General features: G+C 68.4%; 61 protein-coding genes (2 of these 61 running past the window's edge). 35 read left to right on the forward strand and 26 right to left on the reverse strand.

Going from position 1 to position 54,798, the window contains the following annotated elements; genetic code table 11:
* The 4 genes from AB0J95_RS16180 to AB0J95_RS16195 form a co-directional block, all read right to left on the reverse strand.
* On the reverse strand, positions 1-1,629 hold the 5' portion of the coding sequence (locus tag AB0J95_RS16180; RefSeq protein WP_364757728.1) for a hypothetical protein. 1,047 nt of this gene lie to the left of the window's left edge; only the first 1,629 of its 2,676 coding nucleotides appear in the window; it begins with the start codon at positions 1,627-1,629; the stop codon falls past the left edge of the window.
* Between the two features lie 228 nt (positions 1,630-1,857).
* On the reverse strand, positions 1,858-2,829 hold the full coding sequence (locus AB0J95_RS16185; protein WP_364757730.1) for a magnesium transporter CorA family protein: 972 nt from the start codon (positions 2,827-2,829) through the stop codon (positions 1,858-1,860).
* A 53-nt stretch (positions 2,830-2,882) separates the two neighbouring features.
* On the reverse strand, positions 2,883-3,968 hold the full coding sequence (locus tag AB0J95_RS16190) for a glutamate--cysteine ligase (RefSeq protein ID WP_364757732.1): 1,086 nt from the start codon (positions 3,966-3,968) through the stop codon (positions 2,883-2,885).
* 38 nt (positions 3,969-4,006) lie between these two features.
* The gene (locus tag AB0J95_RS16195) at positions 4,007-5,143 is read right to left on the reverse strand and encodes an amidohydrolase (protein WP_364757734.1); all 1,137 of its coding nucleotides are present in this window, start codon (positions 5,141-5,143) and stop codon (positions 4,007-4,009) included.
* A gap of 140 nt (positions 5,144-5,283) precedes the next feature.
* Between AB0J95_RS16195 and AB0J95_RS16200 the strand changes: the two genes are divergently transcribed.
* From AB0J95_RS16200 to AB0J95_RS16225, 6 genes are all read left to right on the forward strand, one after another.
* The gene (locus AB0J95_RS16200) at positions 5,284-5,655 is read left to right on the forward strand and encodes a hypothetical protein (RefSeq protein WP_364757736.1); all 372 of its coding nucleotides are present in this window, start codon (positions 5,284-5,286) and stop codon (positions 5,653-5,655) included.
* Positions 5,655-5,939, forward strand: a complete 285-nt coding sequence (locus tag AB0J95_RS16205) for a DUF4235 domain-containing protein (RefSeq protein ID WP_364757737.1) — start codon at positions 5,655-5,657, stop codon at positions 5,937-5,939. Before AB0J95_RS16200 ends, AB0J95_RS16205 begins: the two co-directional genes overlap by 1 nt.
* A 99-nt stretch (positions 5,940-6,038) precedes the next feature.
* Positions 6,039-7,364, forward strand: a complete 1,326-nt coding sequence (locus AB0J95_RS16210) for an extracellular solute-binding protein (RefSeq protein WP_364757739.1) — start codon at positions 6,039-6,041, stop codon at positions 7,362-7,364.
* A 4-nt stretch (positions 7,365-7,368) separates the two neighbouring features.
* Complete coding sequence (locus tag AB0J95_RS16215; protein WP_364757741.1) at positions 7,369-8,271, forward strand: sugar ABC transporter permease; 903 nt, start codon at positions 7,369-7,371, stop codon at positions 8,269-8,271.
* The gene (locus AB0J95_RS16220) at positions 8,268-9,155 is read left to right on the forward strand and encodes a carbohydrate ABC transporter permease (RefSeq protein ID WP_364757743.1); all 888 of its coding nucleotides are present in this window, start codon (positions 8,268-8,270) and stop codon (positions 9,153-9,155) included. The genes AB0J95_RS16215 and AB0J95_RS16220 overlap by 4 nt, the downstream gene beginning before the upstream one ends.
* Positions 9,156-9,205: 50 nt before the next feature.
* Entirely contained in the window at positions 9,206-10,138 is a 933-nt protein-coding gene (locus tag AB0J95_RS16225; RefSeq protein ID WP_364757745.1) for a YihY/virulence factor BrkB family protein, read from the forward strand.
* Here the strand turns inward: AB0J95_RS16225 and AB0J95_RS16230 are convergent.
* On the reverse strand, positions 10,132-10,764 hold the full coding sequence (locus AB0J95_RS16230; RefSeq protein ID WP_364757746.1) for a helix-turn-helix domain-containing protein: 633 nt from the start codon (positions 10,762-10,764) through the stop codon (positions 10,132-10,134). The two genes, AB0J95_RS16225 and AB0J95_RS16230, sit on opposite strands and share 7 nt — an antisense overlap.
* 107 nt (positions 10,765-10,871) lie before the next feature.
* Here AB0J95_RS16230 and AB0J95_RS16235 point away from each other — a divergent pair, with 107 nt between their 5' ends.
* Positions 10,872-12,305, forward strand: a complete 1,434-nt coding sequence (locus tag AB0J95_RS16235; protein ID WP_364757748.1) for an MFS transporter — start codon at positions 10,872-10,874, stop codon at positions 12,303-12,305.
* 209 nt (positions 12,306-12,514) lie between these two features.
* Here AB0J95_RS16235 and AB0J95_RS16240 read toward each other — a convergent pair whose 3' ends face one another.
* Positions 12,515-13,327: a DUF4142 domain-containing protein gene (locus tag AB0J95_RS16240; RefSeq protein WP_364757750.1), complete on the reverse strand. Its 813-nt coding sequence runs from the start codon at positions 13,325-13,327 to the stop codon at positions 12,515-12,517.
* 378 nt (positions 13,328-13,705) lie between these two features.
* Between AB0J95_RS16240 and AB0J95_RS16245 the strand changes: the two genes are divergently transcribed.
* Entirely contained in the window at positions 13,706-14,131 is a 426-nt protein-coding gene (locus AB0J95_RS16245; protein ID WP_364757751.1) for a pyridoxamine 5'-phosphate oxidase family protein, read from the forward strand.
* Positions 14,132-14,230: 99 nt separating this feature from the next.
* The gene (locus AB0J95_RS16250; protein WP_364757753.1) at positions 14,231-14,584 is read left to right on the forward strand and encodes a VOC family protein; all 354 of its coding nucleotides are present in this window, start codon (positions 14,231-14,233) and stop codon (positions 14,582-14,584) included.
* 34 nt (positions 14,585-14,618) lie between these two features.
* Here AB0J95_RS16250 and AB0J95_RS16255 read toward each other — a convergent pair whose 3' ends face one another.
* On the reverse strand, positions 14,619-14,771 hold the full coding sequence (locus tag AB0J95_RS16255) for a hypothetical protein (protein ID WP_364757755.1): 153 nt from the start codon (positions 14,769-14,771) through the stop codon (positions 14,619-14,621).
* 130 nt (positions 14,772-14,901) lie between these two features.
* Between AB0J95_RS16255 and AB0J95_RS16260 the strand changes: the two genes are divergently transcribed.
* Entirely contained in the window at positions 14,902-15,024 is a 123-nt protein-coding gene (locus AB0J95_RS16260) for a hypothetical protein (RefSeq protein ID WP_364757756.1), read from the forward strand.
* Between the two features lie 119 nt (positions 15,025-15,143).
* Here AB0J95_RS16260 and AB0J95_RS16265 read toward each other — a convergent pair whose 3' ends face one another.
* The 3 genes from AB0J95_RS16265 to AB0J95_RS16275 all read right to left on the reverse strand — a co-directional run bounded on the left by AB0J95_RS16265 (position 15,144) and on the right by AB0J95_RS16275 (position 17,628).
* Positions 15,144-15,515 carry a hypothetical protein gene (locus AB0J95_RS16265; protein WP_364757987.1) on the reverse strand — a complete coding sequence of 124 codons (372 nt, stop codon included), beginning with the start codon at positions 15,513-15,515 and terminating at the stop codon, positions 15,144-15,146.
* Positions 15,516-15,684: 169 nt separating this feature from the next.
* Complete coding sequence (locus AB0J95_RS16270) at positions 15,685-16,092, reverse strand: cupin domain-containing protein (RefSeq protein WP_364757758.1); 408 nt, start codon at positions 16,090-16,092, stop codon at positions 15,685-15,687.
* 321 nt (positions 16,093-16,413) lie between these two features.
* On the reverse strand, positions 16,414-17,628 hold the full coding sequence (locus AB0J95_RS16275; RefSeq protein WP_364757759.1) for a glycosyltransferase: 1,215 nt from the start codon (positions 17,626-17,628) through the stop codon (positions 16,414-16,416).
* A 178-nt stretch (positions 17,629-17,806) separates the two neighbouring features.
* On the opposite strand from AB0J95_RS16275, the gene AB0J95_RS16280 reads away from it, so the two are divergent.
* Both AB0J95_RS16280 and AB0J95_RS16285 read left to right on the forward strand, forming a co-directional pair.
* Complete coding sequence (locus AB0J95_RS16280; RefSeq protein ID WP_364757760.1) at positions 17,807-18,514, forward strand: methyltransferase domain-containing protein; 708 nt, start codon at positions 17,807-17,809, stop codon at positions 18,512-18,514.
* 191 nt (positions 18,515-18,705) lie between these two features.
* Complete coding sequence (locus AB0J95_RS16285; protein ID WP_364757761.1) at positions 18,706-18,933, forward strand: hypothetical protein; 228 nt, start codon at positions 18,706-18,708, stop codon at positions 18,931-18,933.
* Positions 18,934-19,146: 213 nt separating this feature from the next.
* Here the strand turns inward: AB0J95_RS16285 and AB0J95_RS16290 are convergent, their stop codons facing one another.
* On the reverse strand, positions 19,147-19,665 hold the full coding sequence (locus AB0J95_RS16290) for a VOC family protein (protein WP_364757762.1): 519 nt from the start codon (positions 19,663-19,665) through the stop codon (positions 19,147-19,149).
* 85 nt (positions 19,666-19,750) lie between these two features.
* Between AB0J95_RS16290 and AB0J95_RS16295 the strand changes: the two genes are divergently transcribed.
* Both AB0J95_RS16295 and AB0J95_RS16300 read left to right on the forward strand, forming a co-directional pair.
* Positions 19,751-20,218 carry a MarR family transcriptional regulator gene (locus AB0J95_RS16295; RefSeq protein WP_364757764.1) on the forward strand — a complete coding sequence of 156 codons (468 nt, stop codon included), beginning with the start codon at positions 19,751-19,753 and terminating at the stop codon, positions 20,216-20,218.
* Between the two features lie 14 nt (positions 20,219-20,232).
* Entirely contained in the window at positions 20,233-20,982 is a 750-nt protein-coding gene (locus AB0J95_RS16300; protein WP_364757766.1) for an alpha/beta hydrolase family protein, read from the forward strand.
* Here the strand turns inward: AB0J95_RS16300 and AB0J95_RS16305 are convergent.
* The gene (locus AB0J95_RS16305; RefSeq protein WP_364757768.1) at positions 20,979-21,845 is read right to left on the reverse strand and encodes a LysR family transcriptional regulator; all 867 of its coding nucleotides are present in this window, start codon (positions 21,843-21,845) and stop codon (positions 20,979-20,981) included. The two genes, AB0J95_RS16300 and AB0J95_RS16305, sit on opposite strands and share 4 nt — an antisense overlap.
* 70 nt (positions 21,846-21,915) lie before the next feature.
* Here AB0J95_RS16305 and AB0J95_RS16310 point away from each other — a divergent pair, with 70 nt between their 5' ends.
* Complete coding sequence (locus AB0J95_RS16310; RefSeq protein WP_364757769.1) at positions 21,916-22,635, forward strand: SDR family oxidoreductase; 720 nt, start codon at positions 21,916-21,918, stop codon at positions 22,633-22,635.
* Between the two features lie 4 nt (positions 22,636-22,639).
* Here AB0J95_RS16310 and AB0J95_RS16315 read toward each other — a convergent pair whose 3' ends face one another.
* Both AB0J95_RS16315 and AB0J95_RS16320 read right to left on the reverse strand, forming a co-directional pair.
* Positions 22,640-23,299, reverse strand: coding sequence for a response regulator transcription factor (locus AB0J95_RS16315; RefSeq protein WP_364757771.1), 660 nt, complete (start codon positions 23,297-23,299; stop codon positions 22,640-22,642).
* On the reverse strand, positions 23,296-24,399 hold the full coding sequence (locus tag AB0J95_RS16320; RefSeq protein WP_364757773.1) for a histidine kinase: 1,104 nt from the start codon (positions 24,397-24,399) through the stop codon (positions 23,296-23,298). The genes AB0J95_RS16315 and AB0J95_RS16320 overlap by 4 nt, the downstream gene beginning before the upstream one ends.
* A gap of 182 nt (positions 24,400-24,581) precedes the next feature.
* On the opposite strand from AB0J95_RS16320, the gene AB0J95_RS16325 reads away from it, so the two are divergent.
* The gene (locus AB0J95_RS16325) at positions 24,582-24,917 is read left to right on the forward strand and encodes a DUF6223 family protein (protein WP_364757775.1); all 336 of its coding nucleotides are present in this window, start codon (positions 24,582-24,584) and stop codon (positions 24,915-24,917) included.
* Here AB0J95_RS16325 and AB0J95_RS16330 read toward each other — a convergent pair.
* Positions 24,803-25,675 carry a hypothetical protein gene (locus AB0J95_RS16330; protein WP_364757989.1) on the reverse strand — a complete coding sequence of 291 codons (873 nt, stop codon included), beginning with the start codon at positions 25,673-25,675 and terminating at the stop codon, positions 24,803-24,805. The two genes, AB0J95_RS16325 and AB0J95_RS16330, sit on opposite strands and share 115 nt — an antisense overlap.
* 363 nt (positions 25,676-26,038) lie before the next feature.
* Here AB0J95_RS16330 and AB0J95_RS16335 point away from each other — a divergent pair, with 363 nt between their 5' ends.
* The 11 genes from AB0J95_RS16335 (at position 26,039) to AB0J95_RS16385 (ending at position 35,511) form a co-directional block, all read left to right on the forward strand.
* A complete protein-coding gene (locus AB0J95_RS16335) occupies positions 26,039-26,170 on the forward strand; it encodes a hypothetical protein (protein ID WP_364757777.1) in 132 nt (43 codons plus the stop codon).
* Between the two features lie 71 nt (positions 26,171-26,241).
* Entirely contained in the window at positions 26,242-26,709 is a 468-nt protein-coding gene (locus AB0J95_RS16340) for a hypothetical protein (protein WP_364757779.1), read from the forward strand.
* On the forward strand, positions 26,703-27,650 hold the full coding sequence (locus AB0J95_RS16345) for a pyridoxal phosphate-dependent aminotransferase (RefSeq protein ID WP_364757780.1): 948 nt from the start codon (positions 26,703-26,705) through the stop codon (positions 27,648-27,650). Before AB0J95_RS16340 ends, AB0J95_RS16345 begins: the two co-directional genes overlap by 7 nt.
* A complete protein-coding gene (locus tag AB0J95_RS16350; protein ID WP_364757782.1) occupies positions 27,650-28,006 on the forward strand; it encodes a globin in 357 nt (118 codons plus the stop codon). The genes AB0J95_RS16345 and AB0J95_RS16350 overlap by 1 nt, the downstream gene beginning before the upstream one ends.
* The gene (locus tag AB0J95_RS16355) at positions 28,003-28,656 is read left to right on the forward strand and encodes a hypothetical protein (protein ID WP_364757783.1); all 654 of its coding nucleotides are present in this window, start codon (positions 28,003-28,005) and stop codon (positions 28,654-28,656) included. Before AB0J95_RS16350 ends, AB0J95_RS16355 begins: the two co-directional genes overlap by 4 nt.
* On the forward strand, positions 28,638-29,549 hold the full coding sequence (locus AB0J95_RS16360) for a phytanoyl-CoA dioxygenase family protein (protein WP_364757785.1): 912 nt from the start codon (positions 28,638-28,640) through the stop codon (positions 29,547-29,549). The genes AB0J95_RS16355 and AB0J95_RS16360 overlap by 19 nt, the downstream gene beginning before the upstream one ends.
* Positions 29,546-29,944 carry a hypothetical protein gene (locus AB0J95_RS16365; protein ID WP_364757787.1) on the forward strand — a complete coding sequence of 133 codons (399 nt, stop codon included), beginning with the start codon at positions 29,546-29,548 and terminating at the stop codon, positions 29,942-29,944. Before AB0J95_RS16360 ends, AB0J95_RS16365 begins: the two co-directional genes overlap by 4 nt.
* On the forward strand, positions 29,941-30,957 hold the full coding sequence (locus AB0J95_RS16370) for a hypothetical protein (RefSeq protein ID WP_364757789.1): 1,017 nt from the start codon (positions 29,941-29,943) through the stop codon (positions 30,955-30,957). The genes AB0J95_RS16365 and AB0J95_RS16370 overlap by 4 nt, the downstream gene beginning before the upstream one ends.
* Positions 30,958-30,997: 40 nt before the next feature.
* Positions 30,998-32,563: a long-chain-fatty-acid--CoA ligase gene (locus AB0J95_RS16375; protein WP_364757791.1), complete on the forward strand. Its 1,566-nt coding sequence runs from the start codon at positions 30,998-31,000 to the stop codon at positions 32,561-32,563.
* A gap of 39 nt (positions 32,564-32,602) precedes the next feature.
* Positions 32,603-33,334 (forward strand): dienelactone hydrolase family protein, encoded by a 732-nt coding sequence (locus AB0J95_RS16380; RefSeq protein WP_364757793.1) that lies wholly within the window; start codon positions 32,603-32,605, stop codon positions 33,332-33,334.
* Positions 33,335-33,531: 197 nt separating this feature from the next.
* Positions 33,532-35,511 (forward strand): S53 family peptidase, encoded by a 1,980-nt coding sequence (locus tag AB0J95_RS16385; protein ID WP_364757794.1) that lies wholly within the window; start codon positions 33,532-33,534, stop codon positions 35,509-35,511.
* 135 nt (positions 35,512-35,646) lie between these two features.
* On the opposite strand, the gene AB0J95_RS16390 is transcribed toward AB0J95_RS16385, so the two are convergent.
* The 4 genes from AB0J95_RS16390 to AB0J95_RS16405 all read right to left on the reverse strand — a co-directional run bounded on the left by AB0J95_RS16390 (position 35,647) and on the right by AB0J95_RS16405 (position 39,248).
* Positions 35,647-35,820, reverse strand: coding sequence for a hypothetical protein (locus AB0J95_RS16390; protein ID WP_364757796.1), 174 nt, complete (start codon positions 35,818-35,820; stop codon positions 35,647-35,649).
* A 64-nt stretch (positions 35,821-35,884) separates the two neighbouring features.
* A complete protein-coding gene (locus AB0J95_RS16395) occupies positions 35,885-37,495 on the reverse strand; it encodes an ABC-F family ATP-binding cassette domain-containing protein (protein ID WP_364757798.1) in 1,611 nt (536 codons plus the stop codon).
* Between the two features lie 178 nt (positions 37,496-37,673).
* Positions 37,674-38,390 carry a hypothetical protein gene (locus AB0J95_RS16400; protein ID WP_364757800.1) on the reverse strand — a complete coding sequence of 239 codons (717 nt, stop codon included), beginning with the start codon at positions 38,388-38,390 and terminating at the stop codon, positions 37,674-37,676.
* A gap of 228 nt (positions 38,391-38,618) precedes the next feature.
* Positions 38,619-39,248, reverse strand: coding sequence for a DJ-1/PfpI family protein (locus AB0J95_RS16405; RefSeq protein ID WP_364757802.1), 630 nt, complete (start codon positions 39,246-39,248; stop codon positions 38,619-38,621).
* A gap of 62 nt (positions 39,249-39,310) precedes the next feature.
* On the opposite strand from AB0J95_RS16405, the gene AB0J95_RS16410 reads away from it, so the two are divergent.
* Complete coding sequence (locus tag AB0J95_RS16410) at positions 39,311-40,648, forward strand: PLP-dependent aminotransferase family protein (RefSeq protein WP_364757803.1); 1,338 nt, start codon at positions 39,311-39,313, stop codon at positions 40,646-40,648.
* A 31-nt stretch (positions 40,649-40,679) separates the two neighbouring features.
* Positions 40,680-41,177: a GNAT family N-acetyltransferase gene (locus AB0J95_RS16415; protein ID WP_364757805.1), complete on the forward strand. Its 498-nt coding sequence runs from the start codon at positions 40,680-40,682 to the stop codon at positions 41,175-41,177.
* A gap of 9 nt (positions 41,178-41,186) precedes the next feature.
* Here AB0J95_RS16415 and AB0J95_RS16420 read toward each other — a convergent pair whose 3' ends face one another.
* Positions 41,187-42,389: a cytochrome P450 gene (locus AB0J95_RS16420; RefSeq protein ID WP_364757807.1), complete on the reverse strand. Its 1,203-nt coding sequence runs from the start codon at positions 42,387-42,389 to the stop codon at positions 41,187-41,189.
* Between the two features lie 168 nt (positions 42,390-42,557).
* On the opposite strand from AB0J95_RS16420, the gene AB0J95_RS16425 reads away from it, so the two are divergent.
* A complete protein-coding gene (locus AB0J95_RS16425; protein ID WP_364757809.1) occupies positions 42,558-43,529 on the forward strand; it encodes a glutamate ABC transporter substrate-binding protein in 972 nt (323 codons plus the stop codon).
* 168 nt (positions 43,530-43,697) lie between these two features.
* Here AB0J95_RS16425 and AB0J95_RS16430 read toward each other — a convergent pair whose 3' ends face one another.
* From AB0J95_RS16430 to AB0J95_RS16450, 5 genes are all read right to left on the reverse strand, one after another.
* Positions 43,698-44,600 (reverse strand): phenylacetaldoxime dehydratase family protein, encoded by a 903-nt coding sequence (locus tag AB0J95_RS16430; RefSeq protein ID WP_364757811.1) that lies wholly within the window; start codon positions 44,598-44,600, stop codon positions 43,698-43,700.
* 115 nt (positions 44,601-44,715) lie between these two features.
* Positions 44,716-45,714 carry a carbon-nitrogen hydrolase family protein gene (locus AB0J95_RS16435; RefSeq protein ID WP_364757812.1) on the reverse strand — a complete coding sequence of 333 codons (999 nt, stop codon included), beginning with the start codon at positions 45,712-45,714 and terminating at the stop codon, positions 44,716-44,718.
* An 85-nt stretch (positions 45,715-45,799) separates the two neighbouring features.
* On the reverse strand, positions 45,800-46,759 hold the full coding sequence (locus AB0J95_RS16440) for a helix-turn-helix domain-containing protein (RefSeq protein ID WP_364757814.1): 960 nt from the start codon (positions 46,757-46,759) through the stop codon (positions 45,800-45,802).
* Positions 46,760-46,852: 93 nt separating this feature from the next.
* Positions 46,853-47,623: a hypothetical protein gene (locus tag AB0J95_RS16445; RefSeq protein ID WP_364757816.1), complete on the reverse strand. Its 771-nt coding sequence runs from the start codon at positions 47,621-47,623 to the stop codon at positions 46,853-46,855.
* Between the two features lie 45 nt (positions 47,624-47,668).
* Positions 47,669-48,193: a helix-turn-helix domain-containing protein gene (locus tag AB0J95_RS16450; protein WP_364757818.1), complete on the reverse strand. Its 525-nt coding sequence runs from the start codon at positions 48,191-48,193 to the stop codon at positions 47,669-47,671.
* Positions 48,194-48,251: 58 nt separating this feature from the next.
* Here AB0J95_RS16450 and AB0J95_RS16455 point away from each other — a divergent pair, with 58 nt between their 5' ends.
* The 5 genes from AB0J95_RS16455 to AB0J95_RS16475 all read left to right on the forward strand — a co-directional run bounded on the left by AB0J95_RS16455 (position 48,252) and on the right by AB0J95_RS16475 (position 54,369).
* Positions 48,252-49,178, forward strand: coding sequence for an alpha/beta fold hydrolase (locus AB0J95_RS16455; RefSeq protein ID WP_364757820.1), 927 nt, complete (start codon positions 48,252-48,254; stop codon positions 49,176-49,178).
* A gap of 106 nt (positions 49,179-49,284) precedes the next feature.
* Positions 49,285-51,141 (forward strand): S53 family peptidase, encoded by a 1,857-nt coding sequence (locus AB0J95_RS16460; RefSeq protein WP_364757821.1) that lies wholly within the window; start codon positions 49,285-49,287, stop codon positions 51,139-51,141.
* A 304-nt stretch (positions 51,142-51,445) separates the two neighbouring features.
* Positions 51,446-52,072: a YdcF family protein gene (locus AB0J95_RS16465; protein WP_364757823.1), complete on the forward strand. Its 627-nt coding sequence runs from the start codon at positions 51,446-51,448 to the stop codon at positions 52,070-52,072.
* A gap of 507 nt (positions 52,073-52,579) precedes the next feature.
* The gene (locus tag AB0J95_RS16470) at positions 52,580-53,902 is read left to right on the forward strand and encodes an O-antigen ligase family protein (protein ID WP_364757825.1); all 1,323 of its coding nucleotides are present in this window, start codon (positions 52,580-52,582) and stop codon (positions 53,900-53,902) included.
* Positions 53,899-54,369: a hypothetical protein gene (locus AB0J95_RS16475; protein WP_364757827.1), complete on the forward strand. Its 471-nt coding sequence runs from the start codon at positions 53,899-53,901 to the stop codon at positions 54,367-54,369. The genes AB0J95_RS16470 and AB0J95_RS16475 overlap by 4 nt, the downstream gene beginning before the upstream one ends.
* Positions 54,370-54,427: 58 nt before the next feature.
* Here the strand turns inward: AB0J95_RS16475 and AB0J95_RS16480 are convergent, their stop codons facing one another.
* Positions 54,428-54,798, reverse strand: the 3' end of a protein-coding gene (locus AB0J95_RS16480) for a methyltransferase domain-containing protein (RefSeq protein WP_364757828.1). It continues 376 nt past the right edge of the window; 371 of the gene's 747 nt are visible here — the last part of the coding sequence; its start codon lies beyond the right edge, outside the window — the gene reads right to left on this strand; the stop codon is at positions 54,428-54,430.

Genomic DNA, 54,798 nt, shown 5'->3' on the forward strand with positions numbered 1-54,798 from the left:
GGCAACGTTTTCGCCGTTCTTCGTCGCGGTCAGCGGCGGTTTGTGGGGCAGGTAGGCGCCATTGGCCGACGGATAGGCGACGAGGTGGTCGAGGATGTTCTGCCACTGCCCGCGCAGGTTCGCGTCCAGGCCCAGGGTCTGGCTGGTCTGGATGGTGATCGGGAACAGGCTGCGCACCGCGGCGAGATCGGTGATGGCGTTGGGCACGTTCCAATAGGTCTCGTGCGCGTTGGAGCTGGCCATGAAGTAGGTGTTCGTGGCTGTGTCCAAGGACAGTTTGGCGGCGTAGAACTTCACGACGTCACGCATGAACGGGTACGCGGTGTTGCGCAAATAGTTGCTGTCATTGGTGTACCGGTACTGCAGGTACATGTTGAACGCGGCCTCGTAACCAGTGGACAGGATGTTCTTGGTGAAGTCGCTGTTGACCGTGCCGCGTGCGTTGCCGTCCCAGCCCATGGTCTCCGGAACCCACAGCCCGTCGATGCCGTACCGGGTGCTGGTGGCCGCTTTCAGCACGGTGGCGTTGCGGGAGTAGAGATTGTTGAACCGAGACAACAGGTCGACATGGTTGGACGCGAGGAACGAGTTGTAGACATCGCGTTGGTTCCAGTACCAGTACCCGTTGCTCCACTTGGTGTTGTCGCCGGTCGAGCGGAACACGCCGTTGATGAAGTGGAACGGGTAGTCGCCGTAACCACCGGCGGCGATCATGTAGGTGGCCAGGTAGTAGACGTTCTCCAGATAGTCGGCGTCGCCGGCCCGGTTCGAGTACTGGACGAACGAGCGTTGCCAGAAACCGTGCCACCAGTTGCGGTAGCTCGTCAGCGTGCTGCCGTATCCGGTGGCTTTCACCGCCGCGAGTTGGTTGCGCGCCTGGGCGACTGAGTCGTGGCCGGGTGCGTTCAGTCGGCCCGAGGCGGTGAACCAGATGGTGTAGCTGGATGTCGGGGTCAGGGTGACGCGGACTTTGGTGCCGTTGACCACTTGTGTGGTGTAGTTCGCGCCTTCGACCGTCGCGGCGAACGTGTAGCCGAAGCCGCCCGGGTCGGCCTGCCCTCGGCTCAGCCCGGCGACGCTCGCGTCCGCGAAGGTCGACACCGTCTTCCACGTGGTGAGGTTGGGTACGTCCGCGACATTGGTGACGGTGGCGGGATCCCACATGCTCAGCTCGAACGAGACGGCCGACACGCCGGTGCGGGCGTCGTCGACGTGGATGCCCATCACCTCGGAGTCCGGCGAGCCGAGCATGGTGACGGTGCGGTTGTTGTCGTACTTGGTGGTCAACGTCCCGTCATACAAGGAAAGGCGTTGCTGGAACGTCGTGTAACCGGAGTCCATCGCCGGGGTCGTCGCCAGGTTGGCCAGCCCGGCCGCGTAGGTCGACTGCTCCGCGAGGTCCACACCGGACACTTGCGCGGTCAGCCCGTTCTGGCCCCACACCATCGCGCCGGTGCGGCCGTTGCCGACGGTCAGTCCCCAGGCGGGGTTGGTGGTGGGACGGTTGTAGACGATGTCGTGCTTGGACAGGTACTTGGCATAGTCGACGTCGAGAATCCCGCTGCTCGGGCTGAGCGCGGCGTCCGTTGTGGACGCTGCCGCGGTGTTCGCCGGAACGGCGGCGCTCAAGAGCAACAAGGCGAGTGCGACCGGGAGACGAGACAAGCGTGACGGAGACATGGCTGTACACGGACCTCTCGTGACCAACGACGGCGTCGTTGCAGGGGCGGATGAGCTAGTCCATGAAATACATCGGATGTGTTGTAGCGCATACAATCATCCGTGTCCAGTCCCCGCAGGTCGACAAGAGTCAGCCCCAGACGCTCCCGAGATTCATTGGATCTTTATCGGTGCAGGTCAGAGCCAGTCGCGTTTCCGGAACAACGCGAACAGACCGGCCGACAGCACCAGGATCACCGCGGTGGACACCCAGAAGCCGGTGACGCTCTGGAAACCCGGATAGGGCACGTTCTGACCGTAGAACCCGGTCACCGCCGTGGGAACCGCGATGATGGCCGCCCAGCTGGTCACCTTCTTCATGATGATGTTCAGGCGGTTGCCCTGGATGTTGAGCTGGGTCTCGCGGATGGTGGTGACCAGGTCGCGCAGCGACTCGGTCCACTCGGAGGCGCGCAGCACGTGGTCGTAGACGTCCTGGAAGTAGGGCTGCATCGCGTCGTCGACGATCCCGAGGTCCCGCCGCATCACCGCGTTGACCACCTCACGCATCGGCAGCACCACCCGGCGGATCTTGACCAGGCTCTTGCGCAGCCGCAGTGACCGGCGTTGCATCGCGGCGAACTGCGGCTGCTCGTCGAAGACCAGGTCCTCCAGGTTCTCGATCTGCTCGTCGAGGGCCTGCACCGCCTCGAAGTGGCCGTCGATGATGTGGTCGAGCAGCCCGTGCAGCAGGAACCCGGTGCCGCTCTTGGCGAGATCGCTCTCGTTGTCCCACCGCCGGACCACCGCGTCGATGTCGAAGCCGTCGTCCTTGCGGACGGTCACCAACGCGTTGGCCGTGACGAACACGGCGATCTCGGATGCCACCGCGACGCCGTCGTCCGGGTCGAACCGCACCGAATAACCCGTGAGGAACGAGTGTGAGCGGTAGCGGTCCAGCTTGGGTCGCTGGTGCTCGTGGATCGCGTCCTCCACCGCGAGGGCGTGCAGGCCGAGCTCCTCGCTGATCGCGGCCAGATCCGCCTCGCTGGGCTGGCAGAAGTCCAGCCACACGGTCGTGTTCACGTCCGCGAGCAGGTCGGACACCTCGGCGACCGGGAAGTCCTCGGCGACGAGGACCCCGTCGCGGTACGCCCTGGTCTGTGGCATCACGAACTCCCTTTGCCGGCTGTGTACCCCGGCCGCGTCCCGGCAAACACCGTCTACATCGGATCGGCGGGCACCGCCAGCAGGTCGACCACGTCCTCGGCCCGGTGGGCGGTCCCGAAGGCCTCCCGCTGCCGGTCGGCGCCGCCGCCGGAGCCGTGCAGCCTGCTGATGACCTGTTTGGCGAAGTCGAAGTCGCCGTGCTCACGCAGAACCGGTGTCAGCGCACCGAAAAGATCGTCGAGGACCGCTGTGGCCGGCAGCAGGTCGCCGGTGCCGGGATGCGGGCATCTGCCGCGCAGGCCGTCGCGGGACGCGCGCCAGACCTGGCCGCGCAGGACTTCGTTGGACAGCATGGGTGCCGGTTCGTCCTCGTTCAGCGCGACATGGGTGAGACCGCGGACGAGAACGGCGAGCAAAGTCGCCTCTTCGGCGGTGGTGGCCACATCGGCGATCCGGAACTCCAGCGTCGGCTGCTTCTCCGACAACCGGATGTCCCAGTAGACCATGCCGCGGTCGAGGATCGCCCCGGCGCGCAGCCACCCGTCGACGATGCTCTCGTAGTGGTCCACCGAGTCGAACCGGGGCGGCGGCCCGGCGGACGGCCACTGCGTCCACTGCTGGTAGCGCCAGCTGCAGTATCCGGTGTCGATGCCGCCCTCGATGGGCGAGTTGGCGGTGATCGCCAGCAGCAACGGCAGCCACGGCCGGACGTGGTTGATCACCTGGATGCCGGCCGCCGGGTCCGGCATGGCGACGTGCACGTGGCAGCCGCAGGTCCGGACCGTCCGCGGGGTCGCCCCGAAGTGGTCGGCCATCCGCTGGTAGCGGCCCTCCAGGGTGATTCCCGGCGGGTGCTCCTCGGCCATCGGGACGGTGCCGCTGGGCACCAGCCGCAGCCCGCGCCCGGCAGCGGCCACAGCCAGCTCCCGGCGCAGGTCCTGCACCTTGCTCAGGACGTCGTCGTGCGTGCGGCAGATGCCGGTGGCCAGTTCGACCTGGGACCGGTCGAGCTCCCGCTGCAGTTCGCCTTCCCGCCCCTCGGCGGACTCCACGATCTCGCCGGCGCGGCCGGACAGGTGCCCGGTGGCGTCGACGACGAAGAACTCTTCCTCGACCCCGAGGGTGAGCGCGTGCTTCATGACCACGTTTTCCCGGCGCGAGCGCCCCGAAAACACGATCAGTGGCCCGCGGCGGCGCGGTGCTGGAACTCCTGCCAGGCGGCGGTGCGCAGAGCGGGGTCGGTGAGCAGCTCGACCGCGGTGCGGCCCAGGGCGTCGGCCGCGGCGAGCATGACGTGCCGGCCCCGGCCACTCGCCGCCGCTGCGGCGAACTGTGGGGTGTGGTCGGACTTGTCGCTGTCCACAATGGCCACGAACGGGTGGATCGCGGGCACCGCCGTGCTGATGTTGCCGATGTCCGACGACCCGAGGAACACACCCGGCTCGGGCGGCGTCATCGTGATGCCGTGCCGGGCGATGTGCTGGTCGAACCGGGCGCCCAGCCGTTCGTTGGGCCGGAAGTGCGCGTAGGGCTCCCGCACCTGGTCCACCTCGACCGTGATCGCGGTCGCCGCCGCGATGCCCTGCGCAGCCGCGGTCACCTGGCCGATCAGCGTCTGCAGGGCGCCGGTGGTGAGCGCACGCAGCCCGAACCGGCCCTCGGCGAGGTCGGGCACGATGTTGGTCGCCTCGCCGCCGCGCGTGACGATGCCCTGGATGTGCGACCCGGCCGGCAGTCGTTGGCGCAGCGCGGAAAGCGTGGTGAACAACTGGATCAGCGAGGCGAGGGCGTCGATTCCCTCGGCCGGGTTGCCGGTGGGGTGCGCGGCCCGCCCGTGGTAGGCAATCCTCAGCTCTACCTGGGCGGTCAGCACGGCCCATGACCAGTTGCGGGTGCCGGGGTGGAACATCAGCGCCGCGTCGACGCCTTCGAACAGCCCCGCCCCGAGCTCGATGATCTTGCCGCCACCACCCTCCTCGGCCGGTGTGCCGATGGCGAGGATCGTGCCCGCGTGCCCCGCCGCCTCCCGTGCGGCGATGGCCGCACCGAGGCCCGCGGCGGCGATCAGGTTGTGCCCGCACGCGTGGCCCAGCCCCGGCAGGGCGTCGTACTCCAGCAGCAGCGCGATCCGCGGCCCGCCGCCGGTACCGGCCTGGGCGACGAAGGCGGTCGGCATCCCGGCCACGCCCCGGTCGACCGTGAAGCCGTCCCACTCCAGTTCCGCGCACAGCCGGTCGGCCGCGTGGTGTTCCTCGAACGCCGTCTCCGGGTCCGCATGCAGTGCGCAGGCGACATCCCACAGGCGGTCGGCCATGGCAGATCCCATGACCACAGTGGTGTCCGGTAGGGGGCCGGTCAAACCTGGGACAGGTTAGCCGGAATGGGCGGATTACCAGGCCGCTCTCGTGGGTATGCCGCCAGTGGATCGGTTCATGGCGCAGAAAGGCCCGACTGATGACTGAGACCCGCCGACAGGTGAACAAGACGGCCAAGGCAGTGGCCCAGAAGGCCGAGGAGGTGGCCGACACCGCGATGGCCAAGGCGGAGAGCGTCAAGGACGTGGCGGCGGCCAAGACGAACGAGGCGATCGGTGTCGCCGCGGAAAAGGCAGGCGAGGCCATGCACGCCGCCGCGGACAAGGCCGCGGAGGTCTCCGTGCAGGCACAGAAGGCGACGCAGGAGACGATCGACAAGATGCCCGAACCCATGGCCCAGTTCGTGGACCGGGTGATGGCGGCGGCCAGGCAACGGCCGATCCCGTTCGCGATCGGCGCGTTCTTCGCGCTGATGATGGTGCGGCGCTTGCTCTTCGGGCGGCGGTCCTGATGCTGAGGCTGCTGTACCGCCCGTTGGGCCTGCTGTTCGGGGTGCTGGGCGGCCTGCTCGCCAACGCGGTGTTCAGCTCCGTCTGGAAGCGGCTCACCGGTGACGCGGACGCGCCCAATGCGACTGACCAGGACCGCGGCTGGCGCGAAGTGCTTGCCGCGGCGACCATCCAGGGCGCGGTCTTCGGGCTGGTGAAGGCCGCCGTCGACCGCGGCGGCGCGGCCGGGTTCCGCAAGGCCACCGGCGAATGGCCGGGCGACAAGTCCTCGAAGACCGGCGACTGAACACCCCTCCTGCGAACGGGCGGCACTCCATCAGTGGAGTGCCGCCCGTTTGCCGTGTCCGGCCGCGGGGTACTTCCGGCGTGTCCTCGAGGAGGAGATGTGATTCGCAGGCTCGCGCTGGTCGCGGTGGTGGCGAGTGTGGCAGCCGGGTGCGCGGGCATCGGCACATCGCCCGGCGACACGCCCAACGTCCTGACGACTATGGGGTTCGGGCTGCCGGACGAACACGCGACGGCCCGGGTCGAGGTCTTCCGGCGCAAGTATCCGGGCATCGACCTGCGCGTCAACGAAGGCGCGTTCGACGAGCAGCAGTTCCTGTCCTCGGTCGCCGGCGGCGAACCGTCCGACCTGGTGTACGCCGACCGGATCAAGCTGGGTGGTTTCGCCGCGCGCGGCGCGGTCCAGCCGATCGACGACTGCCTGCGGCGCCACCACGTCGACATGTCGGTGTTCCGGCCGGCCGCGGTGCGCCAGGTCACGACCGACGGCCACGTCTACGGGCTGCCCGACTTCGCCACCGTGCGCCTGCTGATCATCAACAACCCCGCCGCCCGGGCCGCGGGCATCGACCCGGCGCGAATGTCCACAACGGACTGGCCTGCGCTGCTCGCGGACACCCGCGTGCTGACCAGGGTGACCAACGGACGGTTCCAGCGGATCGGGTTCGACCCGAAGCTGCCCGATTTCCTGACGCTGTGGGCGAAGGCCAACGGCGTCGAGCTGATCGACCCGGACGGCCGCCCGGTGCTGAACGATCCGAGGGTCGTCGAGGCGTTGCGGTTCGCCACGGACCTGGTCCGCGCCCAGGGACCCTACGCGTCGTTCAAGGCGTTCCGTGACGGCTTCGACGAGTTCGGCGCCGGCAACGAGTACGCCAAGGACCAGCTGGCGGCGATGCCGATGGACTCGTTCTACATCAACACGCTGGCCACCAACTCACCGGACGTGGACGTCACCGTGAAGCCGTTCACCGACCGCACCGGCGCGCCGTTCACCGAGCTCGGCGGGCAGGCGTGGGCGATCCCGAAGGGCGCGCCGCACCCGGACCAGGCGTGCGACTTCCTGGTGACCATGACCGCCAAGGACACCTGGGTGACGGCGGCCCGGGCGCGCCGGGACGCGCTGGCCGCCAAGGGCCGTCCCTACGGCGGCACGTTCACCGCCAACCGCGAGGCCGACGCGGAGATCTTCTCGACGGTCTACCGGCCGAGCGGCAACCGCATTCTGCAACAGGGGGTGCCTGTGGTGTTGTCCTTGCAGGAGAAGGCGTTCGCGCTGCCACCGAGCCCGGCGGCGGCGGATCTGGTCCGCGCATGGCGGTCCGCGTCCGTCCGGGTGCTCACTGGTGAGCAGACGCCGGAGCAGGCACTCGCCGATGCCCAGCGCGAAGGCGATCTGGCGCTGCATCGAGTGGCGGGGAGGTAGCGGCATGGCCCGGCGCCGGGGCGAGACGCGATGGGCGTGGACCTTCCTGTCCCCCTGGATCATCGGCTTCCTGCTGTTCACCGCCGGACCCATGCTGATCAGCCTGGTCCTGTCGTTCGCCCGCTACGACATGCTCAAACCACCGTCCTTTGTGGGCACCGACAACTACCGGGAACTGCTCAGCGACCCCAAAGCCGGCACAGCGCTCTACAACACGCTGCTGTTCACCGTGCTGCACGTGCCCCTGCACATCATCCTCGCGCTCGCGCTGGCGTCGCTGCTGCGCCGCGCCGGCCGGGCCGGCGGCTTCTTCCGCACGGTGCTGTACCTGCCGGTGATGACGCCGCCGGTCGCGCTGGCGGCGATGTTCCTGTTGCTGCTCAACGGCCAGACCGGCGCCATCAACGAGGTGCTCGGCTGGTTCGGTTTCACCGGCCCGAACTGGACCACCGACCCGGTGTGGATCAAACCAGGACTGGTGCTGATGAGCCTGTGGACCGTCGGCAGCACAGCGGTCATCTACCTCGCGGCGCTCAGCCGGGTGCCCGCGGAGCTCTACGAGGCGGCACGGCTGGACGGCGCGAGCGCGTGGCGCCAGTTCTGGCACATCACACTGCCCGCCATCAGCGGGACGGTGTACTTCACCGTCATCGTCACCACGATCGCCTCGCTGCAGACGTTCACCGAGGCGTACGCGATGTTCTTCGGCAACAGCCAGACCGCGGACAACCAGGGCGACTCGGCGCTGTTCTACGTGATCTACCTGTTCCAGCAGGCGTTCGGCTCGCTGCGGATGGGTTACGCGTCCGCGCTGGCCTGGCTGCTGTTCGCGATCATCGCCGTCATCACGATCATCCAGGTGCGGCTGTCGCGCCGCCTGGTGTACTACGAAAGCGAGCCGCGATGAGCCTCGTCGAAGCCCCGCCCGCGGTCGTCGCGGCGGCCCCGGAACCGCAGCCGCGGCAACCGCGTCCGGTCGGCACCGGCCGGGTCCTGAGTATCGGCGCGCTCGGGGTGACGGCGGCGGCGTTCGTGTATCCGTTGGTGTGGCTGATCGTCTCCTCGCTCAAGGACCGCGCGCACGTCTTCGACAACGCGTTGATCCCGCGGCCGCTCATGCTGAGCAACTACGTCGAGGTCTGGCAGGCGGTTCCGCTGCTGTTGTGGATCGGCAACAGCGTGCTGGTCGGGTTCGCCGCCGCGGCGGCCGCGACGCTGTCCAGCGCCGTGGTGGCCTACGGTTTCGCGCGGTTCCGGTTTCGCGGGCGCGGTGTGCTGTTCGGCCTGGTGCTGGCGACCATGATGCTGCCCGGCGCGGTCACGATGGTGCCGACCTACCTGGAGTGGCAGGCCGTGGGCCTGGCGACGACCCAGATCCCGTTGTGGGCGCAGAACCTGTTCGGCTCGGCGTTCTACATCTTCCTGCTGCGCCAGTTCTTCCTCGGCCTGCCCGGCGAGGTCTTCGACGCGGCGAAGGTGGACGGCGCCGGACACCTGCGCACCTTCACGAGCATCGCGCTGCCGATGACCCGGCCCGCACTGGTCGTCGTGTTCGTGCTCGAGTTCAAGGCGGCCTGGACCGACCTGATCAAACCGCTGATCTACCTGCGGCAGCCGGACTTCTACACGCTGCCGCGCGGGCTGAAGGCCGTGCTGGACCGGTTCGGCCAGGGCGGCGAGTCGCAGTGGGAGCTCGTGCTGACCGCGAGCGCCATCGCGACCGTGCCGATGGTCCTGCTGTTCCTGTTCGCACAGCGTTATTTCGTCCAGGGCATGACACTCGGCCGCTGAGGTTCGGCAGGCCATCCGGCGGGTACGCCTGAGTCCCCAAGGAGGCGGACATGACGCACACGGTGGACGGGCCGACCGACCTGTCGAAGCGGTCCTGGTGGCAGGTTCTGAAACGGACGCTGCGGGAGTTCCAGCGCGACAACCTGATGGACCTCGCGGCCACGCTCACCTACTACAGCATGATGTCGCTGTTCCCCGGGATCGTGGTGCTCACCTCGCTGCTCGGCCTGCTCGGTCCCTCCTCGACCAAGGCGCTGACCGACAACGTCCAGCAGATGGCGCCCGGCCCGGCCCGCGACCTCGTGCTGAAGTCCATCGGCGAACTGCAGAACAGCAGCCACCTGGCCGGCCCGTTCGCGATCGTGGGCCTGGTGATCGCGTTGTGGACCGCCTCCGGCTACATCGGCGCGTTCATCCGGTCCTCCAACGCCATCTACGACGTGGAGGAGGGACGCCCGGCGTACAAGACGATCCCGCTGCAGATCGGCCTGACCCTGGCGATCGTGATCTTGCTCGGCGTCTGCGCCATCGGTGTGGTGGCGACCGGGGGCCTCGCCGACCGGGTCGGGCACCTGCTGGGCATCGGTTCGACCGGGATCCTGATCTGGGACATCGCCAAATGGCCGGTGATCGCGGTGCTGATCAGCCTCGTGTTCGCGCTGCTGTACTGGGCGGCGCCCAACGTCCGGCATCCCGGCTTCCGCTGGCTCACCCCCGGCAGCGCCCTGGCCGTGGTGCTGTGGGTGATCGCCTCGGCGGGCTTCGCCGTGTACGTGGCGAACTTCAGCTCGTACAACAAGACCTACGGCTCACTCGCCGGGATCGTGATCTTCCTGATCTGGCTGTGGATCTCCAACCTGGCCGTCCTGCTGGGTGCCGAGTTCGACGCGGAACTGGCCCGTGGCAAGCAGATCGCCAGCGGTCAGCCGGCCGACCAGGAACCGTACCTGCAACCCCGCGACGATCCCGGCGACGGTCAGTGAGCCACGATTCCGTTGTGAACCAACGAGGTCAGCATGTCGATGGCCTCGTCGGCAGAAGGCGCTGAGCGCGCTGTCGTCCCGCCGGGTGCTCGTCCACCGGTCGCCAGCCAGACGTACGCGAACTGCAGCAGCATGCTGCTCACCGCCGACGCCAGCAGCGCGGGATCGCCCGCGAGGTGAACGCCGCGCTTGTCCAACTGCTCCAGGTGCTGGTGCAACATGGTGGTGTTGAGCCATTCCCCGAAACCGGCGGTCAGTTCTCCGTCCACCATGGACGCCTGGAACATCGCGACCATCACCGGCAGGTGCGCGGTGTAGGTGTGCCAGAACACCTCGATGTGCGCGCGTAGCTGCGCCCGGTCGGACAGGTCGTGCTCGTCCGCGGCGCAGTCCATCGCGGCGGCCCGTTCGGCCGCGTCGGCCCTGAAGTCCGCGATCAGCGCCGCCAGCAGCTCCTCCTTGCTGGCGAAGTGGTCGTAGAACACCCCCGCCGAGCGGCCCGCCTCGGCCAGGATGTCGGTGATCTTGGTGTTCAGGTAGCCGCGCTCGGCGAACAGCCTCCTGGCCGCCGCCTTGAGCGCGAGCACGGTCTGCTCCGCCTTGGCCCTGCGGATCGACCCCGTCATCGCTGCTGGTCCCCTCCCTGTCGTTGACGGCGACCGTAACAGGCAGTATAACCGAAACGAATTTCGCCGAATCTAGTTTCGGTTTCTGTCGGGGAAGGCACCAGCACATGACAATGACCGCCGTCCGCCCACCCAAGTCGGCCAGCCGGTGGTGGAGCCTGGGGGTAATCGCGCTGGCCCAGCTGATGGTGGTGCTGGACACCACGATCGTGACCATCGCGCTGCCCACCACCCAGCAGGCCCTGGGCATGTTGGACGCGAGCAGGCAGTGGGTGGTGACCGCCTACACGCTCGCGTTCGGTGGCCTGCTACTGCTCGGCGGGCGGATCGCCGACCTGGCCGGCCGCAAGAGGACCCTGCTGGCCGGGGTGGCCGGGTTCGCCGTGGCCTCGGCGCTCGGCGGCGCCGCTGCCAACGCGGGCATGCTCATCGGCGCCCGCGCGCTGCAGGGCCTGTTCGCCGCGGTCCTGGCGCCGTCGACGATGTCCCTGCTGGTCACGATGTTCGCCGACCAGCGGGAACGGGCCAGGGCGTTCGGCATCTTCAGCGCGGTGCTGATCTCCGGCGGGGCCGCCGGGCTGATCCTGGGCGGCGTGTTCACCCAGTACCTGGACTGGCGCTGGTGCCTGTACGTCAACGTGCCCATCGCGATCACCGCGGGCATCGGCGCCGTCCTGGTGCTGCCCGGCATCCCCGGTCGGCCCAGCGGCCGCATCGACATCGCCGGCGCGGTCACCGGTGGCGGCGGCATGGCCGCGCTGGTGTTCGGCTTCGGCCAGGCGGCCGGGCATGGCTGGACCTCCGGCCTGGTGCTCGGCACCCTCGCCGCGGCCGTGGTCCTCCTGACGCTTTTCGTTGTGCTGCAACACAAGGTGCGTCAGCCGCTGCTGCCGCTGAAGGTGGTCTGCACACGCAACCGGGTCGGCGCGTTCCTGTCGGTGGCGCTGAACTTCATCGGCACGTTCGGCGTGTTCCTGTTCGTCACCTACCAGCTGCAGACCGTCATGCACTACTCGCCTGTCCAGGCGGGCTGCGCGTTCCTGCCGCTGATGGTGATGAGCGCGATCACCGCGACCCAGATCGTCGCCCGCCTGCTGCCCAAGGTGCGGCCACGCACACTGATCGCGCCCGGCCTCTTGATCGCCGCGGTGGGAATGTTCCTGCTCACGTTCCTCAGCACGGACAGCTCGTACGTCGCGCACATCCTGCCCGCCGAGGTCCTGGTCGGTCTCGGGTCCGGAGCTGTCATGTCGCCGAGCCTGAACACCGCCACGCGTGGTGTGGTGCCCAGCGACACCGGCGTCATCTCTGCGTTCGTCAGCACCTCCCAGCAGATCGGCGCGTCGATCGGCACCGCGTTGCTGAACACCATCGCTGCGAGCACCACCGCGTCCTACCTGGCCGTGCATGTGACGGCCGGTCAGGTCGAGGGGAACGTGTACGGCTACCGGGTCGCGTCTGCGTGGGCTGCAGGCATCCTTGTCGTCGCAGCGGTTCTGGCCGCCGTCCTGATCAACACCCGCACACAGCGCGTCGGATGACGGGTGGGTGATGGTGGTGCGCGACAACGAACCAGGTGAACCGGGCCATGAGTCCCGCCGAGTCGGTTGGCCGGATACTTTCCGAATTTACCGTCGGCCGAACGGTGACGAGACGCGCCGGAAAAGAACCCGGTTCACGCACTGCTCCAAGGAGCCGGACGTGACGGTCACCGAAATCGGGCCATGCACGTGGTTACGAACGGCGTCAGTTAGCGGTCGCCCGCGAAGAGCTTCGACCCGCCACGTCGCCGCTCAGGCTCCCTGCGCTCGGCGCGGCGTTCGCTGCGGCGGTCATCGCCGCGGTCACTGCCGCGGTCGTCCTCGTCATCCGGCAGCTGCGACCACACCGGGCCGTCCGGGCGGCGCCGGTTGCGGCCGGTGGCGAACCAGAGGAAGAAGATCGCGACCGCCACGACCATCGGCACCAGCGTCAGCGCCACGATCATGTCCAGGCCGTCCGAGTCGGACATCACCATCATCGGCGTCGGGTCGTTCAACGTGCCGAAGTCGACCATCCCGGTCGCCTCCAGCAGCGTCATGTGCCGGTTCACGATCGTGTTCGCGGTCGTGGCGAACTTGCGGATCTCCGGGTCCGAGGTGGACGTGCGCGCCTTGGCGATCACCGGGAAGATCAGGCCGTGCGCCGCCCGCAGGCGCTGGGCGAAGACCGAGTCGAACTGGGTCCCGGAGGCCTGGGCCATCTCGGTCAGCCAGCTCTTCTGGTTGTCATAGGGCTCGGTCGGCAGCTTCAGGTTGTAGGTCGCGGCCAGTCCCTCGACGACCCCCTGCAGCATCAGGTGGTCGGACGCCATGGTCTTGCCGGCCTCTTGGACCCGGGGGTTCGAGGACTTCTCCTGGGCCATCTGCCCGGCGGGCATCTCCCACAGGTTGGCCATCCGGACCTTGATGATCAGCTCGGTGTCGATCGCCGACAGCGGCGGGGCGGACTGCGCCGCGTTGGCCACCGCCGGGACCGAGACCATGAACAGCGCGAGCACGAGCGGGATGAGAAGTCGTTTCACGGTGTTCATCCTGTGTCCGGGCCTCCGAATGAATACGGACTACTGAGCGTCGTCGCGATACGACCGGGTTCGGGCAGGACCCGGTCGCTTCACAGATGGATACGGAGCGGGCGGGCCGGCGGTTCAAACAAACGTTCCGCCGCTCATCGGATCTCCCCCGTGGTTCCCGGCCACCGGAGAACCCGAGGTCAGGACCCGAAGGCCGGGCACGGGCCCAGCTTACAGTGGATCATGAACGGATCCGCCCGGGGCATGCGGTCCCGATCGGGCCGCCTGCACAGGTGGTCTAGTCCCGGCAACCCATCGTGTCGCCGATGCGGAGAGGCCACCACCTTCGCGGAACGCGTTTTGTCAGACCCCCTGAGTAACGTACCGCGCATGGCACTATCGGTTGCAGAGCGTGAAAAGTTCCTGGCGGAGCCGCATATCGGCGCACTGTCAGTGGTGGAGAGACCCGATCGTGCGCCGCTCGTCGTGCCCATCTGGTACTCCTACACACCCGGCGGCGAGCTGTGGGTACGGACCCAGCCCGACTCGAGGAAGGCGCGGGCGATCGCGGCCGCGGGCAGGTTCAGCATGATGGCGCAGCGAACCGAACCGACCGCCCGGTACGTCTCCGTCGAGGGCCCGGTGACCAGGACCGCCGCGGACACCGAGGAGCTGGCGCTGGAGATGGCCGAGCGGTACCTGCCGCCGGACAAGGCCGCCGAGTTCGTCGCGTTCGAACGCGAGCAGATCGGCACGTTCTTCGCCATCTACATGCGACCGGAACACTGGTTATCGCTGGACATGGGGCCGGCCTGACCTCCAGGCGCCGAGACAGCGGTGAATGCCGTGACCGAAGGCGGTGTGCGTGCCGGCCTGGCTTGACTTGAAGCCGCGTTGAGGTTGTCCCATGGGGGCATGGAGATCACGGGGCTGGGGTGGCTGGGCACGCGGACGGCGCGGGCGGAGGCGCTGGTGGCGTTCTACCGCGATGTGCTCGGATTGCCGTTGCGGCACGAGGAACCGGGCTTCTGGGTGTTCACGTTGCCGGATGGGCGGAATGTGGAGGTGTTCGGGGAGCGGTGTCCGGGGAAGGGGCATTTCGAGACCGGGCCGGTGGCCGGGTTCGCGGTCCGGGATCTGCCCGCGGCGGTGGCCGAGCTGGAACAGGCCGGGGTGGAGCTGCTCGGCGAGCCCGGGCCGACCTGGCAGCACTTCCGCGGTCCAGATGGCAACGTGTACGAACTGGTGGCGGACCAGAGCATGTCCTGACCGCGATAGCCGAGGCGGTTGCACAAGACACGCTCTAGCTCCGGCTGTCCGATGTGGACCCTCGTCCCGGGTCCCGCTCGGGTAGCGGCACGGTGCGATGGCAGATCCGCACCACCTGTAGCGCGAACCGGTGGATGCGTGCGGCCAGGTCGGTGTCGCCGGCCGGCCGCGGGTCCTGATCGGACATCGGGAGGATCCTCTCTTCTCGTGGTGACCGGCACTCTGACCGGACAGCGGCCGTGGGTGTGACAAGTGGTGACAAGAAACGGCGGGCTGTCCGGTCAAGAGGGCAGACCACTCCCGGAGGTGAGGACGCCATGAGTGAAGCCGTGTTCGACCAGGTCCGCCCGCAGGTGTCCGGCATCGCCTACCGGTTGCTGGGCGCCGAGCAGGCCGAAGCGCTCGACATGGCGGTGTTGCTGCTGCTGGAGCGCCCGTGATGCTCGGCACGATCGAAGCGAGCGCCAATGGGATCGAACGCCTGATGATGGTGGTCAACCCGACAAACTCACCGGGTTCGCCCGGCGCGTCGAAGGCGCCAGCTATCGTCCACAGTAGACTAAACCAGGAGCAGCACACCACCGACAAGCAGCGCAACGACTTTAACGCCCTCAAGCGCCACATACGCGATATGCGCATGGGATCGGGGTGCGTCTTCGCCGGCGAGGACGCGATCGGACCGTCGGCTCAGCCGCGGCCGGACCAGCGCGACCTGGATCACGAGCATCAGAATCGCCGCACACAGCGGGATCAGCACGTCAACGGGCGGCGCTGCGGTGATGAGCGTCACGACGATCACGAGCGCGAGTACGGCTTCGATGGTGTTCAGCGCCCGGAAGACGATCCGGCCGATCCCCAACCCGAGCGGCACCGTCACGCCGGGCGCCCGGAACTTCAATGGCGCTTCGACAAAGGAAATCGCTAGCACCATCCCCAGCCAGACGAACGTCACCGCAACCGCCACACTCACCGAGACACCTCCGAGGGTCGATCCCGCCACCCGGAGTCTACGTCCGCCACAAAACCGTAGCCCCAACAGGTGCAAGCCTGCCCGGCACCGTCCACTATGGACACAAAAGTCGGCCGGGAGGCACCGCCGCTCAGCCCTTGACGGCGCTGGGATGGCGCAGGTGGGTGCGTGCGGCGATCTCTTCGGCGTCGAGGAAGTCCAGCATCGGCACGTCCGGCGCGCACAGCATGCACACCACGAACTTCGCTTCGATGTCATCCCGGAGGTTCGCTGCCTGGTAGTGCACGACCTCGCCGCCGGGCTCCCAGAACGCCTCGCCCGCCTTGATCGGGTACGGCTCCTCGCCCTCCAGCTCGAACAGCATCTCGCCCTCGAGCATGTACCCGAACACCGGGCCGGAGTGGCGGTGCGGGCCCGATCCGGGGTCGCCCGGGGGGATGGTCACGGTCGCGACCATGGCGGCGGCGCCCGCCGGGATCGCAGCGGCCTGGTGCAGCAACATGTCCAGCTTGGTGGTGGACATTCCAGCGTTTGGCATGCCTCGAACCTACTTCGGCGCACCACGATCCCGTGGTCCAGTCACGCCGCGATTCCGTGGGCCAGCGGACGATCGCGGGAACCAACGGGCCATCCTCACCGACTCTTGGGACACGAAGCCATTCGTACGTCCACTGAGGACATCCGACGGTGCTGCCAGCCTCCGCGTGCGCCACGCATATCACTGACAAGACCCCGGGTCCCAGCCGGTCGGCGTGGTGACCGAGTGCGAAATGGACACCGTGGCAGGGCGGCCGCGGTTCGCGTTCCGGCTCCCGAGGCGATGGCGGTGGCCCGGGCGGCGCGCCCGGGCCACCAGCCGTTAGCTCACCGCGTCCAGCAGCATCTTCGCCGCCACCGTCGTCCCGTCGGTCCGGATCGCACCCGCAACGGCCTTCGCGCGGGCCCGGACCTCTGGGCTCAACGCCACGGACAGCGCGGCCGACAGCGACTCCATGCTCGGTGTGGGGCCGTCGTAGAGCACGCCAATGCCCAGGTCAGCGATCCGCCGCCCCCAGATCGGCTGGTCCACGATCTGGGGAATCACCACTTGGGGCACGCCCGCGGCACTGGCCGTCGTGGTGGTGCCCGCGCCGCCGTGATGCAGGACCGCGGCCACCCGCCCGAACAGGGCCTGATGGTTGACCTCCCCCACCACCAGGCAGTCGTCCCGGTCGTCGATCGCAGCCAGACCGGCCCACCCACGGCCCAGGATCACGCGGCGCCCCTGCGCCCGGATCGCCGGGATCACGTCTTCGGCAATGCCGGTCGCCCCGCGCAGGGCCATGCTGCCAAAGCCCACGTAGACCGGCGGGTCGCCGGCCGCCAGGAACGCCTCCACCTCGTCCGGGAGCGGGCGGGAGTCCGGCAGGATCCACGCGCCTGTCTGCACGACGTCGAGGCTGAGCAGGCTCCGCCACGGCCACAGGATCGGGTCCGCGGCCAGCCACGGCCGGTCGCCGAACACGTAGTCGCGGATGTTGTTCACCGGCGGCAGGCCGATCGCGGCCCGATGGGTGTTCTCCGCCTCGCCGTACAGCTCGGACACCCGCAGGGCGTCGTACTCCCACAGTTTCTTGACGTCCTTCTCCCCCTCCGGGGTCGGCGTGCCCGGCCGCGCCGCCGACGGCGGAAGGTACGGCGAGGGCAGGCCGACCGTGTGGAAACACGCGAACACGTACGGGATGCCCAGTTTGTCGGCCACTGACCGCGCGCCGACCGGGATCAGCCCGGTCGCCACCAGCGCGTCACAGTCCTCGCCGAGCTTGAGCAGGGTGTCGTACCGCGCCGCGACCAGTTCGGGCGCGAGCTGGAACGCGGCCCCCGCCGAGGGCGGCCGCTCACCGAGCACGATGGAACGCACCGTCGGCCCGAGCGGCACCAACGGCACTCCCACCCGGTCGGTCAGCGCCGTGAACTCCTCGTCGGCCGGTGCGGCCAGCACGGCCTCGGCGCCGAGCTCCCGCAACCGCGACGCGAGCGCCACCAACGGCTCGACATCGCCCCGGGAACCCCACGTCGACAACAACACACGCATACTGCGAATCCCCCAACCACCTCGTGTTTTTCATTTCGGCGGGCGATTGTGCAGCACATCCGGGGTCTTGCCGCAAGCCCCCCAGTGCGCTATATGTTGAAGTGGGGAGAGGGAATGTTCTGCGGGCCGCCCCGAAAATCCGTCGCCCGAGCCGCGAAAGCGACCTAGCCTCGGCTGAATGGATCTGTCCACCATTGCGGTGCCCCATACCCACACTCACCTCAAGCCGTTGCTGCCCGCGGCGCCCGCCCGCGTTCTCGAGGCAGGCTGCGGCCGCGGCGCGTTGGCCGCGGCGCTGGCGGACCTGGGCTACGAAGTCACCGGCGTGGATCGCGACGCGGACATGGCCGCCGCGGCCAAGGAACGCGGAGTTGCTGTCATCGAGGCCGACATCCGCGACGTTTCCGGCGAGTACGACGTCGTGTTGTTCACGCGTTCCCTGCACCACGCCGAAAGCCTGGACGATCTGCTGGCGCACGCGGCCACATTGCTCGCTCCCGGCGGGCGGCTCGTCATCGAGGAGTTCGCCTGGGAACGGGTCGACCAGGCCGCCGCGCATTTCCTCTACGACACCCTCGCGATCCTGGTCGCCGCGGGTCTGCTCGACGCCGAACCGCCGAAGGACGACCTGCTCACCGCCTGGGTGGACGGCCACAATCACCTCCACCAGGGGTCCGCGATGCTCGAGGCGCTCGGCCGCGTCGGCTCCGACCTGACCACGGTGACGACGAGCATCCTGTGGCGCCTGGTCGACGGACGCGGCGCGACCTGGACCGAACCCGCCCGCGCCGCCGACGTCCTCAACGCCATGCGTGATGCCGAGGAACGCCGTCTCGCGGCCGGCATGCTTCCCCCGGTCGGCCTGCTCGCGTCCGTCCGCTGCTAGCTCTTCTTGCTGTCACGAAACTCTCCGGCGCGAACTGGTTCCCCGCCCCACCACCACTTCGTCCAGGAACAGCAGCGCCAGGATGATCCGGATCACCAGCGTCACAGCTTCGCTCCATTCTGGACGGTCAGCTCGGCGAGGTGTTCGGCGAAGGTGTGCTCGCAACGCGGCGACAAGGAACCTGGATATCGATGTCAAGGTCCACTGTCAGGGCCGGGCTGCTGGAGTCGCTGCCCGGCGCCCGCGGCGGGTTCCGGCCGGCGGCCAAGGCCTGGCGGCAAACCCTTGCCGCCCAGACCATCGCGCACATCAAGGCGGAGGCGGAGCGCAACGCCCCGGCCATCGCCGGGGTCGCCCGCCGCGCCTACGGCCGCGATCGACCCTCAGCACTCGAGCCGGTTCCAGAAGTCCGTTTGTGAGCTGGTAGCGGTTGACAAAGCATGGCCGTAGGGCACCCGGGAACACCGCAGTCCTCGTCCGGGTCGGCCATCCCGTGCTCGAACTCGTAGTGGAAGCACACGTAGTGCATCCGCTCGAACACCTCGTAGCGGGCACGGTTCACCCGCACCGGCACGCCACACCGGCGGCACAGCAGTTCGTCCGACACGGTCAGATCGTCGCAGGCCGTTGGCTCAGCCCAGGATCTCCTCGCCGTTGAAGACGCCGAGCTCCTCGCGGTACAGCTCCAGGCCGACCCCGTTCGGGTCGCGGAAGTACACGCTGTCCTCCACGCCGCGGTCCGGCCCGAGGTAGTCGATCCCGGCCTCCTCGAGCTTGCGCTTGGCGGCCTCGAACTGCTCCGGCGCCACCGAGATGGCCAGGTGCTGCACCGCGCCGATGGTCTCGGAGAACGGCGGGTGGTCGTGGCCGGGGAAGTCGAAGAAGCCGAGCAGGTTGCGGTTGCCGATGTCGAAGAAGAAGTGGCTCGACCCGGCGTAGTCCCGGTTCTCCACCAGCTCGACCAGCGGGAAGCCGAGCAGGCCCTGGTAGAACCGGATGGTCTGCTCGACGTCCTTGCAGATCAGCGCCACGTGGTGGACACCGCGCACGGTGGTGGCCGGGCGTTCGCCGATCGGGCGCAGGTACTGCTCGCGCAGCTCGTCGCGGCGGGCTCGGATGTCTTCCAGCTCTTGACCCTGTGGTTGCGGCACGGCTGCTGAATCTAATCGCCCGGGGTGGACGGGTCCACCGGACACAGATGACACAAATTTCTGTCATCTGTGTTATGTTCAGGGGGTGCCGACCCCCGAGGAGTACGCGTTCCTGGACCGCGTCGCCGACTTCTACGCCCGCGAGTACCGGTTCCCGCCGGTGGCCGGCCGCGTGCTGGGCTACCTGCTGATCTGTTCGCCGCCGGAGCAGAGCATCGCGGAGCTGGCCGAGGCGCTGCTGGCCAGCCGCAGCGCGATCACCGGCGCGGTCACCCACCTCGCCGGGTATGGCGCCGTGGTCCGCACGCGGTCGGCAGGGCAGCGCATGGATCACGTCACGCTCGACCCGCGCGTGCTCGACCCGACCGGCTTCGCGGCGACCACGTACCAGCAGCAGGCAGCGCTGGCCCGGGAAGCCTTGGCGCTGCTGGCAGAGGGCCCCAGCCCGCGGCGCTCGATGATCGAGGAGGGCGCCGCGTTCTACGACTTCCTCGCCGAGCGGATGCCGGCCCTGCTCGACGAATGGCACGACCGCCGCAAGAACCTCCCCTGAAAGGCGGATCCAGCATGCCGAAGGATCCCCCCGGGTTACACACCCTCGACCACCCTGGCGGCAGCCCTGCGTTGCTGATGCTCAACGGCGCGTTCGGCACGGTGCGGAACTGGGACCGGGTCGTCCAGCGGCTCGCCGGGAAGTACCGCACCGTGCGGTTCGACGCCCGGGCGCGCGGAAAGTCGGGCACGTCGGCTGACTACTCCGTCGCCGCGGCTGTCGAGGACGTCGGACGGGTCATGCAAGCCACCGGCCTGACGCGTCCGGTTCTGGTCGGGTGGTCGCACGGCGCCACACTCGCGGTGCGATACGCGGCCCAGCACCCGGACCAGGTCGCCGGACTGGTGTTGATCGACGGCGCCTACCCCGTTGTCTCGTTGGACGAGGCGGCTCAGGAGCGGGCCCGCGCGCAGTTCCGGCGGCTCGGCTGGATCATGCGAATCTTGGCGATGTTCGGCCGGTCGGCGCGGCTGTCCCCCGATGAGGCTGCGGACGTGGTCATCGAGATGGACCAGGTGAACGGCTCGCTGGGCGCGGACTTCGCGGCCTTGCAATGTCCGGCCGTGTTCGTCGTTGGCACCGGCGCGCACTCGGGCGCTACCGCGGAGGAAATGAGTACCCTGCGCGCGTCAGTCACCGAGGCGACGGCTCGCAACTCGCGCGTATCGGTGTTCGCCACGACTCCGTGCAACCACGTGCAGATCCTTCGCAAGGCCCCGGACATCGTCGTTGCCGCGATCGACGCTGTCGTCCAGCAGTCCTAGCGTGCCGCTTCTCTTGCCGTGTCAACGAATCGGTCGATCCAGGGTGATCGGCGGCCCGCCGGCCACACCACCAGGACCCGATACGGCGTCGCGTCGGACACCTCTCGGTAGGCGATGTCCGGCCGGACGTTGACCGCCGCCAACGACGCCGGTACCAAGGCCACCGCCCGCCCCAGCGCGACCACGTCCAGCAACTCGGCCGTGTCGCTTACGACCGGGCCATCCGGTCGATCCGGATGGCCCAGCCAGTAGGCATGATCCACGACGTTGGGATCGCTCCACTGTGGCGAGGGCTCGTCCCTGACGTCGGCTGTGGTCAGACTCGGGTGTGTGGCGAGCCTGTGTCCCACCGCCAATGCTGCGAGACGCGGTTCGGTCGCGACGAGTTCGATGTCGAGGTCGCGGCCGTCGACACACGCGGCGATCGCCAGGTCCGCGCGGCCGTCCCGGACCATGTCGGCCTGTTCGCCGAACCCGCTCGGCACCACCTGGATCTCGGGTGCGTCCGGGTCCAGCCGGAACCGTTCGCGGACCTGGAGCAACAGCCGGGTGGACACGCCCGGCTTCGCGGTGACCACGAGTTCGTGCCCGGGCTGGCCTGCTTGCCGCGTCCGGCGGACCGCCGCGTCGAGGGCACCCAGAATCACCGCTGTCTCCTTGAGCAGGACTTCACCGGCCTGGGTCAACGCGAGCCGCGGGCCGCTGCGGTCGAACAGGGTGACACCGAGGCGGCGTTCCAGCTGACGCATGGCGCGTGACAACGGCGGCTGCGCGATCCCGAGTCTCGCGGCCGCTCGGGTGATGTTCAGGTCCTCCGCGACGGCACGGAAGTAGCGCAGTTCGCGGATCTCCGGCTCCGGCATACCGCCAGGGTATGGGGCGCCACCGGATCGGTCTTTCCGTCGCGGCCCAAGATGGGCTGAAGTGGACCGCATGAACGAAGTCGCACTGGTCACCGGCGGCAACAAGGGCATCGGCCGGGAGATCGTCCGCGGGCTCGCCGCGCGTGGCCTCACCGTCTACCTCGGCGCCCGCGATCCGCGGCGCGGGCAGACGGCAGTGGCAGAGCTGGCTAGCGAGAACATCCGCTTCGTGCAGCTGGACGTCACCTCCGAGACCTCCGTGCGGGCGGCGATCGACACGATCGAGACGGCGGCCGGGCGGCTGGACGTGCTGGTCAACAACGCCGGGGTCATGCTCGACTGGGGCACGCCGGCCACCGCGGCGCTGCTCCGGGAAACGTTCGAGGTCAACGTTTTCGGCGTCGTCACGGTGACATCCGCATGCCTGCCACTGCTGCGCCGGTCACCCAACCCCCGGATCGTCACCATGTCCAGCGGCCTCGGATCGCTCACCATGCTCAGCGACCCCACCAGCCCGCTCCCGGCGCGGGGCTTCCTCGCGTACAGCTCCTCCAAGGCCGCCCTCAACGCCCTGACCGTGACCTACGCCAACGCCCTGCGCGCCGACGGCATCAAGGTCAACGCCGTCAGCCCGGGCATGGTGCCCACCGACCAGAACGCCGCCGCCCCCTTCCCCCGCGGCAACCGCACCGCCGCCGAGGGCGCCGCCGTCGCCATCCAGCTCGCCACCATCCCCGCCGATGGCCCCACCGCCACCTTCCACGGCCCCAACGGGACCATCCCGTGGTGACCGGTCATGAACCTCGTGGGGTGACGAGGCCGGATTCGTAGGCGAGGACGACGAGCTGGGCGCGGTCGCGGGCGTGGAGTTTGGTCATGGCGCGGTTGATGTGGGTTTTGGCGGTGAGTGGGCTGATCACCATGTGGTCGGCGATCTCGTCGTTGGACAGGCCTTGGGCGACGAGGATGACGGCCTCACGCTCGCGGTTGGTCAACTCCTCCAGTCCGATGTGGACGGTGAGGGGTGGGTGGGTGACGTAGCGGGTGATGAGTTTGCGGGTGATGGAGGGCGCGAGGAGGGCGTCGCCGCGCGCGGCCACCCGGACGGCGTGCAGGAAGTCCTCCGGCTGGATGTCCTTGACCAGGAAGCCCGCCGCGCCGGCGCGAAGGGCGTCGAAGACGTACTCGTCCAGGCCGTAGTTGGTCAGGATGACGACGTGCACGCAGGCCAGGGCCGGGTCGGCGGCGATCAGGCGGGTCGCCTCGATGCCGTCGGCGACGGGCATCTGGATATCGATCAACGCGATGTCGGGCAGGTGCTGCCGGGCCAGCTCCAGGCCTTCGCGGCCGTCGGCGGCTTCGGCCACGACCTCGATGTCGTCCTCGACGTCGAGCAGCGCACGGAACCCGCTGCGGATGAGCGACTGGTCGTCGACCAGCAGAACACGGATCATGACGCGTGATCCACCGGAAGCTCGGCGTGCACGGTGAATCCTCCCTCGCTGCGCGGCGCCGCGCGCAACCGGCCACCGAGGGCGGTGACCCGTTCCCGCATCCCCAGCAGCCCAACGCCCGGCGCCGGTGCTGTGTCCACTGTGGCCTTTCCGTCGTCGTCGACCCGGATCACCAGAACGTCCGGCTGGTAGTCGATCCGGATCGACGCGGTGGCGGCGTCGGCGTGCCTGGCTATGTTGGTCAGCGACTCCTGCACGATCCGGTACGCGGTCCGCCCGACCGCCGCCGGAACGTCGTCGCGATGCCCCTCGATCGTCAGCGTCGCGTCCAGGCCGGTGGACCGCACCCGTCGCACCAGGTCCGGGACGTGGTCGAGGCCGTGCGGCGGGTTGGTGTCGTCGTCACGCAACGCTTCGAGGGTCGCCCGCAGCTCCCGCGCCGCCTCGCGACCGGCATCCCGGATCGCCAGGAGCGCGTCGGGCACCGGTTCACCTCGCTTGCGGGCCACGTGCACAGCGGCCTCGGCCTGCACTTTGATCACAGAGATCTGGTGGGTCAGCGAATCGTGCAGCTCCCGCGCGATGTGCAGCCGCTCCTCCCCCGCCCGGCGCCGCGCGGTCTCCTCGCGGGTGCGCTCGGCCTCGTCCGCCCGCCGCTCGGCCTGCCGCAACGCCTCACCCGCCGCACCCGCGGCGATCAGCCACGCCAGCTCAAGCGCACCACGGGCTTGCGCGAACGCCTGTCCCGTGTCGTGTAGGCCCGCAACCATTGCGGCGAAAGGAAGAGCGGCCAGCATCAGCACGCTCGCCACGATTGTGGTCACGCGGTGCCCCGCCCGCACGGCGCTGTACACGGCGATCAGGTACGCGACCGCGGGCACGTCGAACCCGGCCGCCTGGTACCCAACAACGCACACCCCGGTGACCACCAGGACCGCAATCGGAGCACGGCGGCGCGCGACCAACGCCAAGCCACCGACCGCCAACAGTCCGCAGCCAAGTGGGTCCAGGCTGGTGGGGACGTGCTTGGACAGCCCGGTGACCACGAGGATCGCCGCCACCCCGACGGCGATCGCCCAGTCCAGCAGACCCCTGCGCATGGGCGAACACTAGCCGGAGACCGGCCCCGGCGACTCCTGCACGCGGATGACCGCCGGACTACCACGAACGCAGTACTCCCCCGGCGGCTGCCACATCCGCGGCAGCACGAAATGTCCGCGGCCGCACGACGACCCGCCGCAGCCCTCGCCGACATGATCTGTCCACAACGAAAGGAGCCGATATGTCCATGGCTGCCGCTGCCGTCGACACCTTCGCCCTGACCCCCGGCCGAATCGTGGGCACCCTGGGCGCCTTCGCCGCGCTCGCCGGCGTGGTCGTCGGCTGGCGCGCGTTGGTCCGCCGCACGAGAAAGCAAGCAATCGTCGCCCTGGTGGCCGGGCCGACTGGGATGGTCGTCGGCGGGCTGGTAGTCGCGCTCGCCAAGGGCGGGCCCGGCACCGGCTACGGGATCGTCGGCGGGTACGCGGCGCTCGCGATCGGCCTGGCCGCCACCGTCCTCGGCTGGCTGGCGCTGACCCGCTCACCGGGGTACCGCAAGGAGGTTTCGACCAAGTAGCGGCACCTGTGCCGCCCCACCGTTTGCGCCTCGCACCGCAGTGGTTCCCTGCTGTCGCAGGGGTGACTCATGCTCGCCACTTGGCTTCCCACGCCTGCCAACGACTGTACGTTGGCCGGTGGAGCAAGGTTGCGGCTGGCGGAGCGTCGCTGAAGGACGGCAGGGACACCTGATCCGGTTCGTAGTCGCTGCACCAGGACACGGCGTTGTGTGACGGTCAAGGTCTGGCTGGTGATCGCGATCTGGGCAGTGCCTTGGTGGTCGCCGGTCAGCCAGGTGACCCCGCTTGCTGTGCGCATGGCGACGGCACCGTCGCCGAACGGGTAGTAGCGGGTGCCGGTGACGGTGCCGCTGGCCGAGTCGAGACGGAGTTCCTGACCGCCCAGATACAGGATTGTGCCTGTGGGGTCCTTGCGCAGCAGGCGAGCGCCCCCGGCGTCGTAGATGAAGGACGTGTCCTTCTTCCCGGGTTCGGTGACCTTGCTCAGGCGTCCTTCAAGGTCCCAGTCCAGGGTCTGGTTGCTCGACCCGACCTTGCGCCGTGTGGTGTTCCCAGCCGCGTCGTATCCGAACTCGTCCAGTGTTGATGGTGCCGGCGGGCGCTGTGTCTGGACGGATTGCAGTGCGTGTCCGGTAGGTGGGTACGTGTAGGTCCGGACAGTGTCGCCTGCCGTAGCGTGCCCACGCGGTTGCTGGAAATAGCTAAGACATTCCCTGATCGGGTGCCCTCCGACAAAGGACCATTCGGAGCATTTCAGTCACTGACATGTCACAACTCGTGACAGCTTGCGGACGGCAGATGAACTTCTGGTTCGCGGCAACAGCCAAATGCGCGACGTTCGGCGACATCTTCAACGATGACGCCGAGATCAGCACCTGGCTTGCGCAGACACAGATGCACAGTCCGCGTCCAGAATGTGGGCCAAATGCCGTGTAGATGTCTTGCCGATATCGCACACGGCACACCTCTCCTCAGGTCCGTACCTTACGGCGGGCACACAACGCGGACGTCGCCGCAACGCAGATAGCCCTTGATCAGGGGTTTTCAGAAGCCTGCAAGAACTCCGTCCAGGTGGGTCCGGATGGTGCAGGTGAAGGATCTCTTCGGCGAAAGGACGTGTATGAGCACGACGATCGAGACCGCGCCGCAGCCGGCGTCCATGGAGGAGTTGCGTGCGCTGGTGGAGGCGCAGGGTGGCATCAACGTGAACGACCTCCAGGACTATGCGGAGGGGTGCTGGACCGGGTGCTGATCCGGTAGTGCACCGCGCCGGCGTCGCTGGGGTGTCCAGCGGCGTCGGCCCGATTCATGGAGGACGTCACGATGGTGTTTCCTGGTGTCGAGCACTACGTTCCCGCCGCGGTTCAGCAGGTGCTCGGGCAGCGGCTGGCCGGCCGCAGTCCCGGGGATCTGCGCACGCAGACCGAGGAGTGCCTGAAGTTCCTGATCATCGCGTCGGAATGCGTGCCGATGTTCATCCCGTTGACCCGTGAGGCCGACGAGGTGTGGCACGAGCTGATCCTGCAGACGCATTTCTACGCGGAGCTGTGCCGCGCGCTGCCGGGTGGTGCGTTCATCCACCACCAGACCGTGGAGATCGAGGACTACGCGGCGGGCCCGGCCAACCCCAACCTGTTCGACGAGTACATGTTCTGGATCCCCGCGTATATCAGCCGGTTCGGCGATTTCACCGAGGAACGCGCCCGCTACTGGAACGTCGTGCGGTACCTGCGGGACAAGCACGGGCTCACCTTGGCCGCCATCAACGCCGCCGGCCGGGTCCCGTGTTGACGGCCCCCAGCCCGGACCTGACCGTATTCGACCGCCAACTCCCGCCCGTCCTGCACAGCGCCGTCCTCGACCGGCTGGCCGCAACGCCATGGCACCACTATCCGCTGCTGGACCCGGAATTGCGCGAACGGGTGGCGGCGCACTACGGCGTGAGCGCCGCGAACGTGCTGCCAACCCGAGGATGCACCGAAGCGCTGGAAATGGCCGTACGCCACACCACGCGACGCGGCATCTCCTCCTTGGCCCTGCCGTGGCGGAGTTGGTATGGCTTCGTGCCTCTCGCCGAGCGCGCCGGACTCAGCTGGACCCACTACGACGTGGGGACGCTCCCCGAACCCGGGCACATCCCCGTGCTGTGCACGCCGAACAACCCGACCGGGCACGTCATCGCCGAAGCCGACCTCGCCCGGCTGTGCGCCGAACCGGCGATTGTCGACTGCACCTATGACGACCTCAGCGAAGACCCGGTGTTGCCGCGGATCGGGCGATTTCTCAATGGTGAAGCCATCTTCTGCACCAGTCTCGCCAAGTCGACCGGGCTGGCCGCAGCGCGCCTCGGCCTGCTGTTCGCCGCCGCCGGGATTGTGGCGAAGATCGAGGCGGAGGCAGGTCCGCACCGCCTTGACGCGTTCCAGTTGGCGGCGCTGGACACGCTGTTCAGTGTGGACGGACTGCGGGCGTGGCAATCCATGGTCGATCACGTGCGGGCACAACGTGCGGCGTGCGCGGACCACATCCGGACGTTGTTGCCGTGTGGCACTGTGACCGCCGCCGTCGGCACCGTCGTCTACGTGAGCTTCGACCCCGATTGTCGCAACCACGTGCCGGGTGTTGTCGCGGCAACCGAGGCGACTGTGTTTCCCATCGAACGGGTGCTGCGCGTGCGGGTCACCAAGGCGACGGTGAATGCGTTGGCAGCACTGCGAAACAGGAGTTCGTGATGCGCCTGGCGAGCGAGTCCCTGTTGATGGAGCTGGCAGACCGGTTCTACGTGGGAGTCACCGGCGACGATGCGTTGCGCGCCATGTATCCCGACGCCGACCTCACTGCGGCCGCCCAGCACCTCGGCTGGTTCCTCGTCGAGTTCTGGGGCGGCCCGATCACGTACTCCAAGGCCCGGGGCTACCCCAGCCTCCGGATCCGGCACCTGCCCTTCCCGATCACCGTGGAACTGCGCGACCGCTGGCTCGCTCACATGCGCACCGCCATGGCCGAGGTGGCGATCGACGAACCGGACAAGGCGAAGCTGTGGCGATGGTTCACGGCGGAGGCCGAAGCACTGGTGAACCTACCATGACCGACGCAGAGCAGCGGGCGGATTCGTTGCTGCAGAAAGGAAAACTGAGGCAGGCAGCAGAAGCGTACGCGCAGGCCATGGACTGCGCCGTCCGACAGTCCCCAGTGGACACAGAGCGGTTGCTCGGTCTACGCCACCGCCTTGGCTGGACGTTGTTGCGGTCCGGTCGCATCGACGAGCTCATCGCGTTGTACGAAAGCAATCGGGCGCCTTTCGACCATCACACCTGGCGTGTCCTCGGCGATCTCTACGTGCGGACCGGTCGCTTCGAGGAGGCACTGCACAGCTACGCGACCGTGCTGGACTGGGCTCAGCGGCGGCTCGTTGCCGAGTACCTGGCCATGGTCGTGCTCGCCGGTACGATCGGCCGTCTGCTGCGGCGAGGCGCCCCGATGACCGGGCTGACGTCGTTGCGCCGCAAGCTGTACGGCCTCGCCAAACTGCACCGGCGCAAGTCGATCGGCCTGCCGCTGTTGTGGACGTGCCTGGCCGAGGTGCACGACGCGATGGACCAGACCGGCGCCGCCGCGGCGTTCCGGGAGCGGTATCTGGCGTATTGGCAGTGGTATCTCGGGCCGGACCACATCAGCGTGACGAGGCTGAAGGCCGCCCACGAGCGCGGAGGTGGCGCATGCATGAGTTCGTGCTGACCCGGTCCCCGGCCGACAACCGATGCCTCACGGAATCCGCCCGCAAAGCGGTCCGGGAGGACGGCGGTTTCGTGCTGCGCAACGCCTTGCCCGCGAAGTCCGTGCTGCGGCTGCGGGACGAGCTCACCGCGTCGTTCTCCCAGGTGTCCGGCGAGCCCTGGACGTGGCGGGATCTGCGTCGCCACGCCACTGCCGACAAGCATCTCCTCGGGCTGCGACGGGCATTGTTCGCGTGTCCGTCGAATGCCGATTTGTTCCGTCATCCCCGGCTGCGCTCGTTCCTCGGCGGGGTGCTGGACACCAGCGAACCGTTCCTGCACCCCCGCCGGTGGTTGCGGTTCAACGAACCCGGCGGCGGCCTGAGCAAGTGGACCACGCCGCACCACCAGGATTACCGTTTCGTGCAGGGCACACCGGACGTGCTCACTGTGTGGACGCCTTTGCACGCATGCCATACCGGCGGCATCCAGGTGGAACTCCGTTCGCACCACGATGGTTTGCGGCAACTCGGCCAACGCGGTCAGAACAACCACCTTCCGCCCGCGCTCGGCGTCGACCCGGCCAACCTTGCCGAGCCCGTCTGCGAAATCGGTGACGTTGTGGTGTTCCACAGCCTCGTCGTGCATGGCACCGCCGCCAATCCGAGCCGGTACAACAGGATCTCGGTGGACGCCCGGTTCCAGCATCCCGGCGATCCGATCACCAGCGAGCAGCTGATCCCAGCCGTTGCGCCGCAGGACAAACTGCCCATTGGCGTGCCTGGAGTGGACGATCCCCGGCCGTCGGAGTGGTCCGGCGACCCAGGAATGACTGTGCCCGGCTCCATGCCAGTGGTCCCAGCGAACGACTTCACCTTGAACCGAACCATTGTTCCCTCCCGGTTCACGCAATGACCGAAGTGGACGACTGTGCTCGCGCGGTGAGCGACGGCCTCACCGGGTGCCGCCTGCTGCCGGACCGGACCACCGACGAGATCCGTACGCAGGTCCGGGAACTGGTTCGCGGCCTGGTGATCGCCGCGGACATGGGCGGCCTGCTGCTGCCATTGTCGTCCGAGCTGGACCAGATGTGGCTGGCAATTCTCGCGGAACCACTACTCTGGCAACAGGTTCAGCAACTGCTTCCGTCTGGTGTGGACCTCGTGCACGTCCGCAGCACAACAGCCGACCTCAGTACGCACATGCTCGACTGGATCGAGCGGTACCGCCACCGGTTCGGCCCGGTCCCGCCCGAGGTGGCCGGGTACTGGCCCGTGCACCGGTATCTGGAAACCCTTCGGCTGTCATGAAGATCGACTACCTGTGCCGCGGAACCGGCTGGGCGCACGCGGCCCGCTCCGCGTTGATCGTGCCCGCATTGGCCCGTGCTCCAAGGGTTTCGGAGTTGGCGATTGCCGCGACTGGCAGCGCCGTCGACTACTTCGCGATGTCCGGCACGACGTGCCACGACTTGAAGGTTCCCGACTCGCTGGATCACTCGGGGTACGCCGCCTACCGGATCCGAAAACATCTACGGGCCCGTAAGGCGCACGTCGTTGTGTCTGACGAGTTGTGCCTGGCGCCGCTGGTGTGCGAGGTGCCCTGTGTGCTGATCGTGTGTTCGTTCCGGCATTATGACGCCGGACCCGAGGCGTTCGCCGCCGCGGACCGGATCCTGCTGGCGGGCTGGGCGGAGATGGAACCGATCCCCGAGGCGATCCGCCGGAAAGTGACCGCGATCGGCCCGATAGTACGCGTGACCAGCGAAGACCAGCCGACCGCGCGCCGGATTCTCGGCCTGTCCACGGAGGCACTGGTCGTCACGGCATCGTTCGGCTCGTTCCACCCCACGAAGCGTGAGTACTTCCGGACCACGCTGACACAGGTGATCACTGCGTGGCAGCACGCTCCTGGGGATGCGGTGCTGGTGATCCCGTTGACGCCCAGCATGACCCGGGACCTGCTGGGCGGGATCAGGCTGCCAGACAACGTCCGCTGCACCGGTCCGACCGATCGCATGGACCTGTACCACCGGGCGTCGGACACGGTCCTCACCCTCGGCGGCTCCACCACCAGCCACGCGTTGCGCAACGGCATCCCGACGATCGTCGTCAACCCACCCGCGGGTTCCATCGAGTCCCGCCACGCGACCTTCCTGGCCACCCACTGCGATTACCTGACCCGGACGAGCGGAACCGAATCCCCGCAGGACCTCTGGGCCCTCATCGCCGATAGTGCACACAAAACGGACGTGAGGCCGCCGAACCTGCGCTGGGGCGTCCCGGAGGACGTCCATCGCGCCCTCGCGCTTGACCACGGATGATATAACTAGAACACGTTCTATCCGTGCGCGGAGGTGGACCGTGAATGTGCCGACGGTGACTGAGCTGCTGTTGGCGCGCGCCGAGGACCGGGACCGCGGGTTGCGGTTTGAGGACGAGTTCTATCCGTGGGCCGAGCACGTTCGGGTTTCCGCGCGGTACGCGGCCGCGTTGCGGACGGCGTTGCGCCCCGATGTGCCGCCGCACGTCGGGATCCTGGCCGACAACGTGCCCGCTTTCTCGTTCCTGCTGGGCGCCTGCGCGTTCTCCGGTGCCGTGCTGGTCGGGCTCAATCCCACCCGGCGAGGCGAGGCCCTGGCGCGTGACATCCGGCTCGCGGACTGCCAGCTCGTGCTCGCCGAACAGAAGTACCTGCCGTTGCTGGAAGGGCTGCCCCTCACCGGGGTTGACATCCAGGAGCTGGAATCCTGGCCGATTCCCGCGACCGCACTGCTTGATCCGGTCCCCGCCAGCGGGAACGACCTGCTCATGCTGATCTTCACCTCGGGTACCAGTGGTGACCCGAAAGCGGTGCGGTGCACGCACGGCAAGATCGCGTTCCCCGGCTGGATGCTGGCGGACCGGTTCAGATTGTCCTCACAGGACACGGTGTACGTGTCGATGCCGATGTTCCACTCCAACGCCATTATGGCCGGGTGGGCGGTCGGGCTCGCCGCGGGTGCGGGTGTCGCCCTGCGGCGGAGGTTCTCCGCGTCCGGTTTCCTGCCTGACGTAAGGAAGTTCGGCGTGACGTACGCGAACTACGTCGGCAAGCCACTGTCCTATGTGGTCGCCACTCCCCCGCGCCCGGACGACAAGGACAACCCGCTGCGCCTCGTCTACGGGAACGAAGGCGCCGGCGCGGATCTGACCGCGTTCGCGCAACGCTTCGGCTGCAAGGTGATCGACGCGTTCGGGTCCACCGAAGGCGGCGTGGGCTTCTCCCGCACCGATGACACGCCGCCCGCTTCCCTCGGCCGCCTCACCGACGACGTGGCCATCCTGCACCCAGAGACTGGCCTGCCGTGCCCGCCCGCGAAGTTCGACGCGGAAGGCCGCCTGCTCAACGCCGAAGAGGCCGTCGGTGAGATGGTCAACACGGCAGGCGCGGGCTGGTTCGCCGGGTACTACCGGGATCCCGGAGCGGACGCCGATCGTTTGCGTGGCGGCCAGTACCACACGGGTGACCTGGCTTACCTTGATGCCGAAGGGTTCTGCTACTTCGCCGGGCGACTCGGCGACTGGCTGCGTGTCGACGGCGAGAACCTCGGCACCGCGCCGATCGAACGGATTCTCCTGCGGCATCCCGCGATCACCGAGGCCGCCGTCTACGCGGTGCCCGATCCGGTGACCGGCGACCAGGTGATGGCCGCCATCGTCACCAACGGAACCCCGTTGAGCCCCAACGAGTTCGGCCGTTTCCTCGCTGCCCAGCCGGACCTCGGCCCCAAACAGGCGCCCAAGTACGTCCGCACGATCCCGGACCTTCCCCGGACCGCCACGTTCAAGGTCGTCAAACGGCAACTGGCGGCCGAGGGGCTCGACTGCCCCGACGTGGTCTGGACACGCTCCACACGCGACTTGACCTACGTGACCCTCTCCATGTGACGATCACCCCACCATCTTCCAGCGGTGAGGAGTGAGTCGATGTCCGAGCTCGATTCGTGGGCGTTGTCCGAATTCGACGACGGTACCCACAAGTTTCCGGTCTACCGGAAGGGCGAGGGACCGGGCGTCATCGTCGTGCACGAAATACCCGGCCTCACCGACAAGGTCCTCGCGTTCGGGCAGGAGGTGGTGGACGCCGGGTTCACCGTCCTGATGCCGTCCCTGTTCGGCACACCCGGACGGCCGAAAACGGGCCTCTACACGCTGGCGTCGATCGGCCGGTTGTGCGTTCGCAGCGAGTTCACCAAGATCGCCCTCCGCCGGACGTCACCGGTCGCGGACTGGCTGCGCGCCCTGGCCCGCACGACGCACGACGAACTGGGCGGACCAGGCGTCGGCGCGCTCGGCATGTGTTTCACCGGTGGCTTCGCGCTGGCGATGCTGGCCGACGCGCCGGTCGTGGCACCGGTGCTCGCGCAGCCGTCGGTCCCGTTCCCCTTCGGCCGGGCCCGCGGCGCCGCCCTGGACCTGTCCGCGGCCGACCTCACCGCGGTCAAGGCCAAGACGGCAGCCGGCTGTCCGGTCCTTGGCCTGCGGTTCACGGGTGATCCAGTCGTCGGAACCCGGTTCGACACGCTGCGCCAGGAGCTCGGCGACAAGTTCATCGCGGTCGAGTTCCCCGGCAAGCAGCACTCGACCCTCACCGAACACCGGCAGCAGGAGGGCGTCGAGCGCGTGCTGGCGTTCTTCCGTGAACGGCTCACGACCTGATATGCGCCTGGCCGCAAAGCGCCATTGTTTCAGAGCGGAATTGCACGGCCCTTTCATCTGAATGTCTTTGCCGGTCAGCCGTTCGACGGCAATTGCCGACGTGCACAGAATTGGTGAAACCCTGGCCAAAAGGTGACGGATCTGGGAAGGTGTTGCCCGCATCGCACATTCACGATGGGGGTTCCTTGAAACGGCAATTGAACAGAAGTGCCGCCATTGTCGCCGCGCTGGCGGGGCCGGTTCTGCTGGCTTCGGTGTGCACGGCGTCCGCGGCCGACCGGACGATGATCGCCGACGCCCGGCCCGGCTGGGCGTCGGCGGCGGCCGACCGCGGCGCGCTGGATCCAGCGTCCACTGTGGACGACATCCGGGTGTACCTGGCCGGACGCGATCCGCGGGGCCTGACGGCCTATGCCCTGGCGGTCTCCGATCCGCGCAACGCCGCCTTCCGCCACTTCCTGACCGCGGCGGAGGTGGCCGATCGGTTCGGCCCGGCACCCGCACAGGTCGACGCGGTGACATCCTGGCTGAAATCAACCGGACTGACTGTCACCAACGTTGACAAGCACTTTGTGAGTGCGAAAGGCACTGTGGCGCAAGCACAACGCGCGTTCGACGTGACGCTGCACAACTATGCCGACGCCACTGGGTTGCACCGTGCACCCGACGGCCCGGTCACCGTGCCCGCGCAGCTCACCGGCGCCGTCCTGGGCGTGATCGGCTTGGACGACCCGGCCATGCGCCAGGTCCGGCCGCAGCACACCGAAGCCGTTGCGGCCACCAGCGACCCGTTCGGCCCGCCGGGCGCGATCTACCGCGCGGAGCCGTGTTCGGACTACTGGGGCCAGAAGCAGGCCACCGACCGGCCGCCAGTCGACGGCCAGGTCGTGCCGTGGACGCCTTGTGGCTATGGGCCACAGGAACTGCGGAAGGCCTACGGTCTGGACCGCAGCAAGCTCACCGGCAAAGGCGTGACCATCGGCGTCCTCGACCCGTACGCCTCGCCGACCATCGAAGCCGACCTCGCGGCCTACTACAACAAACACAACTTCCAGGGCTTCCGGCCCGGTCAGCTCAAGCAGTACACGACGCCGGGTGGTTCGCCGGTCTGCTACGGCAGTGACGCCAATGTCATCTACCCCGAAGAGGCGCTGGACATCGAGGCCGCGCACACCATGGCGCCGGACGCGGACATCGCGTACATCGGCGCCAAGGACTGTGAGACCACAAGCCTGATCGACGCGCTGAACCGCGCGGTCGACGAGCACCTGGCCGACCTGGTGACCAACTCGTGGGGAATCGGGTCCGAACCACCCGCCGACTCCGTCCGGCAGGCCTTCGAACAGGTCTTCCAGCGGGCCGCGGTGCAGGGCATCGGGATCTACTACTCCTCCGGCGACGGCGGGTACGAGGACCCGGCGACGCCGATCGGCCAGGCCGACGGCTCCACCCGCAAGCAGACCAACTACCCGCCGGAAAGCCCTTGGGTGACGGCGGTCGGCGGCACCAACCTCGGTCTGGACCAGTCCGGCAACCGCGTCGTCGAGACGGCCTGGAACGTGGTCCGCTCGACCATGACACCCGACGGCACCGGCTGGGCACCCGCGCCTCGGGACGGCTACCCCACCGCGTTCACCGGCGGATCCGGTGGCGGAACCAGCATCCAGCACCGCCAACCCGCCTACCAAGCGGGCGTCGTGCCGGCCAAACTGGCCACCACCCTCCCGGACGGCAGCACCTCCGCCTACCCGATGCGGGTCGTGCCTGATATCTCGGCGCTCGCCGACTCCAGCACCGGCATGAAGGTCGGCTTCACCCAGCTCGACGTCGACGGCGTGGCCCGGTTCCACCAGACCCGTCTGGGCGGCACCAGCCTGTCCAGCCCGCTGATCGCCGGAATCCAAGCCCTCGCCCAACAAGCCCAAGGCGCCCCCATCGGGTTCGCCAACTTCCAGCTCTACACCCGATACGGCACCCCCGCCTACCGCGACATCGTCGACACCCAGTACAACCTCGCCCGCAACGACTACACCAACCCCCAAGACCCCACCAGCCCGATCGTGAAACGCCTGTACAGCACCGGAATCAACGGAGCCCTCACCGCCACGACCGGCTACGACAACGTGACCGGCCTCGGCGTCCCCGGCACCAAATACGCAGAGTCCTACAGCCACTGACCCAATGCCGGCGAACCGGACGGCATTTTCCGCTGGTCGACGGCCGCCTGGTCGGCGCCGACAGCCGCGGCGGCGACGCGTGCGGCGACACCGGTGGCGAGATCTACGGTGACCTCATCTCCCAGCGGTCCTGGATCAGAAGCGTGACCGGCGTCTGACCCAAGTTCCAGGCGCGACCCGCTGGCCTGGCTCCGCACGGAGCCGGGCCAGCGGTGTTCCGCGGATCAGGCCGACGTCCCAGATGCCGCGGAACGCCTCGATCCGGGCCAAGGCTTGCGGATCGTCGATGACGTCGGCTGGGGACTTCACGGAATCGACGACACCGAAGGTGAATCGGGACCAGGCGCTACGGCCATCGGCTCCTGAGACGGCATCACGCCGCGGGGACGAGCACCCGCCCTTCGCTCAGCTTCAGCTCGTCGCCCTGCCACCGCTGTCGCAGTAACCGGTCGTGTGACACCACGACCACGGCGCCGGGGTAGCCGGCGAGCGCGGTTTCGAGCTCCTCGACCAGCGCGAGCGACAGGTGGTTGGTCGGCTCGTCGAACAGCAGTACGTCCGACTCACGCACCAGCAGCCGGGCGAGTGCCAATCGACGACGTTGCCCGATCGACAGCGCGCCGACCGGGGTGGCGAAGTCGGCTTCGCGGAACAGGCCCAGCGACGCCAGCTTCTCGGCGTGGTCGCCCGGCCTGCCTTCGGCGAACGCGCCAAGCACCGTTTGCTTCGGGTACCGCACAACGGTTTCCTGCGGCAGGTAGCCGACGGCACCATGCCGTGTGACGGCGCCGTGCTCGGGTTCGAGCCTGCCTGCCAGCACGTCGAGCAACGTCGTCTTGCCCGCGCCGTTCGGCCCGGTCACGAGGAGGCGTTGTCCCGCGGTCACAACGAGTTCGTCCACCTGCAACCGGTCGCCGACGCGTGCGTCGGTCAGTTCGAGCACCGCGCCTTCCCGCACCGCCGCGTTGAGCGATGCGTTGAGGTGCAACGGTTCCGGTGGTTTGGGCACGGGATCGGCCCGCAACCGCTCCAGTTGTTCCGAGGCACTGCGCACGCGCGTCGAGATCGACGCCTGCACGCGCCGCCCGTAACCGTTGTACTTGCACTTGTTGTGGTCCTTGATTGCCCGGCCCGGGGCGACGTTGTACGCCGTCGTACTGCGCCACTCCGTCCAGTGCGCGATCTTGCCGGTCCATTCCGCGTACGCCTGCTCCCAGCGCTGCCGGGCGGCCCGCTTCTCCGCGAGGTAACCGGCATACCCGTTGCCGTAACGGCAGATCGCGGCGCGGTCACCGTCGACCTCGACGATCGCGGTGACGACACGTTCCAGCAGCAGCCGGTCATGCGTCACCACGACCAGCGTGCCGCGGTGGGCCCGCAACCGTTCTTCCAGCCACGTCAGCGCTTGGTCGTCGAGGTGGTTGGTGGGCTCGTCGAGCAGCAACAGTTCCGGCTCGGCCGAGAGCACACCCGCCAGCGCCAGCCGGGCGCGCTGCCCGCCGGACAACGTGCCGAGCCGCCGTTGCCTGCCGATGTCGCCGATCCCCAGCGCCGACATGGCTGCCTCGACGCGAGCGTCGGCCGAGTAACCATCCCGCAACTCGAACATCGTCAGCAGTTCGCCGTAGGAGGCCAGCTGTGCCGGGGTGGCGTTGCCGAGCGCCCGTTCCGCGGCCGTGATCTTCTTGTGCAGCAAGCGAATCTCGACGAGTGCGGCGTCGATCGCGTCGCTGACGGTCGCGTCGTCCGGCAGTGCGAGCACCTGTCCGAGGTGCCCGGCCCCACCTTCCGCGACCACCGTGATCTCACCGTCGTCCGGGGTCTCCTGCCCGGCGATCAACCGCAGCAGCGTCGACTTTCCGGAGCCGTTTTCCCCTACGACACCAAGCTTTTCACCGGGGCGGACCGTCAGCGAGACGGCGTCGAGCACCCGGCGATGAGCGAAGGTCTTGCTGACCGACCGAAATGTGAGCTGACCTGACATGCGACCTCCAGGCGGCACAACCGGAGTTGAGCCCTGCCCTCGAAGAAGACGGAAACACGCGGGCGCACTGCGCTGAAGATGCGCGGGCCACAGGCGTGTGGATCGGTGATGTGTCCGTCAGTAGATCACGTCAGTGATCTTGCCGTTCGGGGCCACGACATGTCAAACGGAATAAAGGTCACTCGAACATGGCCTCGTACCCGTAGTTCTCGAAGAACAGGTCCAGGTCGGCGTCGAGCTGTTCGCTGCGCCGCAACGCGACGAGCTGGGGCATCAACTCGGCCACGCCGCATGCTCGCCACAGGGGTGCGTTGTTCACGTGCCCGGCGATGATGTCGGCCACACGGGTCGCCGCATCCGTCTCGGACTCAAGGCTTTCCATGTATTCGCCCGTCATGGCACCCGGGATCAGCAGCCACCCGGCGAGATCGACATCGGGCAGGCTCGCCGGATCGACCGCGGGCCACGTCCGCCACACCCCCGTGCCTTCCGCTACGAACTCGTCCGGCGTCGCGAGCTCCATGACCCGCTCGGCCGCCTCGCTCCGATGGCGGCGGACCACCAGGCGGCTACTCCCGCCGAGCAGATCGGCCAGCTCACCCAGACGCGCGGCCACCCACCCGGCGAAGTCCGGTTCATGCATCAGGGCCTGGGCCAGCGCGTCCAGGGCCTGGCGGTCATAGTCGGTGGCCTGACGTGGCGGCGAGGTCACCCCGAAGCCGGGAGTCGAGGGAAGGCCGGAGGTGGCCAGCTTTTCCGTACTGCCGGGCTCTTCCGCGCTGAACCAGATGCACGCCTCCTGGAACCAGTCGCGCGCATCCGCCGCCGCCTCCGACGACTCGACCTGCCTGACCCGCCCGGACCACTCCCCCACCAGGAGAACCGACCGCGTCACCTCGCCATCCAGGTCAGGGTCCGGATCCCGGCCAAACATCTGGAGCGGGTCTGCCGGAAGCTCGGTGCGAGTGATCGGTTGACTCGGACAATCAACAACCTACACGGGGAGAACAGGCCGTGACCCGGCCATGCCAGGGCAGGTCCTACGACTACCAGCGGTGGACAGACGTCGCTGCCGGGTCGGCCCATCGGCCCGGCCGCACAATCGAAAGCAGTTCGAACCGCACTATCGTGGCAACGAAGACGTCAGTGCCGGGTCGAGGTACGGCGTCACGTTGCGGAGGGCGCGGTCGACGTATTCGTCCTTTTCGCCGACGGGGGCGACGTAGTGCATGGCGGTCTTGGCGGCGTCGAGGCTGTGGAGCTGGGCGATGGTCCAGGTGGCGAGGTAGGTGGCGGCGAGGCAGCCGCCGGCGGTGGCGAGGGTGCCGCGGGCGTAGAAGGGCTGGTTGAGGACGGTGACGCCGGCGGCGATGACCCAGGGCTTGGTGGTGAGGTCGGTGCACGCGGGGATGTCGTTGAGCAGGCCCAGTTTGGCGAGGATGAGAGTGCCGGAGCATTGGGCGGCAAGGAGTTGGCGGGCAGGGTCGAGGCCGCGCAGCACGCTCATGATGGTGAGGTCCTCGACGACCTCGCGGGTGCGGGAGCCGCTGCCGACGATCACGGCGTCGGCGGTGCAGGCCTCGTCGAGGCCGATCGCCGCGTCGATGGTGACGCCGTTCATCGAGGTGACCCGCGGGGTGGGGCTGGCGATCGACACGCGCCAGCCGGGTTCCTTGACACGGTTGAGGATCCCCAGCGCGATGAGCGAGTCGAGCTCGTTGTACCCCTCGAAGGTCAGGATCGCGGTATGCATGAGCGCACCGTAGAACGGCCAATGCATGACAGTCCAAGAATTGTCATGCTTACCATCCCGGTGTGCGAGTACCGAGGTACAAGGGCGTGGTCGACACGCTGGCCAAGCAGATCCGCAGCGGACGGCTGTCCGCTGGGACGCGTCTGCCCACCCACCGTCAGCTGGCCGCCGACGAAGGCATCGCGGTCGTCACCGCGACCCGGGTATACGCCGAACTCGAAGCGATGGGGCTGGTCAGCAGCGAACAGGGCCGGGGCACGTTCGTCCGGGACCTCGCCACGGCGCCCGGTGTGGGCGGCGACCAGCACTCCGTTGCGGTCGACGCCACCGACCTCAGCTTCAACTCCCCCGCCGTCCCCGGCCAGGCCGATCTGTTGCGGCAGGCGCTCAAAGACCTTGCCACGGCCGGAGACCTCGACGCGTTGCTGCGCTACCAACCACACCGCGGCCGCACCCAGGACCGCGCCGCGATCGCCCGCCACCTCAGAAAACGAGGCCTCACAACAGGACGCGAACGAGTCCTGATCGTCAACGGCGCCCAGCAAGGCCTCGCGGTGACGGCCATGGCGCTGCTCAAGCCCGGCGACATCGTCGCGATCGACGCCATCACCTACCCGGGGTTCACCGTCCTCGCACGCACTCTCGGCCTCCAACTGGCGCCTTTGCCAGTGACAGCAACGGGTCCTGATCTCAGCGCCCTCGAACTCCTGTGCCGCCAACGCCCGGTTCGCGCGATCTATGCCATGCCGACCCTGCACAACCCCCTCGGCTGGGTCCTCGACGAAGTCCAGCGCGAGCACCTGGTCACGATCGCCCGGAACCACGACCTGTTGATCATCGAAGACGCCTCGTACGCCTACCTCGCCGAAGACGCGCCGCCCCCATTGGCGATGCGAGCGCCGCGGGAAACCGTCTACGTGTCCGGGCTGTCCAAGAACGTCGCCACTGGCCTGCGGATCGGCTTCGTCGTCGCACCCGGGAAGCACGTCGAAGCGATCGAGCGCGCCATCCGCGCCACGACCTACCACACGCCCAGCCTGACCGCGGCGATCGTCACGAGATGGCTGGAAGACGGCACCGTCGACCACCTTGAGACACAGAAACGCGCGGACGCACGCCACCGCCAAACCGTCGCCCGCGAAGTTCTGGACGGCTTGCCATATGTCGGACACCCGTCGTCGTACTTCCTGTGGCTGCCGCTGGCGCAGGACGCGCGGGCGGACCGGATCGCGGCATCGTTGGCGCGTAAGAAAGTCGCGGTGTCCACGGCCGAACCGTTCGCCACGACACCCACCGTGCCGCAGGCCCTCCGGCTGGCGCTCGGCTCGGTGCGGCTCGACGAGTTGCGCGACGCCTTGACGAAAGTCCGGCACGAAGCCGACCGCGACGCCTACCGTTAGCCTCCGTAGCGAACCAGCCTGGGAGGCGACCATGGACTACAGCCAGTTCGTCAAGAAACTCGACGTGCACGGCGTCCCGGAGACGCTCACCTACGAGGACGTCGTCGCCAAGGCGCTGACCCGCGACCACCTCGCCGAGGACGTCCGCGGGATCAACGCCAGCCTCGAGATCATCCGGCAGACCAGGGGCGGCTCCTGGCCCACCGAGGCGGTCACCGAGGAGTTCAACTTCGTCGACGTGATCTGGCACGAGTGCGAGTTCCGGGACGGCGGCTCGTACACCTTCGCCGTGTTCGACACGAACGACCGCTACCTCGGCTGCGCCTACCTGTACCCGATGGGCCGGCGCACCAAGCTGACCGAGGACCTGCTGAAGTACGACGTGGACGTGAGCTGGTGGGTCACGCCGACCGCCTACGAGCAGGGCTACTACACGAAGCTCTACCAGGGCTTGGTGCACTGGCTCACCGAGGAGCTCCCGTTCCGGGAACCGTACTACTCCAACAAGGAGATCCCCACAGTCCACTGAGGACGGACGTCACCACGTGACCGGAAGCCGGCGAAGGGCGCGGTTGAGCGAGTTCGCCTTCCACTCCAGCTCTTCGTCGGCAACAGCAACGGTGAGATCGGGCAACCGGGTCACCAACGTCTCCAGCGCCATGCGCAGCTCGGTCCGCGCCAGGTGCGCGCCGACGCAGAAGTGCGGGCCGTGGGTGAAGCTGATGTGCTGGGCGGCATTGGGCCTGGTGATGTCGAACCGGTTCGGGTCGGCGAACACGGCCGGGTCGCGGTTGGCGATGTGCGGCACGCCGACCACGGCCTCACCGGCGCGGACCGGGTGGCCGTCGAGGTCGAGGTCCTCGGCGGCGATCCGCGGGATGGTCGAGGTGATCAGCTTGTCGTACCGCAGGAGCTCCTCGACCGCGTTGCCCGTCAGGCTGGGGTCGGCGCGCAGCAGGTCGAACTGGCTGGGGTTGCGGGAAAGCGTGACGATGCCGTTGGCGAGTTGGTTGAGCGTGGTCTCGTAGCCGGCGACCAGGAGCGTCTGGATGTTGATCACCAGCTCGGCCTCGGTCAGCCGGTCGCCCTCGTCGGTGATCTGCACCAGCGCCGTGGTCAGGTCGTCCGCGGGGTGCGCCCGCTTGTCGGTGATCAGACCGGCCAGATAGCCGCCCATCTCGCGGTGCGTCTCGGCCATCTGCTCCGGTGGCACGGACGCGGCCATGAACCGCTCGGCCCACTGGCGCAGGTCCGACCGGTCCGCCTCGGGGACGCCGAGCAGCTCGCAGATCACCGTGATCGGCAGTGGCGCGATGAACGAGGTGATCAGGTCGGCCGGCTTCGAGTACTGGGCGAACCCGTCCAGCAGGTCGTCCATGACCGACTGGATGCGCGGGCGCAGGCGGTCGACCATCCGCGGCGTGAACGCCCCGGCCATCAGCCGCCGGACCCGCGTGTGCCGCGGCGCGTCCATCACCGAGACCACATCGGTGACGCCGACCAGCGCGGGCAGGGTGACCGGGGCGTCCGGCCGGGTAACGGGTTCCCGCAGCAACCGGGGATCGGTCATCGACTGGCGGGTGGCGTGGTAGCCGAGGGTCAGCAGGACCTCCTTGCCGTCCTCGGCCATCCGCGCCCGGACCACCGACGATCCGTCGAGCAGGCGCAGCCCTTCCGGGTCGGTGCTCAGAGTGGGCGGGGTGCCGAACGGGAACGTCGGGAGGGCCTGCATCACGGTCATGATCGCCAACCTCGGCTGGTACGGGTGCTGGACGGGAAACAGTCTTGTTTGTTCCCTGTTTCGCGGTAAAGCTCGCCGTAACACGACGTAACGCAGCTAGGTGAGGTCGTTGAACCTCAGGAACGTTCCGATGGTGGCGGCGAGCATCGTCGTGCTGTGCTTTGTCCCATGCGGGGGCTTGTCATCGTGCTGATCCTGTTGATGGCTTGCGGGTGCGGGCAGGCCGGTCCGGTGCCGCCGCGCGTGACGGTGGTGGCACCCGATGTTCGTCCGGCGGAGGTTCAGGATCCCGCTGTGCCGCCGAATGCGTCGACGGACTCCACTGAATGCGGGGATCCTCGGGAAAGCCTGCGGCCGGGCGGGCCGCTTCCGTTGCCCGGGAGCATGCCGCCGGGGTCGACGATGGAGAAGATCGTGCGGCGGGGGTGGTTGGTCGCCGGGGTCAACCAGAACGCCTACCGCGTCGGGTATCGCGACCCGGTCTCGGGTGACCTGGCCGGGTTCGAGATCGACATCGTCCGGGAGATCGCCCGGGCCCTGTTCGGCGATCCCACCCGGGTGCGGTTCATCGCGCTGAGTGCGAGCGACCGGGTGCCCATGCTGCGGCGCGGCGAGATCGACCTCGCCGTCCGGACCACGACCATGACCTGCGAGAACTGGCGGGATGTCGCGTTCTCCACCGAGTACTACACGGCCAGCCAGCGGTTGCTTGTCCGGCAAGGGGATCCGGCGACCGAGATCGAGCAGTTCGGCGGGCGCAAGATCTGCGCCGCGGCCGGAAGCACGTCGATCATCAACATCCGCACGTTCACGCCCACGGCCATCCCGGTGGCCGCGCCGGATGTCATCGACTGCCTGGTGATGCTCCAGCAACACCAGATCGACGCGATCTCCACATCGGACATCCTGTTGCTGGCGCTGGCCGCACAGGACCCGCAGACCACCGTGGTCGGCCGCCCGTTGAAGCAACAGCCCTACGGCATCGGCGTCAGCCCGAGCACGCCCGATCTCGTGCGGTTCGTGAACGGTGTCCTGGACCGCATCCGCGCCAACGGCACCTGGACAGCCGCCTACACCCACTGGCTCTCCCCCACCCTCGGCCCACCTCCTCCACCCCCACCCGCCCGCTACCGGCCATGATCAAACCGGCTGACAACGCACAGCCCTGTCCCGCCGCCGGACAGCCAACACGATCTACACTCCGCACGAGGAGGTGTGCAGCCGACCCAGGAACCGCGACGCTGGTCAGGGGCTCGGGGACGCCCACGCCTGCTTGAACTCGGCCTCGGACGAGCCGGTCCGCACAAACTACAGCGCGCGCAACAACCCCGTTCCCTTATGGCATCCGAGGTACTCGAACCGGGTCTCGGTGGGTTCGGCGACGGTGACCTCGTGGTAGAGGCGCAGCCGGGCGGCGGGGCCCATGGTCGAGAGGTACTTCAGGGCCGCGCGGAAGATCGCCACGTGGGTTGGGTGGGACTCGGCCCAGGTTTCGAGGTCTTCGAGGCCTCGCCACCAGCTGAGGCCGAAGCTCTTGTCGGTCTCGTTCCCGTCCGCCGCCAGCACCCGGACGTAGCGGTTGGCGTAGCAGCCAACCGGCAAACCGTCGTCGCGCAGGAAGTCCATTCCCGCACGCAGCACGGGTTCGACCTCCTCCAGGTACATCCGGCGCTCATCCCCGTCGGTTTCGGTCCATTCCTGGCCCGAGCGGATCAGACACAGGTTCCCGTTCGGCACGATGGTCACCAGGTCTCCCGAAAAGCCCGCCGACACAGCCCCCGTCGGAGCGAGGGTGTCGGACTGCGCCAACGGGATCCGGTCGCGCGCCCCGCCCCAGTACCCGTGCTCCTGGATCTCACCGCTCAGTCTGTCCGCGGCGACGGCCACGCCTTCCACCCGGTCGTTGGAGAACAACGTCTCGAATCGCTGGATGGGTGGCCGCACCACCTCCAAGAAGAACCCGGCCTCGGGGTTCGCCGGGCCCACGGTCCAGAAGTCGTTGTCCGCCAACCAGGACGAGAACTCCGCCGGGTCCGTCCAGTACCGGATCTCCAGCGTGGTGTGGTAACCGGCCTCGTCGACGTAGTGCGCCCGCTCACGACTACTACCGCCCGCCGTCGAAGCCAAGCGTGCCAAGGCCGTTGTGACCACCGCAGGCGGCTCGGCCGAAGCGTGTTGCACCCCGAAGTACGCCATGACAACCTGGCGCACCGATGGGTCGAACCGGGCCGAGAACGATGGGTACGGTGGCTGGAATGTGGCCGATTTGCGGGTCGGTCTGGTTCGTTCGACCGTCAAGTGCGCGGGTATCGCGGATTCCACGGCGTCACACTCCGTCCGCGGTGGCGAAGCCGACGTCCTCGAACGCCGGCTCTGTTCCACTGTGGACGATCCTCGGTGTCGCGCCGAGGTTGACCTGCAGGCGGAACACGTCCGGGCGCGAATAGTGGCCGACCGGGTCGGCCGCCGACTTGGCGATCGCGATCAGCGCGAAGTCCAGGTCCGCGACCAGCAGCCCCTCCTCGGTCTCGGCCAGCGCAGGCGCCAGCTCGCTGCCCTCGGGACCGTAGATCCGCGCGAACCCGCCGCCCCTGAGCAGCAACTGCCTCTTCATGTCGTTGTCGCAGAACACCTCCTGCGCCGCGTCGCCGATCACCCCGCAGGGTGCGAGCACGAACGTCTGGCCTTCCACGGCGTACACGAGGCTCGCCGCGGTGTTGACCTCCGGGCCCAGTGCCGTCGCCGCACCGCGGTACACCGAGAAACTCGGCCACGAGCCGACGTGGATCTGCTCGCCCAGGCTGTACATCGTGTACTTGGTCAGCGGCTGGAAGTGCTCCCAGCAGTTCAGCCCGCCGAGCCGGCCCAGCTTCGTGTCGTGCACCTGGAGATCGCTGCCGTCGCCCTCACCGAACACACTGCGCTCGACGTGGGTCGGCTTCAGCTTGCGGCGCACGGAAAGCACCTGGCCGGTGCCGTCGATGAACGCCTGCGCCATGTACAAGCTGCCACCGTCCCGCTCGCTGAAGCCGAGCACGACGTGCATGCCATGTTCCGCGGCGGCGGCCGCGATCCGGGCCATCTCGGCGCCGTCGCGGGTCATCGAGTTCTCGCTGTAGCGCGGCACGAACCGCATCCCCCAGGCGGGCGAGTCGAGCCAGATCCACCACGGGTAGCCCGGCAGGAACGTCTCCGGGAACGCGATCAGCCGGGCACCTGCGGCCGCGGCGTCGGCGATCAGGCCGACGACTTGGTCGACCCCGGCGGCGAGATCCAGCCACCTCGGCTCCGCCTGGACGACGGCGACGCGCACTTGCTCTGTCACGGCAAGCCTCCGAACTCCGGTCACAACTGCTACCGGCTCACTATCGGACGCTCACCCGGTGCCCGGACCGACACGACGTGCCGCTTCACTGACCAGACGTGCCACGGAACTGCCCGGGCGTCAGGCCGGTCTCCTGCCGGAACACCCGGTAGAACTGGCGTTCCCCAGCGAACCCGCACGCCAGGGCGATCGACTGGAGCGGCCGTCCGTGCTGCGTCCGCAGCAACGACTTCGCGTGCTCCACCCGGATGCGCCGCAGTACCGTGCCGACCCCGCCCGGGGTGCCGTCGAACAGCCGGTAGAGCGTCCGTCTGGAGATCAGGAACGCGGCGGCGACGTCGTCGACGGAGAGGTCCGGATCGGCGTGGTGGGTGCGCAGGAACGCCTGAATGTGCTGGCGGGTAAGGATTTCGCTGTGCGGGTTCCGGCCGGCGGAGAGGGTCAGCGCGGATGCCATCAACCCGCGTCCCTGCGTGGCGAGCGCCGCCGCGCCCACCGGGTCGGCCTGGTGGAGTTGAGCGAGGCCACGGAAGAACTGCGCGACCACGCCGGCGGGACTGTTCGCGGGGAGCTTCACCGCGGTGACGCCCAGCGAATGGCGCAGCCCGGTCTCGGCAAGCATCCCGCCGAGCGGCACCTGCACGACGACCTGCTCAAAGGTGTCGTCGAAGTGCAAGGTGTACGGACGGGTGCTGTCGTAGAGCGCCATCTCGCCGGGCTCCAGCTCCGCCACCCGGCCGTCCTGCTCGATCCGGCCATGGCCGCGGGTCTGGATGCTCGCGAGCAGGTACTCCTCCCCCGCCCGAGCGATCAGTTGAGGCGTCCGGCGCACCCGTTGCCCACCCGCGTGCACAGTCGTCATCTCGAAGGATTCCAGACCGGCGTACACCAGGCTGCCGTCGAACGAGCCCGGCTGCGTCGGCGTCGCCGCGAGCTGAACGAACGTCGCGCAGATCAGGTCGCGCCAGTACTCGAACGCACGCGGCGCGGTGACCGCCGAAGTCGACCAGACCTCGGCGGGACCGGCCCGCGGCGCCCCGCTCATCGCGCCATGATGCGCCGACCAGCCCTGACCAGGCAACACACCCGCAGATGGCGACAAGCGACATGGAGCTTGCCGGCGGAGACGGTTCGGCGGCTACTCGCCGCGGTACATCGACAGACGCGGTGGGGTGTATGGGGTTCCGGGTTGGACGGGGTCGCCGCCGAGGGGGCCGGCCGGGCGGGTGGCGTCGCTGGCCATCAGGCGGGTTTCCTCCTGCCGCAGGGCGTTCTCGCGCCGGGCCACCAGGCTGAGCCCTTCCATGTGGGTGATCAGGCTGCGGCCGAAGGGCCACAGCAGGAACGCGGCCACCAGCAGTCCGGCCAGCGTGCGGTTCTCGCCGGTTTCGGGGTCCACTCCGGACAGGGCCAGGACCAGGCCGCCGGCGATGCCCGCCGCGCTGAGCGCGATGGTGGGACCGCGGCGGAATCGCGCCCGGGCGCGGACTTCCCGCTTGTCGAGGTGCACGGCGAGTTTGGCGCGGACCAGCCACAGGCGCCGGAGGTTCTCGTCCGGCGGAACCTCACCCTCGGGGATGTCCACGGCCGGGTCGCCGATGATGTCCGGCGTGTACGGCAACGGATCCGGGAAGTCCAGCCAGGCCTCGTGCGGCAGCCATCCCCGCTGTTTGGCGGGCCGGAACCGGCGAGTGCCCGCCCGTTCGGCCACATCGGAGTCCAGCAGCGGTACCCGCTTGTGCCAACTGGCGCCCGCGGCCGCGAGGCCCCACGCGAACACCAGCATCATGGCGGCGCCGTACCAGACGTCCTCCCCCTCCCCGTTCTGGATGCCCAGCCCGAGAACGATGCACGCGAGCGCCCCGACCACCGCACCCAAGACCTTGAACGAGAACCCCAGTATCCCCACGACTCGCTATCGTCACACTCCATCCCGGTGATACCAACGGCCGGATCACTCCGCGGGCATGGCCACCAGGCTGATCATCCGACGCTTGCGCCCCTCGCCGGGTTCGCGCCCCATCCGTGAGGTCACGGTCGCGCGCATGTCGGCAAGGAGTTCGGCCATCTCGGTGTCGGTCAGCCAGACGGCGGCCTGCTGGTAGGTCACGCCGTCGGCGGTGGGGTCGGCCGGTTCCTGGGTGAGGTACTGGTCGAAGTCGGCGAGCAGGCCGCTGACGAACGCCGTGAACGCCCTGCGCTGGTCGTCGAGGGTCATCGAGGCGCGGTCGGCCGGGTCGATCTCGGCGCGCTGCCAGCTCACCCGGTAGGTGCGTTCGACCGTGCCGCGGATCCGCCGCTCGTCGAGCACCTCGAGCACACCGGCGGCCGCGAGGGCGGCGACGTGCCGGTACATCGTCGCGGGCGGGATGTCGGGCAGCCGTTCGCGCAGTTGCGCGGTGGTGGCCGGGTGACCGTCCAGGAACGTCCGCAGGATGCGCAGCCGGACGGGGTGCAGCAGCAGGTCGAGGGTGGCCATGGACATATTGTTACCCGCTCTGGTATTAATCTCAAATCTGATAACAATGGAGGTGGGCATGACCAAGTCCGACACGACCTCGCAACCCGCTGTGGCGCGCGAGATCCCGCTGGATGTCCCGGCTGCCGACGGCATCACCCTCGCGGGGACGCTCACGTTGCCCGTCGGCCCCGGCCCGCACCCAGCGGTGCTGTGCCTGCCCGGTTCCGGGAAGCTCGACCGCGACTCCAACGCCCGCAGGGTGCGCATGGATCTCGGCCGTCCGCTGGCCGACGCCCTGGCCAGGCACGGCGTCGCGTCACTGCGCTACGACCGCCGTGGTGTCGGTGCCACGCCGGGCGACTGGCACGCCGTGGGGTTCCTGGACAACCGGGCCGACGCCGCTGCGGCTCTGCGGGCCCTGCGGAGCCATCCCGAGGTCTATCCGCGGGATGTCGGCGTGCTCGGGCACAGCGAAGGCGCGGTGCACGCGATGTGGCTGGCCGCCCACGCCCAGCCCGCCGCCGCGGTCATGCTCGCCGGTTACGCCCGTCCCGGTGACCAGGCCGTGCGCTGGCAGGGAACGCAGCTGGCCGCCACCATGCCGCGTCCGCTGCTGCCGATCCTGCGCCGCCTCGCCGCCCGGCAGCTGAACCGGCTCGCCACGAGCACCACCGACACCATCCGCATCGGCGGCGCGCGGATGAACGCGCGGTGGTGGCGCGAGCAGCTGGCCTACGACCCCCGCCCCGATCTGGCCCGCATCAAGGTTCCGGTGCTGGCGATCACCGGTGACAAGGACGTCCAGGTCGACCCGGGCGACCTCGACGTGATCACGCAGCTGGCACCTGGGGCCGAAACTCACCGGGTTCCCGGGCTGACCCACGTGCTGCGCCGCACCGATGGCCCGGCAACCGTTTTCGCCTACCGCAAGCTGCTGCGCGACCCAGTTGACCACGAGGTACTCACCCACGTCGCTCGCTGGCTGGCCGACCGGTTGCGCTGAACCGCAAACAATGGCCTAAACCTCTTCGCGGGCATGGCGTCATTGAGGGTGACAGCCTTCTGACCGGGGAGACGCGATGCGCAGGAAACGGTTCATAGGATGTGCTGTGGCAGCGGCGGTACTCGTGCTGCCCACGGTGTCGGCCCAAGCAGGTGAGCCTCCGCGAGTGCCCGTGACCGGCCCGGACCGTGGTCCGGGCACGATGCTCGGCACCGCGACCGACGCCGGGCCGACGGATCCAGCCGAGGCCGTGGTCGCCCGGGTGTTCCTCAGCGGTGACACGAACGGGCTTTCTGCCTACGCCCAGGCGGTTTCCGATCCGGGCAACCGGCTTTACGGGCACTACCTCACACCTGTCCAGGCACGCGCACGTTTTGGGGGCACGCAACAACAAACGACCCGGGTCAGCGCGTGGCTGCGCGAGAGCGGGCTGACCATCGACACCGTGACCGCGCACAGCATCACCGTGCACGGGACCGCAGCTCAGGCGGGCGCGGCGTTCGGCACGCATCTGGAGAACTACGAACTGTTCGGTGGCCGGTTTCACGGACCCGCAACGGATATCACCGCGCCAGCGGCCGTCGCGCCCGACGTCCTGAGCGTCACCGGCCTGTTGACGTTCCCGCGGGGCAAGGGCGGCAAACCCGCACGTGCGGCCACCGCTGTGAAAACGGCCGAAAACCCTTGCCCCGCTTACTTCGGTCAACGTCCGGCCACCGAACTTCCTCCTGCATATGGACATTCCGCACAGTGGGCGCCGTGCGGCTATACGCCCAAACAGGTCCGTGACGCCTACGGGGTCACCAGCACCGGGCTCACCGGCAAGGGCGTGACGATCGGCATCATCGGGGTCGGCAACGAGGTGAACGCGTTGGCAGACACCAACCGGTTCGCCCGCGACCACGGCGAGCCCGAACTGGCGCCCGGCCAGTTCATTCCGTACATTCCCGCCGACGCCCGGCCGGAGCAGGCCAGTGGCGAGTTCACAATGGACATTCAGGCGGCGCACGCGATGGCCCCGGACGCGAAGATCGCCTACGTGGTCGCGCCGGGACACGACACCGGTGTGGACACGGTCGTGGACGCGATCACCGACATCGTCGACAAGCACCTCGCCGATGTCGTGTCCGGTTCCATCGGGGTCGGCGGCCTGCCCGGGACACCGGACGCCGCGACGATCGCCGCGTACGAGCGCATGTTCCAGCTGGCCGCGGTCGAGGGCATCTCGGTCAACTTCGCGTCCGGTGACTCCGGCGGCGAGTTGTACGACGACGTCCTGCACACCGACTACCCACCCTCCAGCCCTTGGGTCACGGCAGTCGGTGGCACCACCCTCGCGCTCGGCCCGGACAACAGCTACATGTGGGAGACCGGCTGGGCGACCGACTACGTGGAACTGTCCGAAGACGGCACCCAGTGGTCCGCACAACTGCCTGGATACCAAGGGAAGGCGTCCGGTGGTGGTACCAGTTCCACGTTCCCCCAACCGTTCTACCAGCGCGGTGTCGTCCCACCGTCGCGTTCTGGCACCCCACCGATGCGCACGGTCCCGGACATCTCGGCGCTCGCCGACCCGGCTCTCGGCATGCTGATCGGCGAAACCGAGTACGACCGGCAGGGCAACCTGACCTACAGCGTCTCGATGGGCGGCGGCACCAGCCTGTCCTCGCCGCTGCTGGCGGGCATCGAAGCTCTCATGGTCCAGACCCACCACGGCCCCATCGGTTTCATCAACCCGGCCCTCTACTCCCACAAACTCATGGACTTCCACCAGATCCACGACAACCCCGCGAACACCCCCACCACCATCGCGTTCGCCTGGGTCCAGCACGGCTACGTCGAACTCGTCACCCCCGGCCAATACACCGACAGCAACCTGACCTTCAACCCCGGCTACAACACCGTCACCGGCCTGGGCTCCCCCACCCGCGAACTCATCGAGTCCTTCCGCCGGCACTACTAGGCTCTGGCTCTGTGCATAGTGAACATGACCGGCTGCTGGAACTCTATCGCGAGCGAGTGGCGAGCTACGACGTTCGCGATGAGTTCCGGCACAGCTGGCTGGCGTGGAGCCGGAAACTCCTGGCACACGGCGGTGACCTGGTCGTCCCGCCGCTGCAGCCCCGAGAGCTCCCTCGATGAGCTGCTCGACGATCGCGACGGCGGCACCCCGGAGACCAAAATGGCTGCCCAGCGGTACTTCGGTGTGAGGTTGCCGGAAGGGGAAACCACCGAACGACGGGCCGTTGGCCGGCACGAGTAGCGGGATGCGGAGATCATCACCTGTGAAAGCACTGGCAGTTCTGGGGACTTGCGGAGTGGCCGCGTGGGGCGAGTTCGTGCATTGGCGAGCCAGCCGTGCGTATGTCCACGAAAGTCTTCCCGCACGGTCCGAAGCTGTGGTCGTCCTTGGATTCCGCAACGTCCGGGGTGACCGCGCGAACGCACTCAACCGGTGGCGGGTGCGGGCGGCACTGCGTTCCATCGACCCTACCTTGGCCGACTCTATCCTGGTCTGCTCCGGTGGGAACGGCACGGATTCGTCGTCGGAAGCCGCGCTGCTCGCCCGCTACGCAGTGGTGGAACGCGGGTTCACCGGAACCGTGCTGCTGGAGGAGCGGTCGCGAACCACCTGGCAGAACATCGAGAACGTGATCCCGTTGATCGACCAGGCCGACCAGATCAAGATCGTGTCGAATCCGCTGCACGCCTTGAAGGCCCGGCTGTACCTGCGCCGCCAACGTCCGGACCTCGCCGACCGCCTGGTCCGCGCCGAGGACTACCGGTTCGGTGAGGCGTGGCCCGTCAAACCCTTGCTGGCGCTGCACGGCCTCCGGAGTCTGGCCCGCGCCAAGCGAAACCTCGCCCAGCACCACCACCAGCGGACCTCCTGACAAGATCACGCCATGCGCGATTGGGAGCAGTTCGCCGAGCACACGCCATGGTTACCTATGAGCTGATCGGGTGGGGGCCGGTGGGTGGACGGCGAGGCTGGCTGTGTCATCCGCCGCAGGGGCACGAACCGGTTCGTGTCCACGAGACGCATCGGCTGTTCTGGTCGGTGTGGCAGGAGTTCGACGGTGAGGACCTCGTCCTGGTTCAGCCACCAACTACCGGGTTCCCTGAAGCGCTCAACGATCCCGCCGCTGCCCGGCGTACTCCCTGCTAACCATCGATGATGTACCAGATGTCGCGGCCTGGATCGAGGTCCGCGCCGCGGCCTGGCTGGGTGGTTGAACGTCCGGCCATCCCAACAGTTCCACAGTGACTGAGAGCACGTGCCCGGTGGCCGAACTGATGCAATAGGTGGATTGGCGCCGGGTGGCGGTGGCGCTAGCATGGCGCTGCGCGGCCATGGGGGAGGCACAGTGCCAGGGGGAACGGTCCAATCGGACCACGTCGTGGGCGGCAAAAGCGTTGTGCTGCCGCTCTACTCGCTGCTTCTCGTCGCGGCCCTGGCCGGCACGATCGTCGCCCAGGGCGGGTTTTACCTGCCTGGGCGGGTTTTGGCTGCCGCTCTGACCGGCGCGGCGGTGGTGGGAGCTGTGCGGTTGCGGCATGTGGCCAGTGCTGAGGGGTGGCCGCTGGTGGCCGCGTGTGTGGGGCTGGTGGTGTGGTCGGCGGGCAGGGCCGCCGAGGGGCATTCGGTCGAAACGGCCATTCCCATTGTTGCCAGTGTTTTCTGCCTGGCCGGCGCCGTGTTCGTCGCACAACGCAACGACCCGGCGCAACGGACGATGGTGGCCTCGGTGGCGGTCGGCATCGGTGTGCTGGTGGCGGCGACGGGCTGGATCGCTGTGGTGTGGCGGATCCCGTCGTGGACGACTGTCGCGGATGGACTGGTGCGCGCAGCGTCCACCTTGACCTATCCCAACGCGTCCGCCGCGCTGCTCGCGGCGCTGGCCCTGCTGGCGGTCTCCCTGCAGATGACCCGGCCGAAGTCGTTGCCGCACCTGGCCGCGACCTACCTGCTGCTGGTCGGGCTGGGCGCCACGTTGAGCCGCGCTGGGGTGTTCGCGCTGCTCGCGGGCATTGTGGTGCTGGCATGGCTGGCCGGGGTGCGATCGACCGCACGGCATGTGGCCGCGCCCGGCATCGGAGCGTTGATCGGAGTCGCCGGGCTCGCACCGTCGTTCCCGGTGGCACAGCCCGCCAGCCCGGTGCTCGCGATCCTCGGCCTGGTCGTGGGCCTGCTGGTCAGCGTGGGCCTGATTCGCTTGCCTGCCAAGGTGTTGACAGTGGTCGCCGGGGTCATGCTGGTGGGTGCGGTGGTGGCGGTCGTGCTCGGGTCGGACCGGGTGCTGAACGGACGGGTCACGCTCAGCTCACCCGACCGCGCGGGAATCACCGGTGCGGCGCTGGATGTCGTGGCGACACGCCCGTTGACCGGTGTGGGACCGGGGAACGCGTGGTTCACGTGGACGGGCGCCGACGGCAACAGCCGCGTGGGCCGGTTCGTGCACAACGAGTACCTGCAGGCGCTTGTCGAACTCGGCGTGGTCGGACTCGTCCTCGTGCTGTGTGTCCTCGTGACACTCCTTCTCTTCGTCCGGCACGGCCGGACCACCGGCACGCGGGCGCAGTGGGCCGGTGCGGTCGCCGGGTTCGTCGCCCTGCTCGTGCACAGCGGTTTCGACTTCCTCTGGCACATTCCCGCCGTCCTGCTGACCGCAGGCGTGCTTGCCGGCCTTGCCGGGCCACAAAACGCAAAGGAGACAATGTGAAGGTTCCGTCATTACGCGGCGCCAGATCGGCCAGGGTGCTGGCCGTCACCGCCGTCGCAGGGGGTGCGCTGGTCGCCGCGGTGCTGCCGTCCAGTGCGGACGTGAGCACCCAGTCGCCGCCGGTGGCAGCGGTCCGGATCGAGTCGCCCGCGACCCTGGTGGCTCGCGGAGCGGCCATCGCGGGCGACGTCAGCGTCGTCTGCCAGCCCGGCGCCACCGGCAACCTGAGCCTCGAAGTCACCGAGAACGCCGGTGGCAAGATCGCGAAGGGCTACGGCTCCACCACGATCACCTGCACCGGCTCCTTCCAGGCGGTCACGATCAACGTCACGGCCCAGCCGACCGTGCCGTTCAAGGCGGGAACGGCGTTCGGGTCGGCGAACCTCTTCCTGAGCAGCCAGGGCATCGGGCAGGCCAAGGACGAGCGCGAGTTCAAGATCGTCCGCGCCTCGTCCAAGCTCGCCTGACACGCCGACCTGCGCGTGAGCCGGCGGACTCCCCGCGCCGTCCGCCGGTTCACGGGTCTCAGCGGTCCATCAGCGCGAAAACGCCCCAGCCCAGGTATTCACGCTGGTAGCGGACGTGGCGAGCAGGGGCGGTGGCCAGTTCGGCGCGCAGCTGTCCGGCCAGTTCGTCGTCGGGGTTGGCGTCGAGCCAGCGGCGGATGTTGAGCCATTGGGCCGCGACATAGCGGTCCCAACTGTCCTGATCGGCCACAACCATCTCGACGACGTCACACCCAAGCTCGCCGAACTGTTCCAGCAGTTCCGGCAGCGCGCGGAAGTCGCTTTCGGTTGTGGCGTGGCACTCTTCGACGGTGGCCTGGTCCGGGGGCCGGCGGCGCCAGTACGGTTCGCCGATCAGCATCATGCCGCCAGGGCGCAGGCTGCGGCGCA

This window comes from Actinocrispum sp. NPDC049592 (genome assembly GCF_040675465.1).
GTDB lineage: Bacteria > Actinomycetota > Actinomycetes > Mycobacteriales > Pseudonocardiaceae > Kibdelosporangium.

Excerpts from the sequence above, each read along its gene's own strand:
- AB0J95_RS16185 (WP_364757730.1), bottom strand. The coding sequence starts at position 2,829 with ATGCCACAGACCAGGGCGTACCGCGACGGGGTCCTCGTCGCCGAGGAC.
- AB0J95_RS16190 (WP_364757732.1), bottom strand. The coding sequence starts at position 3,968 with ATGAAGCACGCGCTCACCCTCGGGGTCGAGGAAGAGTTCTTCGTCGTC.
- AB0J95_RS16195 (WP_364757734.1), bottom strand. The coding sequence starts at position 5,143 with ATGGCCGACCGCCTGTGGGATGTCGCCTGCGCACTGCATGCGGACCCG.
- AB0J95_RS16200 (WP_364757736.1), top strand. The coding sequence starts at position 5,284 with ATGACTGAGACCCGCCGACAGGTGAACAAGACGGCCAAGGCAGTGGCC.
- AB0J95_RS16205 (WP_364757737.1), top strand. The coding sequence starts at position 5,655 with ATGCTGAGGCTGCTGTACCGCCCGTTGGGCCTGCTGTTCGGGGTGCTG.
- AB0J95_RS16215 (WP_364757741.1), top strand. The coding sequence starts at position 7,369 with ATGGCCCGGCGCCGGGGCGAGACGCGATGGGCGTGGACCTTCCTGTCC.
- AB0J95_RS16220 (WP_364757743.1), top strand. The coding sequence starts at position 8,268 with ATGAGCCTCGTCGAAGCCCCGCCCGCGGTCGTCGCGGCGGCCCCGGAA.
- AB0J95_RS16225 (WP_364757745.1), top strand. The coding sequence starts at position 9,206 with ATGACGCACACGGTGGACGGGCCGACCGACCTGTCGAAGCGGTCCTGG.
- AB0J95_RS16230 (WP_364757746.1), bottom strand. The coding sequence starts at position 10,764 with ATGACGGGGTCGATCCGCAGGGCCAAGGCGGAGCAGACCGTGCTCGCG.
- AB0J95_RS16235 (WP_364757748.1), top strand. The coding sequence starts at position 10,872 with ATGACAATGACCGCCGTCCGCCCACCCAAGTCGGCCAGCCGGTGGTGG.
- AB0J95_RS16245 (WP_364757751.1), top strand. The coding sequence starts at position 13,706 with ATGGCACTATCGGTTGCAGAGCGTGAAAAGTTCCTGGCGGAGCCGCAT.
- AB0J95_RS16250 (WP_364757753.1), top strand. The coding sequence starts at position 14,231 with ATGGAGATCACGGGGCTGGGGTGGCTGGGCACGCGGACGGCGCGGGCG.
- AB0J95_RS16255 (WP_364757755.1), bottom strand. The coding sequence starts at position 14,771 with ATGTCCGATCAGGACCCGCGGCCGGCCGGCGACACCGACCTGGCCGCA.
- AB0J95_RS16260 (WP_364757756.1), top strand. The coding sequence starts at position 14,902 with ATGAGTGAAGCCGTGTTCGACCAGGTCCGCCCGCAGGTGTCCGGCATC.
- AB0J95_RS16265 (WP_364757987.1), bottom strand. The coding sequence starts at position 15,515 with ATGGTGCTAGCGATTTCCTTTGTCGAAGCGCCATTGAAGTTCCGGGCG.
- AB0J95_RS16270 (WP_364757758.1), bottom strand. The coding sequence starts at position 16,092 with ATGCCAAACGCTGGAATGTCCACCACCAAGCTGGACATGTTGCTGCAC.
- AB0J95_RS16275 (WP_364757759.1), bottom strand. The coding sequence starts at position 17,628 with ATGCGTGTGTTGTTGTCGACGTGGGGTTCCCGGGGCGATGTCGAGCCG.
- AB0J95_RS16280 (WP_364757760.1), top strand. The coding sequence starts at position 17,807 with ATGGATCTGTCCACCATTGCGGTGCCCCATACCCACACTCACCTCAAG.
- AB0J95_RS16285 (WP_364757761.1), top strand. The coding sequence starts at position 18,706 with ATGTCAAGGTCCACTGTCAGGGCCGGGCTGCTGGAGTCGCTGCCCGGC.
- AB0J95_RS16300 (WP_364757766.1), top strand. The coding sequence starts at position 20,233 with ATGCCGAAGGATCCCCCCGGGTTACACACCCTCGACCACCCTGGCGGC.
- AB0J95_RS16305 (WP_364757768.1), bottom strand. The coding sequence starts at position 21,845 with ATGCCGGAGCCGGAGATCCGCGAACTGCGCTACTTCCGTGCCGTCGCG.
- AB0J95_RS16310 (WP_364757769.1), top strand. The coding sequence starts at position 21,916 with ATGAACGAAGTCGCACTGGTCACCGGCGGCAACAAGGGCATCGGCCGG.
- AB0J95_RS16315 (WP_364757771.1), bottom strand. The coding sequence starts at position 23,299 with ATGATCCGTGTTCTGCTGGTCGACGACCAGTCGCTCATCCGCAGCGGG.
- AB0J95_RS16320 (WP_364757773.1), bottom strand. The coding sequence starts at position 24,399 with ATGCGCAGGGGTCTGCTGGACTGGGCGATCGCCGTCGGGGTGGCGGCG.
- AB0J95_RS16325 (WP_364757775.1), top strand. The coding sequence starts at position 24,582 with ATGTCCATGGCTGCCGCTGCCGTCGACACCTTCGCCCTGACCCCCGGC.
- AB0J95_RS16335 (WP_364757777.1), top strand. The coding sequence starts at position 26,039 with ATGAGCACGACGATCGAGACCGCGCCGCAGCCGGCGTCCATGGAGGAG.
- AB0J95_RS16340 (WP_364757779.1), top strand. The coding sequence starts at position 26,242 with ATGGTGTTTCCTGGTGTCGAGCACTACGTTCCCGCCGCGGTTCAGCAG.
- AB0J95_RS16350 (WP_364757782.1), top strand. The coding sequence starts at position 27,650 with ATGCGCCTGGCGAGCGAGTCCCTGTTGATGGAGCTGGCAGACCGGTTC.
- AB0J95_RS16355 (WP_364757783.1), top strand. The coding sequence starts at position 28,003 with ATGACCGACGCAGAGCAGCGGGCGGATTCGTTGCTGCAGAAAGGAAAA.
- AB0J95_RS16360 (WP_364757785.1), top strand. The coding sequence starts at position 28,638 with ATGCATGAGTTCGTGCTGACCCGGTCCCCGGCCGACAACCGATGCCTC.
- AB0J95_RS16365 (WP_364757787.1), top strand. The coding sequence starts at position 29,546 with ATGACCGAAGTGGACGACTGTGCTCGCGCGGTGAGCGACGGCCTCACC.
- AB0J95_RS16370 (WP_364757789.1), top strand. The coding sequence starts at position 29,941 with ATGAAGATCGACTACCTGTGCCGCGGAACCGGCTGGGCGCACGCGGCC.
- AB0J95_RS16380 (WP_364757793.1), top strand. The coding sequence starts at position 32,603 with ATGTCCGAGCTCGATTCGTGGGCGTTGTCCGAATTCGACGACGGTACC.
- AB0J95_RS16395 (WP_364757798.1), bottom strand. The coding sequence starts at position 37,495 with ATGTCAGGTCAGCTCACATTTCGGTCGGTCAGCAAGACCTTCGCTCAT.
- AB0J95_RS16405 (WP_364757802.1), bottom strand. The coding sequence starts at position 39,248 with ATGCATACCGCGATCCTGACCTTCGAGGGGTACAACGAGCTCGACTCG.
- AB0J95_RS16415 (WP_364757805.1), top strand. The coding sequence starts at position 40,680 with ATGGACTACAGCCAGTTCGTCAAGAAACTCGACGTGCACGGCGTCCCG.
- AB0J95_RS16420 (WP_364757807.1), bottom strand. The coding sequence starts at position 42,389 with ATGACCGTGATGCAGGCCCTCCCGACGTTCCCGTTCGGCACCCCGCCC.
- AB0J95_RS16425 (WP_364757809.1), top strand. The coding sequence starts at position 42,558 with ATGCGGGGGCTTGTCATCGTGCTGATCCTGTTGATGGCTTGCGGGTGC.
- AB0J95_RS16440 (WP_364757814.1), bottom strand. The coding sequence starts at position 46,759 with ATGAGCGGGGCGCCGCGGGCCGGTCCCGCCGAGGTCTGGTCGACTTCG.
- AB0J95_RS16450 (WP_364757818.1), bottom strand. The coding sequence starts at position 48,193 with ATGGCCACCCTCGACCTGCTGCTGCACCCCGTCCGGCTGCGCATCCTG.
- AB0J95_RS16455 (WP_364757820.1), top strand. The coding sequence starts at position 48,252 with ATGACCAAGTCCGACACGACCTCGCAACCCGCTGTGGCGCGCGAGATC.
- AB0J95_RS16465 (WP_364757823.1), top strand. The coding sequence starts at position 51,446 with ATGCGGAGATCATCACCTGTGAAAGCACTGGCAGTTCTGGGGACTTGC.